This is a genomic window from Bacillus sp. N447-1 (assembly GCF_022701035.1).
GTDB lineage: Bacteria > Bacillota > Bacilli > Bacillales > Bacillaceae_G > Bacillus_A > Bacillus_A cereus.
In genome coordinates, this window is the sequence record NZ_CP065509.1 from 3,510,838 (window position 1) to 3,568,508 (window position 57,671).

Here is a 57,671-nt window from a genome sequence, read left to right on the forward strand (position 1 = left end):
AGAAAAAACAATCATTCTTTGAAATGCTAAGCGAGTACATTATGCTTGGTTTCACAATCGCGATAACAGTAGCAGCGATGTTACTTGGTTTCGTAGCATTAATTACAGCAATTAATAGCTTGTTTGATACAATGTTCGGTATTACATTCCAAGCTATTTTAGGATATATTTTCTCACCATTAGCATTCGTAATGGGTATCCCGCAAGCAGAAATGGTAACAGCGGGACAAATTATGGCAACAAAATTAGTATCAAACGAGTTTGTTGCGATGCTTGATCTTGGAAAAGTAGCTGGTGATTTATCGGCTCGTACAGTTGGTATTCTTTCTGTATTCCTTGTATCATTTGCGAACTTCTCATCTATCGGAATTATTGCAGGTGCAACGAAAGGTATCGATGAAAATCAATCAAATGTTGTATCATCATTCGGTCTACGCCTTGTGTACGGTGCGACATTAGTAAGTATTCTATCAGCGATTATCGTTGGTGTTATGTTATAAAAAAAGGATGGCTCTAGCTCATAGCTAGGGCTATTTTTTTATGGTAAATTTACATGAAAAAACCAATTAATTAGGAATATATTAACATATAAAAATCTTTTAAAATTTATATTGCATTTCGTCTAGATAACGCTTACAATTTGATTTGTAGGTGGTATCAATTTCAGACTTTCAAGTATGGTAGGAGAGAAGAAGCTACCTTTTATAAATTGCAATTTATGTAAACGCTTACTGATTTTAGATGACAGTTGAATAGTTTTAGGGGTTTTAAATTTTTTTAACAACAATGGTCAGACGTCATTCGTTATACGTTATACGACCAATAACTTGTGGGAGAAGTGGAGGATTCACATATGAAGTTCGTAATGTTTCTAGTCGGTTTACTTGTAGTGTTTGTACTAGGTTTCCTTATTAGTTCAGATCGTAAGAAAATTAAATATAAACCAATTGCACTTATGCTTGTCATTCAATTGGTACTTGCGTATTTCTTACTAAATACAAAGGTCGGATTTGTATTAGTAAAAGGGATCGCAGATGGATTTGGCGCTATTTTAAAATTTGCGGAAGCTGGGGTTAATTTCGTATTTGGTGGTCTAGCAAACGATGGACAAGCACCATTCTTCTTAACAGTATTATTACCGATTATTTTCTTAGCAGTATTAATCGGGATCCTGCAACATATTAAAGTTTTACCGATTATCATTCGTGCAGTCGGTTTCCTATTAAGTAAAGTTAACGGTTTAGGAAAACTAGAATCATATAATGCGGTAGCAGCTGCAATCGTTGGTCAAGGGGAAGTATTCATTACAGTAAAAGATCAACTAAGCAAATTACCGAAAAATCGTTTATACACACTTTGTGCATCTTCAATGTCTACAGTATCGATGTCAATTGTCGGTTCTTATATGAAAATGATTGATCCAAAATATGTAGTAACAGCACTTGTATTAAACTTATTCAGTGGATTCATTATCGTTCATATCATTAATCCATATGAAGTAAAAGAAGAAGACGATATTTTAGAATTACAAGAAGACAAGAAACAAACATTCTTTGAAATGTTAGGCGAATATATTATGCTTGGTTTCTCAATCGCTGTAACAGTAGCGGCGATGTTAATCGGTTTCGTGGCATTAATTACAGCAATTAATGGTGTATTCGATTCAATTTTCGGAATCACATTCCAAAGCATTTTAGGATATATCTTCTCACCATTAGCATTCGTAATGGGTATTCCAACATCAGAGATGTTACAAGCAGGACAAATTATGGCAACAAAATTAGTAACGAACGAATTCGTTGCAATGCTTGACCTTGGTAAAGTAGCTGGCGATTTATCAGCTCGTACAGTAGGTATTTTATCTATCTTCCTTGTATCATTTGCGAACTTCTCATCTATCGGAATTATCGCAGGGGCAACGAAGAGTATCGATGGCAAACAAGCAAACGTTGTATCATCATTCGGTTTAAAACTTGTATACGGTGCAACATTAGTAAGTATATTATCAGCGATTATCGTTGGGGTTATGCTTTAATAAATTAAGAAAAGCAATGAGCGTAGGCTCATTGCTTTTTTTGTTTAACTTGCTTTATCCAAGTTTCTTTTAAAACGTGGTTTCTCTAAATAAGTTCCCAGTCTCCACACATATTCCACTGGCCCCATTCGGTATTTCTGGAGCCAATAGGTGCTAACGAATAATTGAATTGTATAAATTCCGATGGTTAAAAGAATACCGAAGAAATAGCCGATTTTCCCGTATAAGCCAAATCCATATGCGTAAAAAATGGTTGTTGCGATAATAGATTGCGCTAAGTAATTACTAACGGACATTTTCCCCATGTTCGCCATGTATGTTAGTAGACGGGTTGCTTTTTTGTAATGGAATAATAAAATGATTGTGCTTCCGTAAAAGAAGGTCATAGTTACTGGTGTAAGGCCATCTTGTAACATAATTAAAACCGGGTGTTTTATGAACATAGCTAAGATTTTAATTGTAAAAGAGAAGAGACCGGTGGCAAACCATATTTTTTTGACAGCAGGTATATGTTTACTGACCTCAAATAGCCAGCCTTTTTTCCCTACATACATTCCGAGTAGGAACAGTGGAGACATAAAAATTATTGCGAAAACTGATATGAAAAATAATCCGAATGCACCGTCAATTCCCATGTAATCAAAAGGATTTTCAGTCAATCTAAAGTTGACGTGATCCATATAGCTTCCAGTTTGATGGAATTTATGTTCTTTTTCAGTATAAGGTGCGAAATCATTTATATTTGTAGATGGATCAGTTTGATAAGACATAAGTGTAATAAGTGCGAGTAGAATAATCGCCCAAATAAGCAAAGTTTTCGGTTTTCGATTGATGAATATCATTAAAAAAATCCCGATTATTCCGTATGCAAATAAAATATCTCCCTCCCAAACAAAAGTGCCGTGAATGTAGCCGAGTAGTAAAAGAATGATAATACGTCTTATGTATGTGGGGAAGAATTTTTTTCCTTTTGTGATAATACTTTTTTGTAACAAAATAATGCTAAGCCCAAATAGAAAAGAAAATAGGGATATAAAGTTATGTGTGCCGAAAAATTGAATAAACCAATTAGCACCTTTATCAAGATCGCCAAATAGATAAGTTGGTTTTTCACTGGTGAAGAACCCAAATTGAATTAATGTCATATTGACTAGTAAAATGCCAAACAAAGCAAAACCACGAATTGCATCAACAGCTTCTACACGTTGATTCATTTTTCCTCTCCTCGTATATTCGTTTTTATATTGAAAATAATACCATTTTATATCTGGCACTATGTCAAATATGAGGAAATTTAAGGTGATTTTAAGATAGAGAGCAAACAAAAAAATCACCTTAATACATGTATTAAGGTGATTGAAATATTACTCAGCTGGAGGCGTAAATGTACGTTTCTCTAATTCAGCATCTAGCATAAACAGTGCGTTTGAATCGCTTGTAATACGTTTTAATTTTTGAATGATGCTATCGAATGAAGCTTCTTCTTCAACTTGTTCGTCAACGAACCATTTTAAGAATGTAATTGTTGCATGTTCACGCTCGTCCCAAGCGATATCAGATAAGTTGTAAATACGTTTCGTTACTTCACGCTCGTGCTCAAGTGCGACTTCAAAAGCGTTTAATACAGATTCGTATTCGTTATTCGGATTATCAAATCCAGTAATAATAGCGCGCTCTCCGCGGTCATTAATATAGTTGTAAAGCTTCATTGCGTGGAAACGTTCTTCTTCAGCTTGTACAAGGAAAAAGTTAGCGAATCCATCATAGCTCTCAGCTGTACAGTAAGCAGCCATTGCCATATAAGCATGGGCAGAGTAAAATTCAAAGTTCATTTGTTCATTTAATGCGTCGTGCAATTTTTTTGATAACATAAAATCCCCCTTAGTATTGTGACAAGAATATTATACCATAATTGATAATATTCTCATTTAGATACTTCGAACCTTTTTGAAAGCTTTGCGACGTGTGCGTCCATAATGTCTTGTAAGTCTAAATCATATTTTTGCGAAAGAATAATAAGGTTAGATAGTACATCGCCAAGTTCTTCTTTTAGTTCTTGTTTTAGCTCTTCTTCTGTTTTCGCATCTTCATCAGGGCGATCGCGGCCAATTTCAATAGCACGAACGACTCGTGAAACTTCCCCAACTTCCTCGGTTAAGAAATTTAAGCGAATAAAGGCATTATACTGTGACCAGCTTCGTTTTTCGTAAAATTCCTCAACCCATCTTTGAAATGCAACGATATCCATTTCTTCCTCATCTCCTCAATATGTTGTACAATGTCAATTGTATCATAACAATATATAGTTTCGGGGTGTAGGAATGAGAAAGATTTGTGTGTTTGCAGGTTCTAATTTAGGGGAGAGACCAGAATTCAAAGAGCAGGCAATTCAGTTAGGTAAAATGTTTGTTGAGAACGAGTATGAGCTTGTATACGGTGGTTCATGCGTTGGATTAATGGGAGAAGTAGCAAACGAAGTTCTTCGTTTAGGTGGACGTGTAACAGGTGTTATGCCGCGCGGTCTATTTCGAGGAGAAATTGTGCATACAGGATTAACAGAATTAATTGAAGTAGAGACGATGCATGAACGTAAAGCGAAAATGGCAGAGCTTGCGGATGCTTTTATCGCGCTTCCAGGCGGATACGGAACGTTTGAAGAACTATTTGAAGTTGTATGTTGGTCACAAATTGGTATACATAATAAGCCGGTTGGTTTATTAAACATAAAAGGTTTTTACGGACCAATTTTGCAAATGGTTGAACGTGCAGCAGAAGAAGGATTTATGAATTCATCAAATAAAGAATTGATCGTTTCAGCTGAGACAGCAGATAAACTAATTCATGCAATCCAAAATTATGAGCGTCCTGTTTTGGGAACGAAGTGGAAGCAACTATCATAGCAAATACGGAAACACATGTCGTTTTAATTTAAGATGGCATGTGTTTTTAATTTGGTTAAATATGTTAATGTTTAGATGTAATGTTTTGGGGAAAGGAGAGATAGATGGAGGAGTTCGTATATTTACGTCCGGTTTTTAAAAGTATTTTAGCAGCGTCTATTCTTGTTATGCTAATTGTTTTGAGACAGAAGAAGGAGTTGATTAATGAATTTTCGCTTTGGTTTATCTCGGTATTGTGTATCGGTGTTTCAGCGATAACGTTGTTTATGTCCGGATTTATCGTTGATGAGTATAATCTAGGTGGAGATCCACAATCGTTTTGTATGTTTATTGCGATTGGTTGTATTAGTGGTCTGAATTTCATTATTTATTACAGAAGGCAATAAAAGAGGCATTCCATATTACTTTGGAATGCCTTTATCATTTTGATTGCTTTGTTTTTTATACAGGTACCAGCCACCCCAGCCGCCACCAATTGCTACGACAACGAGGAAAGCATAGTCCTTAACCTCGACACGTATATTGAAAATATTAGCTATAAGTAAGAGAATCCCAACTGTTATTAACGCAAAAAATGCTCTAATTAAGTAGTCTTTCAACTGAACCACTCCCGTCATTTAAGTAGTAAATGATGAATTTGGAAAAGCTAAAGGGTGTTTCCTATATTTTAACATAGATGAGATTGTAATATATTGATAAAAGTAGGGGAGAGGGGCGCTGATATTGTCGTGATTTGTCGGCAAATTGATATCCTTTGTCAAATCGTTGATATATTGCGGGTAATGATCGATATAATGAAAAAATCGTTGATATATTGCGAGTTATGATCGATATATTTGAAAAATCGTTGATATAATTTCGTATACCGTTAAGTGCGACCATTACATAAAAAAGCGACTCTAAACGAGCCGCTTCCGCTTTAAATGATATCCAGCTCCAGCGGCTAGAACAGTCGGTTGTTTCACTCCTTCATTCGAGGCAAAAAGCGCCTCGTAATCAGGAGTTCCAACACCCTCCTGTTCTGAGCGAGCCGCTTCCGCTTTTAATTATTATTGATTCAAGAACGCACGTAGCATCCAAGCGTGTTTTTCTAGTTCTGTGTAGATGCCTAGTAGTAGGTCAGATGTCATTTCATCGTCAGAGTCTTGAGCGATTTCCATGCCTTTTTTCAGTTCGACTAGCATCATTTCGTAGTCTTTCATGATTGCTTCGACCATCCCTTCTGCAGTTTCTCCGTATGCTGCTTCTTGAATAGAAGATAGTTCTAAGTATTCTTTCATTGTTGCTACTGGTTTGCCACCAATTGCTAAAATACGTTCTGCAATTTCATCGATGTGAGTAGCTGATTCTGTGTAAAGTTCTTCGAATTTCTCGTGTAATGTGAAGAATTGAGGTCCTTTTACGTACCAATGGAAGTTGTGAAGTTTTGTGAATAAAACGCTCCAGTCTGCTACTTGTTTGTTTAATACTTCGATTACTTGTTTGTTCATTATGATCAATCTCCTTTTGAGTTGTTATGTGATATCAATTACTAATTTATAATCATTATAATCTAGTAATCTCTATAAATCAACCCTTTTGCTGGAATTAATTTGAACAAATTATGAACTGTTGTAAATAAAAGGCCCTATTACGGTGAAGTAATAGGGCCTTTGTTTGAGATATGGCTCTTGTTCTAAACGAGCCGCTTGTGCTTTTAGTGATATCCAGCTCCGGTGACTAGACCAGTCGGTCATTTCGCTCTCTCGCTCGAAGCAAAAAGCGCTTCAAGGTCGAGAGCTTGAAGTGTCCTGCGGTTCTGAATGAGCCGCTTCCGCTTTAAATGATATCCAGCTCCAGCGGCTAGAACAGTCGGTTGTTTCACTCCTTCATTCGAGGCAAAAAGCGCCTCGTAATCAGGAGTTCCAACACCCTCCTGTTCTGAATGAGCCGCTTCCGCTTTAAATGATATCCAGCTCCAGCGGCTAGAACAGTCGGTTGTTTCACTCCTTCATTCGAGGCAAAAAGCGCCTCGTAATCAGGAGTTCCAACACCCTCCTGTTCTGAACGAGCCGCTTTCGCTTTAAATGATATCCAGCTCCAGCGGCTAGAACAGTCGGTTGTTTCACTCCTTCATTCGAGGCAAAAAGCGCCTCGTAATCAGGAGTTCCAACACCCTCCTGTTCTGAACGAGCCACTTCGCTTTTATTTGTTAAACGGCCTTTTGTTTTTCTTCTACATCCTGCCCATCCCAGCACTCTGTATTTTTTAAGCCAGGGATAGAGTTTGCAACGAAGACAGGATCTTTTCCTTGTTTCTTTTGCTTTAAATAGTCTACTAATGCAGCGTAAGCAAATTTGCTAAGGAATGAGATGGCAATTAAGTTTGTGAATACCATTAGTCCCATGAATAAATCAGCTAAACTCCAAACTGTTTTAAGAGCAGCGATTGATCCGAAGAATACCATTCCGACAACTGCAACACGATAAATCATTAACCATGTTTTACTTTCTTTAATGAATGCGATATTTGTTTCACCATAATAGTAGTTTCCTAGAAGTGAACTGAAAGCGAATAGGAAAATAATAATCGCTAAGAAAGTGCTTGCCCACGGTCCAATTTGTGAACTTAATGCGTTTTGTGTTAATTCGATACCTTCTAAATTTGATCCTTTGTAAAGTCCAGAACATAATACGATAAATGCTGTTGATGTACATACTAAGAATGTATCTACGAAAACGCCTAACGCTTGAACAAGCCCTTGTTTTACAGGGTGAGATACATCAGATGTTGCTGCTGCATTAGGAGAGCTACCCATTCCCGCTTCTGTAGCGAATAAACCGCGCTGAATTCCGAACTTGATTGCTGCTCCAATACCACCAGCGATGGCTTGGTCTAAACCGAATGCACCGTTAAAGATTTCCATGAAAATGCTTGGTAACATACTGAAGTTGTTAATAACGACAAAAATAGCCACGCCGATATAAACGATTGCCATTGGCGGAACAATCATTTCTGTAATACGTGAAATGCTCTTAATACCACCAAAAATAATAACTGCAACTAATAAGGCTAATAGAGCTCCTACGATTGTTCGCTCTAGTCCAAAAGCATTTTCAAACGCTATTGTTACTGTATTTGCTTGCACTGAATTGAAAATTAATCCGTACGCAACTGTAATAAGAAGTGAAAACCAGACGCCCATCCAGCGTTTGTTTAACCCTTTTTCCATGTAATATGCTGGTCCACCACGGAACCTACTTCCATCTTTTACTTTATAAATTTGCGCAAGTGTACATTCTACAAAACTAGTAGCTGCTCCGATAATTGCGATAAACCACATCCAAAATATTGCGCCAGGTCCACCCATTGAAATTGCTAATGCTACACCAGCTAAGTTTCCGATACCGATACGTGCTGCTGCACTTAAGCAAAATGCTTGGAATGGTGAGATGCTATCTTTCTTTTTTTCTTTTCGATTAAACCCTTTACTAATTAAGCTGACCATCTCACTGAAATGAGTAATTTGGACAAATTTTAATTTAAAAGAGAAGTAAAGACCGAAGCCGATTAGCATTGCAATAAGAATATATGACCATAAAATATTATTCGTTACCTCAAGGAATCTGCTAAAGATATCAACCATATAATACACTTCCTTTTTTCGTAATAAGAAAATTATATGCAAAAATATACGAGAATCAATTTTTCTAAAAATTATGTTACTTAAATCATTTTGTGTTATGATTATGTTACATCGTAATATTTTTAGAATTATTTACATTTTAAAAACTAAATTTAAAGCGAGAAGGTGGGGATAATTTGAAAGAAAATTCTTTATGGAAAGTAAGCCTTGAGAGTTTGAAAATGAGAAGTAATATATTTTTATCATTACATCTTTAAGTATCTTTTAGGGTCCACTTATTATTACAATAAAAGATTTCCAAATCACAAATATCCTGAGTGGTTAGAATTTCTAAAGTTGATTGGATGAATAAAAGACAGAAAAACAGAAAATTAAAATAAATAAGTTATGGAGGAGCTAAAAATGAATATTAGAGAAAGTGAACTTCCAGGTATTGGTTATAAGTTTCAAATCGTTACGAAAGGTAACGAAAAGATGGTAATTGTCATTCATGATGATGGTCGTAGAGAAATGTATCATTTTGATTCAGATCATGAAGAAAGCATCTCAAGTATTTCGCTACGTGACTCAGAGGCGAGACAAATCGCTGCAATATTAGGTGGAATGGTATATAAGCCTAGGGCGTTAGAAAATGTTGAGATGGTTTTTGAAGGTTTAGCGATTGAGTGGTTCAAAGTGGAGAATACAGCTCCAGCAATCGGAAAAACAATTGGCGATCTTGAAATAAGAAAAACATATAGCGTAACAATAATCGCGGTTATGAAGAAGAACATGAAGAAGTTATTTAATCCAGGACCAGAAACAGTAATTGAAGAAGGAGATATGCTTGTAGTTTCAGGTGAGAGAGAAGAAATTAAAAAAATCATTAATGAATTACTTTCAAATAGGGGGGACTGATTAGATGGATACGTTAATTTTTGAAGTTGGTACAGCTTTAGTTTTAGTGGCAATTGCAGCAGTAATTGCTGGAAAATTTAAATTCTCAGTAATTCCTTTTCTAATCGTTCTTGGAATGTTAGTAGGACCGCATGCACCGACAATAGGTGTTATCGATCTCAAATTTATTGAAAGTGCAAGTGTAATTTCCTTCCTTGGACGGATTGGGGTTCTATTCCTTCTATTCTATCTAGGATTAGAATTTTCAATGAAAAAACTAATTAAATCTGGACGCTCTATTGCGATTGGCGGAACGATTTATATTTTAATTAACTTTTCACTTGGTTTGTTATACGGATTTATAATGGGATTCCCATTACTAGAAATCTTAATTATTGCGGGTATTATTACGATTTCTTCTAGCGCTATCGTTGCTAAAGTGTTAGTGGACTTAAGAAGAACTGGTAATAATGAAACCGAATTAATTTTAGGAATTATTATGTTTGAAGATATATTCCTTGCTGTATATTTATCAGTTGTTTCTGGTTTAGTACTTGGAGATCACGCTTCCTTCTTAGGTGCCCTTACTTCAATTGGAATTGCTTTAGGATATATGCTTCTATTCTTTATAGTAGCTAGAAAGGCTACGCCGTTATTAAATAAATTGCTCAATATTAGCTCAGATGAAATCTTTATTATTGTAGTATTTGCTTCATTATTCTTCATTGCTGGTTTTTCAGAAACAATTCACGTTGCAGAAGCAATTGGAGCACTTCTTCTAGGATTAGTTTTCTCTGAGACAGAGCATAGTGACCGAATTGAACATCTTGTTGTTCCATTTAGAGACTTTTTCGGAGCTATTTTCTTCTTCAGCTTCGGGTTAAGTATTGATCCGTTCTCATTAGGCGGAGCGATATGGTTAACGTTAGGTGCTGTCCTTCTTACGATAATCGGTAACTTTGTAGCAGGAATGATTGCAGGAAGACAAGCTGGATTATCTCATAAAGCATCAACAAATATCGGATTAACAATCGTTTCAAGAGGAGAGTTCTCCATCATTATGGCTAATATCGGTATCGCCGGTGGTTTAATGTCAGTACTGAAACCATTCTCAGCACTATACGTGCTTATACTATCCATTTTAGGCCCACTTTTGACAAAAGAGTCGAGGAATGTATATAAATTCTTAAATAAAATCTTTAAGTGGGATACGAAGACTAACTAAACTAAATTTTAAAAAATAAAAGTACAAGATATTTCCTGCTTGTACTTTCATTTTTGTAATGAAAACAGTAAAGAGAGGTACATGATGTTAGGAGAGTTGATCCATTCGGTTTTAGTTTTTTTAGAAGGACTTGGTTATTGGGGAATTATGCTTGGATTAATGCTAGAGGTTATTCCAAGTGAAATCGTATTGTCTTATGCAGGTTATTTAGTATCAACAGGAAGCATTACATTTTGGGGCGCTGTCACGTTCGGTACAATTGGTGGTGTAATTGCACAACTATTCATTTATTGGATTGGTCGATATGGAGGAAGACCTGTTCTTGAGCGATATGGAAAATATATTTTAATTCAGAAGAAACATATTGATTATGCTGAAGATTGGTTTAATCGTTATGGAACTGGCGTTATCTTTACCGCACGTTTTATTCCGGTTGTGCGTCATGCTATTTCGATACCAGCGGGTATTGCGAAAATGTCACATGCTAAGTTTATTACGCTAACTACATTAGCTGTTATTCCGTGGTCAATTGTGTTTGTATATTTAGGTTTTAAATTAGGAACAGAGTGGGAAAGTATTAATAAAGTTGCGGGGCCATATGTGAAATACTTTGCACTTGCTGCTATTGTTTGTGCAATTGGTTATTTTGTATTAAAAAAAATGATGAAAAAAAAGTGATTACAGAAAAGGAATCTATGTCGACGTAGATTCCTTTTTTATTGGCATTTTTTCAAGGATGAAAGAATACGTTTAATATTTACCATATTGTGGCATACATATAGAAAAAGGGTGCTTGGAAAGGGGAATAAAGAGAAATGGAACTCCAGTTTCAAAATGTATATCAACAGGTAGAGAATTGGTATGTGTTGGATTCGGAGCTTCCTTGGGATGTCAAAAAGTTGAGAGAGGATTTGTTTTCTCTTATTGAAGTATGTAAAACGCCCGTTATTTTTTGTGATACGTGTGATGCAAACGATGTGCTTCTATCATTAGGAGAAGAGGAAGAAGAGTTCCTATTCCCAGTAGGTGGTTTTTATCATAAAGAAAAGCAATTAATTTTCGTTTGTATATGGGAAGAGTATGAGCAAGTTCTCAAAACGCTACTGCATGAATTCCGCCATGCGATGCAGCATAAGAGAGATATATTGTATGTGGGAAGTGAACGGTACGAAGAGCGGTGGATTGAAAAAGATGCGAGGAAGTTCGCGGAGAGGAAATTGGATGAATATAAGAGTAGAAAGTTAATGTAAAGCATAGTGGAGAAATAGCGCTGTGCTTTTTGTACTTATTAAAAATAAGTATTTGACTTTTATTAAGTTTAGTTCTAAACTAATGATATGAAACGAGAGAGGTGATGAAATGAAAACAGAAGATAGACTAGGGCTACTATTATGGTTTCGTTTGTCACGCTTTTATAATAAGAGTATTCGTGAGACGAATCAGCATTTGAAAAAATGGAATATATCTGCCGCCCAGTTTGATGTGTTAGCTCAAGTTGGAGGACATAATCGTTTAACGCAGCAAGAACTTGGAAATAAGCTATTTGTTACGAAAGGAAATGTAACGCAGCTTTTAAATAAAATGGAGCAGCTTGAGTGGATTTTGCGTGAACAAGAGGGTACTACGAAATATATTTCTTTAACAGAAAAGGGAAGAGCTTTATATGAGGAAATCATCCCACCTCAAGAAACGTTCCAAGCAGAGAAGTTTCATAATTTAAATATAGAGGAACAAAAGCAATTATTAACACTACTAAAAAAGTTACAGTAAGAAAAAATTTTAAAATAAATCTCGAATTCGAGATAGTATGAGGTGAAGGATATGTTTAGAAAAGTTGATCATAAAAATATGGGCAGAGCAAATCATGGTTGGTTAAATACACATTTTCATTTTTCTTTTGCCAATTACTATAATCCAAATAACATGAACTTCGGAGCGTTACGTGTTATTAATGATGATCTAGTAGCGGCGCAAACTGGTTTTGATATGCATCCGCACCGTGATATGGAGATTATTTCTTACGTTGTAGATGGTGCTTTAACACATGAAGACAGCATGGGAAATCGCGGAACAATTGAGCGTGGACATGTTCAATATATGAGTGCTGGCACGGGTGTATTTCATAGCGAGCATAATTTAGGCGATGAAACGCTGCGTTTATTACAAATTTGGATTTTACCAGACCGCGCAGATCATAAACCAAACTATGGTGAGTTTAAATTTGATTGGAGCAAGCGTGAAGATGAATGGTTCCATATGGTATCTTCAGTAGAAGGAAATGCACCAATTCAAATTCACCAAGATGCGAATTTATATTCTTTATCATTAGAGGCTGGAAAAGAAATTCATTTTCCAGTGAAAGAAGGCCGTCAATTGTACCTTGTACAAATTGAAGGAAGCAGTGTAATAAATGGTGAAACGTTTGTTATGCGGGATGCAGCAGAATCTGTAGAAGAAGATATTCACATTCAAGCGAAAGAGCAATCACACTATTTAGCAATTGAATTGAAAAAACAATAAAAGGTTTATAGAAAAGAGGACATCCGATAGATGTCCTCTTTTTTTGATTGGAATTGTCTGAAAAATGTTTCTCAAATTTTTGGTAGAGGTATCGGCTGGGAAAATAAGAATTGTATAAAAGTGTCAAAAATCTTTATGGGAATGGGGAATGTTATAGTGAAAAAGCAAGTCATTTCATCAGCATTAGCGTTAACTGTTATCGCCGGGGGATTTGGAGCGTTTGGGGCAACGACAACGAAAGCGGAAGAACAAAAAATTCAATATCATCAAGAATTTAAAACACCTGCATACATAGGTGAAGAATGGAAAGCACCGGAAGGACTAGATAAAAAAGAGACAGTCTTTCAATACTTAGAGAGTAAGAAAGATATGTTTAAATTAGCAGGAAATATTGAAAAGCATTTTAATATCGTTGGGGAAGAAAAAGACGCTGAATCTGATACGACACATGTGAAGCTAGTTGAGAAACATAATAACATTCCTGTGTACGGTTCTGATCAAACTGTTACACTTGATAAAGAGAATAATGTAAAAGCATTCTTCGGACAAGTTATTCCGAATTTAGATGATAAAAATATTCCTGCAGCTGCAAGCATTACTGCGGAACAAGCAGAAACAATTGCAAAGGCAGATATTGAGAAAGAAATTGGTAAAGTAAAGAGTTATGATGGTGTGAAAAAAGATTTATTTGTATATGAAAAAGACGGTAATTACTACCTTGCATACTTAGTTAAGGCATCGATTTCAAAACCAGCTCCAGGGTATTGGCATTATTTTGTTGATGCAACGAATGGAAATGTTATTGAGAAATATAACGCTGTAGATAACATTACTGGATTTGGTTACGGAGTATTAGGTGCTAGACAATCATTTGAAATTGCTCAAGATACGAAAACAGGACAATTCAACTTGTTTGATGGTAAACGAGGACAAGGTGTTCATACATTTGATGCAGAAAATATGGACGAGAACTGGTTTAATTTATTCTCACAATGGCTTGGATATACAGGAGAAGAAGTTGAAAGTAAATCTAAGTTCTTCGAAGATAAAGCTGCAGTTGATGCGCATGTAAATGCAGGAAAAGTATATGATTACTACAAAAAGACATTTAATCGTAACTCTTTCGATGATAAAGGTGCGAAACTTATTTCAACTGTTCACGTAGGGGAGAGCTGGAATAACGCAGCTTGGAATGGTGTGCAAATGATGTACGGTGATGGCGATGGAAAAACGTTCATTCCATTATCTGCTGGACTTGATGTTATCGGTCACGAATTAACGCATGCTGTAACTGAACATACAGCAAACCTTGTTTACAAAAATGAGTCAGGGGCGTTAAATGAATCGTTATCTGATATTATGGGTGTTATGGTTGAGAAGAAGAGCTGGGATTTAGGTGCTGATATTTATACACCTGATAAACCTGGTGATGCACTTCGCTCTCTTAAAGACCCAGCGTCTATTCCAAATCCATTAAAACCAAGTGAGGGTTACCCAGATCACTATAGTAAACGTTATACTGGAACAGCTGATAATGGCGGTGTTCATATTAACAGCAGTATTAACAATAAAGCTGCATATTTAGTATCTGAAGGCGGAGATCATTACGGCGTGAAAGTAACTGGTGTGGGCCGTGAAGCGACAGAAAAAATTTACTACCGTGCTCTTACGAAATATTTAACTGCAAACTCTGACTTCAAAATGATGCGTCAAGCTGCTCTTCAGTCAGCTGAAGATTTATATGGTAAAAACTCTAAAGCTGTACAAGCTGTAACGAAAGCTTATGATGCAGTAGGTGTAAAATAATAAGAGAAAAGACCTGACATCCTAGTCAGGTCTTTTCTTTATCCCGCTATCCGCAAATGATGAAGTTTCCACTTTATTTAGTCGCGAATACCTAATGCGATTTTCGCCATACGTGACATACGTTCTTTCGACCACGGTGGATTCCAAACGACATTTACTTCTATTTCATTAACTTCAGGTACGTTTGTTGATAATACTTTTTTAACGTCTGATACGATTTGCCCAGCCATTGGACAACCGATAGAAGTCATAGTCATCGTAATGACAGCATTATTATTTTCATCTGCTGTAACATCATAAACTAATCCAAGATTAACGATATCAACACCTAGTTCAGGGTCAATAACAGCCTCTAAATTGGCAAGTAATTTATTTTCAAATGCTTCTTGTGACATAAGCAGCCCCTCCTACACTTTAATGATATCGATTCTCATTATAACGGAAATGAGCATAATGTGCAGGAAATGAGCTCAAAAAAATATCCCTCTTTCAAAGAAGGGATATTTTTTGAACATCTATTCTGTTTTAAAATGAGATACGAGTTGATCTAACTCTTCAACTGTTTGTTTCATTTTTCCAGCAGTTACTGCCATTTCATTCATAACAATAACTTTCTGTTCAGCAGATTGTGCCGTTGCGGCAGTTTCGCTCGATACTTCAGTAGAGGTAGAAGCGATGTTATTAAGTGAAGCGTTCATTTCTTCAGCACTTGCAGCCATTTCTTCAGCAGTTGCTGATATATCTTGCATTTGAGTAGATACTTTATTTACTTGTTCTACAATTGTTGTGAAAGAAGTACCAGCTTCACGAATAACATTGATACCTTCAAATGCTTCAGAACGGCCTTGAGACATCATAGAGCTAGCAGTTTCTGTATCATTTTGAATTTGATGTAGTAATTGATTAATGTCTGTTGCAGCTGTTTTAGATTGTTCAGCAAGCTTTCGAACTTCGTCAGCTACGACAGCAAATCCTTTTCCTTGCTCACCAGCACGAGCTGCCTCAATAGAAGCATTTAAAGCAAGTAAGTTTGTTTGCTCAGCAATATTAGAAATAGATTGTACAGCAGTATCAATATATTTCGTATGAGTGATTAGACGTTCAACCACTTCTGACGTAGCATTTACAGCTTCGTGTATTGTTGTCATTTGTGAAACAGATTTTTGGATAACGGTACTTCCATCGCTAGCATGTTCAGATGTGGCAACAGCAAGTTCCGCTACAGATGAAGCAGATTCAGCAATGCGCTGAACACTTACTGCCATATCATCCATTGCAGTTGAACTTTCTTCCATACTAGAAGTTTGTGATTGAATACTTGCATTTAAGTTGGACATCGAGCTTTGGACTCTTAATGTCGCCTCACGTGATGTATTCGTTTTTTCTAGCATATTTTCAGAAGCGGTTTGTACTTCCACTGATGTTTTTTGAACACGATTAATAATATGTTGTAGGTTTTCTAACATTTTATTAAATGATGTTGCGATAGCACCTATTTCATCGTTGCTATTTACTTGTAGACGTGCCGTTAAGTCACCTTCTTGAGAGGCCAATTCTTTTAGTTTCGTGTCAATTTGTTGAATTGGTTTCACCAGTTTACCAGAGAACCACCATGCAAGAATAATTGCAACGATAATACATACAACAAGTGATAAGAAAATAACATATTCGATTAAGAGTGCAGATTGATCAATTTTTTCAATAGATTGTTCACGTAATCTAGCTTGTTCATTACTGTAATTTGTGAAGTCACCAATTACTTTATAGACCGTTCCGTTTTCTGAAGAAGCTACTTGTAAAGCTTCTTCCCATTTTTGTTCTTTTGCAAGAGTGAATACTTTTTCTTCAATGAACTTTCTCCAAGTAGACCCTAATTCCATTGTGCTTTTTACGGACGAAGAAAGATTTGGATTAGAAAGAAGTTTATCTTTTGAATCCTCAAGACGTTTACTCATCTCATTAAACTTGTCTAATTCGACTTGATCATGTTGTAGTAAATAACCTCTTAAAGCAGAGAGCTGTACTTGATAAGCGTCTCCACGCTCTTTCAATTCTGTTGCCAGTGGAGAAATTTCTTTTTGTAATGTTTCAGCTTTACGAGATTGGTCGATAGCAAAAAATAAAATAAATGCTAAGGCGACACCAAATAAAGCGCAAATCGTTCCCATCATGAACATAAGTTTTTTTCTGATACTTACAAAATTCATATAATTAAAAGCCTCCTTTGTGAAATCTTAGTATTAGAATTAATAAATGTAAAAAATTGAAAGAAAGCTTTACTCCAGTTGGAATAAAGCTTTCTTATTTCCTTTAGGAATTATAGCAGACGGAATGAGAGATAGAAAGAGATATTTTAAGGTAAAAAAAGTCCGCGACTCAATATACAATACATTTATGGACATGTCTTGCATCATTTCGTCACAATAGATGGTGGAGGTTCTGGTGAGGGAAAGTAGAGGAACTATTGACCGATGATAGGAACATATAAAAATAGCGTCGTAGAAAAAGAAAGAGTGGATTCCTTATGAGAGCTGGGATTCGCTTTTTGATTGCTATCGATAGTGAGACGTTAAGTAAACCTGATAGGAATGTTTATACAACATAAAAAGACGAGAATTCTCTCGTCTTTTTACACGGTTGAGCACGGATTAAGTGCAACAAAGTGTAGCTTTATTAATATCTTTTTCACGAATTTCTAAATTGCCTTTTTTATCAATTTTGTAAGGGATATCATTATTTTGTAGCTTTTTTAGTAAACTATTATTTTCTTGTACATTTTTCTCCCAAATAATATATCTTTCATTTTTGGTAGTATCATTAAAAAATATAAATCCGACTAAACATAAAAATAAAATTATTAATATTGAAATTAAAATATTAATTTTTTTCATGATGTACCTATTCCTAATCTGTTATTTATTGGTTAGTCCATAATAACCAGCCTTCGGGTTGTCTTATATATTTTAGTAAACCATTTCTTATATCCTGATTAAGATTATCTGCCAAACCTTGCGGCGTTAAAGCGTAACCATTAGCTGCCCGCCAATTATACATAATTCGGCCTCGTTCATTATTATAATAATCCATATCATGTAATTTCTTTTCTGTCATATTATATCTTTCATGATTATCTGCTACAATTTTAGCATTCGAACATCCTATACTTTTACACATAAGTGCATTCCAATATCCATGTCTAAATGCATCACCTTTTCCGTTATTTAGACTAGCTTTTGGATAATATGCTGTAGCCATATTAATTGCTGCGTTAGCATTTAGTCTAGCTTGACCACATTTATATGCACCTATTGATCTCAGACACGCTTGCATTTCTTCACTTTTTCCTAAAGCATTTGCAATGCTAGCACTACGTTGTACTCTTGTTTTAGGATTGTTTTCCTTTTCATTTACTAAATCATCAAATCTTTCATTACCTTCTTCTTCATTTTGAATCTGACCGTTCTCCATTTCTACAACCAACTGTTCAAAAGCAGCCATATACGCTTGTTCATTAACTGGAGCAGTTTCTGCTGCTGCGTTATTACCTACTGTCATCGTTAATAAGATACCAGATAGGATTCCGAATACTGTTTTCTTAAGCTTCAAATTCATTTACCCCCACGCTATTGTGTTTTTTATATATTTTGATATCACCCTACTTAGAAAATTTTAAATATTATAATAGAAAATAAAAGACTGTTTACTAATGAATTTTTATGTTAAAATATGTAATTAAAGGTAATATAATTACATATTGTTAAATATTTACGTGATAAAGTGAATGGTTATTTTAGAACCTGTCTAAAATCTTTTTAGTACAATCGTTACACCTGCCAATATAGTCAGCTTATTATATATTTTGCTTAGCGTGGTTTTCTCGAATGCTGGCGGTATCTCTGGTAAAGGGTTTTGAATAAACTAAGAAAGAGTAGAAAAGTATACATTTCTACTTTTCCATTGGATGTTGAGGTTCGTATTCCTGAACATTATCTTTCAAGGGTGGTTCATGCAGCTGTAGAAACTATGGATCTCTCTCCTCTTATCTCGTTATCCAGGTGGTGGTAGACCACCTTACCATCCAAAAATAGATTGAAATGTGGTCTTATTTGTGTTGCTCATAATTTACGGAAGTAGGCAATAACGGCTCAACTAAAAGGAGAAAATTCGAAATTTTAGGAGGGAATCAACAGTGTTCCTTTCCCTTAAAGTATTTTTTACCCATATAAAGGAAAAACAAAGAGGTTGTCTACAAAAGGTAGTTTTTAGTGACCTTTTGAGACAGCCTCTTTCTAACAATTTGGAGCTCATAGAAGTATAAATGAAAGTTTCGCGTTAAATGTTTGTTTTGAAATGAGAGACGAGAACTTCAAGTTCTTGTACGATTGTTTTCATTTCAGATGATTTGTTAGCCACGATACTCATTTTGTTTACTTGATCACCAGCCGAATGCGCTGTTTGTGATGTTTCTGCAGCAACTTCGTTTGAAATAGAAGCGATATTATTTAAAGCTGCGTTCATTTCTTCAGAGCTTGCAGCCATCTCTTCAGCAGTTGCAGACATTTCTTGCATTTGTGTAGAGACTTTGTTAATGTGGTTAACAATTTCTGAGAATGAAGATCCGGCGGTACGAATAACCGTAATTCCTTCAGAAGCTTCTGCTTGACCTTGTGTCATCATATCATTTGCTATTTTTGTATCAGCTTGAATTTGATGAAGTAAATGGTTAATGTCAGTTGCGGCTAGTTGAGATTGTTCAGCAAGTTTTCGAACTTCATCGGCAACAACAGCGAATCCTTTGCCGTGTTCACCAGCACGAGCTGCTTCAATAGAAGCATTTAAAGCGAGCAAATTTGTTTGCTCAGCGATATTCGAAATAGATTGAAGTGCAGTATCAATATGGTTTGTATGTGTAATGAGTCGCTCAACTACTTGTGATGTAGCGTTAACAGCTTCGTTAATTGTATGCATTTGTGTAATAGATTTCTCAATGACTTTATTCCCATCATCTGCTTTTTCTGAAGTTGTGACAGCTAAACTAGTAACAGAAGAGGCGGACTCAGCGATACGCTGAACACTCGTTGCCATGTCATCCATTGCGGTTGAACTTTCTTCAATGCTAGAAACTTGTGAACGAATATTGTGTTCAAGAGCATTCATAGTTTCTTGGGTTCTTGCGGTATTTTCCATAGAAGCGGTTGTTTCGATAAATACATTTTCGGAAGCTTCTTTTACACTTGTTGATGTTTGTTGAACTTGTTTTATTATATGCTGTAAGTTAGTGAGCATTTGATTAAAGGAATTTGCAATGTCACCAATTTCATCTTTACTTGTTACGTGTAATCTAGCCGTTAAATCTCCGTCTTGAGAAGCTAATTCTTTTAACTTCTCATCAATTTGTCGAATTGGTTTAACGAGTTTACCAGAGAACCACCATGCTAATAAGATAGACGTTAATGTACATGTAATAAGTGAGAAGAAAATAATATATTGAATAAGTGATGAAGAAGACTCGACATCAGCAATTAATGCGTCACGTTTCTCATTCTCTTCATTTGTATATTTATTAAAACGACCTAAAAGATCATTTACATAATCTGTTTGTGATAAAGCAATTTTGGATGCTTCGTCCCATTTTCCTTCACGCGCAAGAGGTAGTACCTCATTATCTATGACGCTACGCCATTTTCCACCCATTAAAATAGCTTCTTTCATTCCTTCTGGGAGCTTCTTGTCACTTGTTACTTTCTCTCTAGTATCAGCTAATTTTTTCCCTTCTCGATTGAACTTATCTAATCCTTTTTGATCATGTGATAGCAAATATTCTTGTAAACCAGCAACTTGTGCTTGGAACCAATCGCCACGTTCTTTTAAAATCGTCGCTCTTTTTGATACATCATTTTTTAACGTTTCGATTTCACTTGCTTGATTCATGGCGAATGAAAGAATAACAATAAGAGCAATACTAAATAAAGAAGAAATGCTTAAGAGTGTGAACAGTAGTTTTTTTCGAATACTAACATATTTCATCGTTACCCCTACCCTCATTTAAACTGTTTATTATGATTTATAGATATTTAAAACAAAATTAATAAAAACATTATTATGAAGTTATTAATCTGTTCAATGAAAATTATAGCAGATAATGGAAGGAGTCAGATTAGTATTAGAAAAAGTTCTTAAAATGTATACATTTGCATATCATAAAATTCATAAATAAATATTAGAAATGCTATTGAAATTTGAAATGACATCATGTATACTTCTAATTAGTTGATAACGATTATCAGTATCAACTAAAAACATTACTCTTCGTTATGTTGGTCATACCCCTTTTTGACGACGTAAGTCAGAGACGAAATGTTGAAATATCTTGTGTCCTATTCTACAGAATTATGGTAATCTCCAACCTCAACTTATATGCGTGAGCATGCAAAAAGGATCCTATCCGTGAAGGGATCCTTTTTTGCATGCTGTCGCAATTATTGTATATAGACCAGGGATACGTTCTTCGATTCCTTCTGGTGCAGTAGAAGGAAAGACCCATCTTTGATGAGATCCATGTTCTTCAACTAGTTTTTCGATTTTAAAACGTTCTTCCGCAAGTGTTGTAATGATTTCTCCTAGCGTCCAGCGACGGATGGTTGTTTTAGGTAGCGATTCTTTCTGTGCTTCTGTAAGAAGGATGCTATAAGCAACATCATCTTCAATTAATTCTTCATCGAAATAATTTCCATTGGCCTGAAATGATGGGTGGTCGACTCCTAATAATTTTGTGTAAACAGGATGATAGTCACGAAGTATAAGCATTCCATCTCGCTTAAGTAAAGTAGCAATTTTTTGAAAGAGTGGTTTTAAATCTAGAAAGTAATGGAGTACACCAAGTTCCAGCAATACGATATCAAATGATTCGGAGAGCTGCACATTTAATACATCAGAAACGACATACTGGATAGAGACACCTGCTGCGTCCGCAAGTTCATTTGCATATTTTGCATTACTTGCTGAAATATCAACAACTGTTACTTCAGAGCCTAAAAGAGCGAGAGCAACACCTTTATTTCCTTTTGAGCCGAGTAAGTTAATAATACGTTTTCCTTTTGGAGATTGTATGTAAGGTAAATAATGTGCTACTTCGCGTGTGGGATCTTCCATAATTTTTTTTGCATAATCCTCTGGCGCCCCATGGCGATTCGTCCAAGCTTCATAAGCAGCTGTATTCCAGCTTTTTTCATTTATAGTGCTTAGTTGTTTTTGGTTCAATGTTATCACTCCTTTTGTGAACGTATAGGTATTCGGCAGGGGGATGTAATTTCCTTTTCTTTCTGGATAAAAGTTTGATTTTTCTGTGATTAAGTCGTACAATACTTGTTATACGTAAAAGCGTTGAAAAGGAAAAGTAGGATGAACACATTCTTTCCAGAGAGCTTCGGTAGCTGAGAAGAAGCAAGAATATTCATTTGAACAATGGCCTTTGAGCTTCGTCCTGAACTTATCAAATGATAATAGTAGGCGGCGACGAGAGTTGGTACTCGTTATCAAAACCACAGTATAAGAGCATATAGCTCCGTACTTGTTAAGGCTAATTATGTGAGTAATTGGCGAAATAAGGTGGTACCGCGACTGTTTATACAGCCCCGCCCTTATCTTTTTTAAGATAGGGGTGGGGCTTTTTATATTTTAAAGGAGGAATGTAAGATGAGTATTTTTATTGGGGGCGCTTGGCCGTATGCGAATGGTTCATTACATCTTGGCCATATTGCGAGTTTATTACCTGGAGATATTTTAGCACGTTATTACCGGTCCAAAGGTGAGAATGTGTTGTATGTTTCGGGAAGTGATTGTAATGGAACACCGATTGCAATTAGAGCAAAACAAGAAGGTGTGACAGCGAAGGAAATTGCTGATCAGTATCATGAAGAGTTCCAGCGATGTTTTCGTAGCCTTGGTTTTACTTATGATTGCTATACACGTACAGATAGTGAGCACCATCATGAAACGGTTCAAAATGTTTTTTTACGTTTATTAGAAGAAGGACATATTTATAAAAAAATAGTGGAACAAGCATATTGTGAAACGTGTACGCAGTTTTTACCGGATCGTTATGTAGAAGGAATATGTCCACATTGCCATGAAGCAGCAAGAGGAGATCAATGCGATGCGTGTTCTGCTATTTTAGATCCTCTTGATTTGTTAGAAAAGAAATGTAAGTTATGTGGTAGTACACCATCCGTACAGGAAACAGAGCATTTCTATTTCGCATTGCATACATTTCAGGAGCAAATTAAAAGGGCTGTAGAAATTGCCAAGCAAACAGGGACATGGCGCGACAATGCGATTCAACTAACAGAGAGATATGTAAAGGAAGGATTACTAGATAGGGCCGTATCACGTGATTTACCAATTGGGGTACCAATTCCAGTAGAAGGGTATGAAGATAAGAAAATTTACGTATGGATTGAAGCAGTGACAGGCTATTATTCAGCGAGTAAACATTGGGCTGAAGAAACAGGGAAAGATGATCAAGAGTTTTGGGATAGCGAAGCGAAAACATATTATGTGCACGGAAAGGATAATATTCCGTTTCATTCCGTCATTTGGCCAGCGGTATTACTTGGAATAGGGGAGGAAGCAATCCCGCGTCATATCGTTTCGAATGAATATTTAACAGTTGAAAAAAGAAAATTATCTACAAGTAAAAATTGGGCAGTATGGGTGCCTGACATATTAGAAAGCTATGATCCAGATTCTATTCGTTACTTTTTAACCGTCAACGCACCAGAAAATCGCGATACTGATTTTTCATGGCGGGAATTTATTTACAGTCATAATAGTGAATTATTAGGTGCATACGGGAACTTTGTGAACCGGACATTAAAGTTTATCGAAAAATATTATGGTGGTATCGTGCCGAAGGGAAGTATTGAGGTAGAGCTGAAAGATAAAGTAGAAGGATTATATAAGCGTGTAGGAGAGGCGATTGAGCAAACTAAATTTAAGGTGGCGCTAGAAACAATATTTGATGCAGTACGTTTTGCAAATAAATACTTTGATGAAAAGCAGCCTTGGAAACAAAGAGAAGATGATCCAGTTTCATGTGAAGAAACGATTTATAACTGTGTGTATCTTATCGCTAATTTTGCAAATCTCCTTGAACCGTTTTTACCATTTTCAAGTGAAAGAGTTCGAAACACATTGTCGATTGTGAAACGAAATTGGGAACCGCAAAATACGTTGCCAAGTAGAATTGATAGCGTACAGCCATTATTTGAGCGAATCGATGTAAAACAAATTGAGCATGAGATAGAGAAGCTGTATGGAGCGGTAAAATGAGATAGAGAAAAAGACCTTTCAAGTAAATGAAAGGTCTTTTGTTATGCAGTATGATTCTCTTTCTTATCTTTCAAAAAGAAAAGTACAGCAAGGAGTACAAGAATAATAGCTGCAATATCATACGTTATTTTAAATGTAGTATTAAAGTTTAAGTACTCTACGAAAGGAGTTTTCACTGCTCCTGCATATATACAAACGGGAATGAGAAGTAAATCGTAAAATTTCTTTTCTTTCATATATCTTATTAGGAAGAAGATACACATAATAGCAAAAAATACGATGCTTAAAATAGTCATTTATACCTCCAGATAAATTTACTTATTTTAATTGCAGTTATATCTTTTATATAAATTCTGTATTTTTTCAAGCGCTATGCACGCGATTTTGTTTCCTTTCTTTCCTAGCCGTAAGCAGCTGAGGAGTGAAGATCCCAACTAATATGAAAATAATTCCAATCCACTGCATGAACGTTACGACTTCATGTACAAGTGTAATAGAAGCAATAATAGCAGTTGGTAATTCAGCTGCACCTAATATTGTACCAAGCCCTGTTCCAACCTTTGGTACACCGATTGAAAAACAAATGACAGGTACAACAACGCCGAATAATCCGAGGAAGAAAGCATATTTCCATAGACCGGCTTGCAAAGCACCGTCTGTTAAAAAGGTTGGCGGAAAGAATAGGCATACGATAAGAGTAGCGCTTGTTGTCATAAGGAAGCTTTTCGTATAAGGCGGAACATCCGTAGCGACGCGCCCGCTTGCAAAAACATAGAATGAAAAAGAGACAGCAGCTAATAGCCCAAAGATAATCCCTTTCGTAGAAAAACTTTGCCCGAGGCCTTCAAATACACCACCTGCAAACAATGTACCAGCAAATAAAATAAGGATAGATATGATCTTATCGCGGCTTGGAAATGTTCGATTTGCAATGGCTTCGATAATGACACCAATCCAAGTGAACTGAAAGAGTAGGACGACAGCGATAGATGCGGGTAGTTCTTCTACAGAAATAGCGTAAAAAATCCCGGTCATACTCATTGTTGTTCCGACGGTTAGTAAGGAAAAGAATTGTTTTTTTGTTACTTTATGACGTGAAAAGAAAAGAACGAGTAGAAATAGTCCAATCCATCCGAAGACATATTGTCCCCCTAAGAGTTGATGTGCTGAAAATCCATTTATGAATCCGAGTTTGAAAATAGTTGAAAGTATGCCATAGCTGCAAGCACCGAATAAAACGAGCAATGAATATTTAAACTTTTCCATAAAAAATCCTCCTTTTAAGTAATAAAAAACGCCCGCTATCCAAATAAGGATAACGGGCGAACGAAACAGAGTCATATACTCTACAAAATTCCGCCACTCATACGAAGTATGAATTTGGGGTATGAAATTGTAGTAGGTTTTTACATTGCTTTTGGGAATACAATAGAACATTTTACACCTTGAGGCGTGTTTTGTATCCCGTAAGGAAACTGATGTTTATCTAATATTTGTTTCACGATATATAATCCAAGACCACTACCTTGTACTAAACCGTGTTTATCAGGGTTTGCGCGATAGAAAGGCTCAAATAAATGAGCAAGTTTATCTTCATCAATTTGTGAACCTGTATTTAATACTTCTAATGCGTAACCATTTGGTTTTTCATAAAGCTTTATATATACGTGCTGATGGTCAATTGTATAATGAATTGCATTTGAAATAATGTTAAAAATAGCAGTTTGAATAAATTTAGGATCAGCTAAAATTTGTACGTCGTGTTTAATATTAGATTGTACATTTAATTGTTTTACAGATACAAAGTAATCTACTTTCTTCATAACATCCTCAATAATATTAGATAAAGAAATGACTTCTAAATTCGGTTTAAATTGAGGGTTTTGTATTTTGGATAATTCCGACATTTTTTCCGTTAATATGTTAATGTCTTGCATCATCTCGTAGGAACGTTTCAAATACTTATCTCTATCTTTATAAGCTCCAATTCCGTGAATCATGCCATCTAGTTGTCCCATAACGGCTGCGATTGGTGTTTTTAATTCATGGGATACCATAGACATAAATTCTTTACGAGATTGTTCTAATTGTTGTTCCTTCTTGAGCTCATTTCTTAAATCTTGATTGCTTGCATGTAAATTCTTCACAATATTTGGTACTTGTGAAGCAGCTACTTGCAAATTAAAATCTGTTTGATCTGTATTTTTGTTAAGTAGCTTTTTATCTGAGAAATCAAGATTCATAATATCTTTTAAAGCATCGCTCATATATTGAAAAGGTTTGGCAATTAGTTTTGTATAAATTAAAGATCCGAGTAGTGATAATGCAAGCATTGTCGCGCCAATATGTGGAGCTAATTGCTGCAACGCATCTGCTAACTTTGGATTATCATTTGTATCATTTGTTTTACTTGCTGCATTTTGTGTATGTAAGGCATCATTATTAGCGGCTTTCTTTTCTGCTTCTGTAGGCGGATTAGAAGTGCTATTTTTCCCCGAAAGATTTTGTGTATGTTCTTTTGCCTTTACAGTTTGGCTAGGCTGCAAAAGGTGATTGATAGCTGTAGAAAGAGATTTATAATCTATAATAGAAGATTGGAAATTAGAAATGCTCCCCTCTGACACAGCTTTATTTTGCTTCGTTTTACTTCCGTCGTTTTGCTTATCTGAATCGGCCTGTTCTGTAGTCGGCGTTCCATTTTCTTTCGCAAAACGTTCTTTATCGTAGTTTGAAGCTAGAAAGTAAATAATTTGATAAAGACAAAGTGATAAAAGAATACAAAATAATAAGGTTTTGATGAAAATATTTTTGGTGATGTTGTCTTTGCTACGATTCGATTTTGTAGCCAATGCCTTTCACCGTTTTAATATAAGGAATTCCTAATTTTTTTCTTAAGTTTTTAATATGTGTATCTATAACTCTTACATCACCATAATGTTCATAGCCCCATACCTTATTCAACAAATCACTTCTTGATAATACTTTTCCTCGATTTTGCAGTAAAGTATAAATAATTTCAAATTCTTTTGTTGTCAATTCAATTTGATTACCATGAACATAAGCTGCATATGCTGTAGAGTTTAACATCAATTCATGGAATTGTAGTATAGTTGCAGCTTCTGCTTCCTTCGTTGCTGCCCTTCTTAATACAGCCTCTACACGCTTAATAAATACAGTATAATGGAACGGTTTCGTAATATAGTCATCAATACCTAACTCAAATCCTTTAATTTCACTTTCTTCATTATGTAAGCCTGTTAACATAATGATTGGTACATCAGATTGTCCTCGCATAATTTTACAAATACTATAGCCATCTATATCTGGTAACATTACATCGAGGAGGACAAGATCGTATGAATTTTTTTGGAAAAGAAGAATACCTTCTGTTCCAGCACCAACTACATCAACTGTAAAGTTTTGTGCCATTAGAAATTCACGAATAAGTTCTTGTATATCTGGGTTGTCTTCAATCACCAGTATATGCGTCATAGTAACACCTCCTAAATAACGCTTTTTACTGCAATATTCGAATTCATCATTTTTCGAGTGACTCAGATTGTTTATACATATAATAAGCCCCCGCTATAAAATAATCATGAAGGTAGCAAGGGGAATAGTTTAGTGTTACTGAATAGTTCAGAATTACAGTAGTTCTATTATAGTATGTATTATAAAATTTATAAAACATTATAACTGTATAATTTTAATATCTACGTTTATCAATGTTTAAATATTAGCTAATCAAATCTATTCCTATTATATATGTAAATACAGTTGTTTTGCTACTGTAAATGAATAAATAAAATAAGCCAAGACATAAAATTCTTGGCTACACATAAATCTTGTTTTTAGGCTATTTTACAGTGACAGTAGCTTGCTGCTGAACGCGCTCAAATAACCAGTGTATATCATTGTTATACATACGAATACAACCAAGTGTTGTCCATTTGCCGATTGCTTGATTATTGTTAGTTCCGTGAATCGCATAAGTTGTTCCGTAAGTTCCTGCCATATTTAATCCGAGCCAACGGTCACCAAGTGGATTACGTGGATCGCCGCCTTTAATTTTGCCTGTATAATAAGGGCGATTTTTAATTTTATTTACGATTTGAAAAGTGCCTTTAGGTGTAGGTGTTGCAGCTTTTCCAGTAGCGACAGTAAAACTTTTTATAAATTTTCCATCCTGATAATAATCCATTTTATTTAACTGAGTGTCTACGATTAATTGATCTTTCGTTGTAGCTGCCTCTGCGCTAGAGAATGGAAGAGTTAAAAATCCTAATGATAATAGTGCGCTTAATAATAATTTTTTCATTGTTATTCTCCTTTTACTATCGTAAGAGTCTTACATACAATGAAGTTGTAATCCTCGTAATGCTTTATTTACATTTTCATCTAATGTTTCAAAGAATGTAGTGATTTTGCTGTTGTGTTTGTTGTTGTTATCAATAAGTAATCTTTCATTTAATAAAAGCTCACCACGTAGTCCAAAACTTTGAACTTGAATATTTAGCTCATCTTCATTTTCAGAGATGATTGGTAAGAAATAATGAAAAGCTTTTGTTGGAATGATGTAGCTTTTGCCAATCATGCTTTCTTGATTTGAATTAATCCATTTTTTCGTGACAATTTTAATATTCTTTTTTGAAACGATAAAAGATAGTGTTGTAGATTTTGTTAAACTTACGTCAAATTCACTTGTTTCACAGATTTGTAAATTAAAAACGGTTTCATTTTGATGAGATTCAACATTTGTATTAATAAAATCGTGCATTTTATATGCTTCCATTTCGTATTCACCCTTTTTTCAATTTCGAAAAACGACTTATATTTATTCAAATTAATGCTTAGTCATATATTGGTTAAATTTTTCAACAAATTCCGATATAATCTTACAATACGTATATGAAGCTAATATGAAGTTAGCATGAGTTTGTGATGGTTTTTATTGAGAACAAAATAAGAGAGGTTTTTTAGTGCTAAAAAATGGATAAAATTTGCATGTTATTAATGCGCCTTTTCGCTATTTCGACTTGAAAAATGATTTTTACTATTTAATAAAGAACGAAAATCACTAGTGTGACCCTTACAAAAATGTAATAAAAATGTAAGCTATTGTGATAGTTATTTCGACAATTTTTTTATACAATAATAGTAAGAAGTTGTACGTGATTGAAAGGAGAGATGACATGGAATGGATTCATGAATTATTTCAGCAATACGGGTACTATGTTGTACTTGTCGGCTTGCTGTTAGAATATATTGCACTTCCGTTTCCGGGAGAGCCAACGTTAGCATATGCGGGATTTTTAGCACATAAGGGTGATTTAAGTTTACCGATTTTAATTATTCTATCCTTTATTGGGACAAGTGTAGGAATGACGATTCAATACTTTTTAGGAAATAAATTAGGTATGCCTTTCATTCAAAAGTATGGGAAATACGTATTTTTAACGCAAAGAAAAATTGACTTAACGAGAATGTGGTTTGATAAGTATGGGTACTTCTTAATTTTTATTGGTTTCTTTATTCCTGGTGTACGTCATTTCACAGGATACTTTGCAGGAATTATTAATTTACCATTCCGTCGTTTTGCCATTACAATTTATTCAGGTGCTCTATTTTGGGTATCATTCTTCTTAATCGGTGGTTACTGGTTAGGTGGAAACTTACATGATATCTTTGGAGTGCTAGAAGGTCATATCGGTAAAATCATTTTTGGAGTTATTGTGATTGTAGCGGTTACGTTAGGTATTCGTTTCCGTAAGCAGTTAAAACGAGTATTACTACAAAACGCAAGTTAATATGAAATCCATTCTATGTCAGAATTTAGGAAGTCAGTGCAAAAGCACTGACTTTTTTATTTTATCCCGCTATATGCCGGGCAGTAAGACCCCACCTCAAAATTCAGCGGAAGAAAAGAAGTTAGATGGGGCCCTGCTGCCGGTAAAAGCCCGATTGGTGAGGGCTGATTAAAGTTTCATTTTATGTTCCAATCTATTTTAAATTTTCCTTTTAGCTGATTTCCGCTAACTATAATGTAATAAGTTCCTGTCTTAATTGCCGCGAAATGATATGTATTAGGGCCAGCTGGGGCTAAATAATTTTCTTTCTCTTGAAACTCACTAGCCATTTTTACGTCTCCCATGTAGCCATCCGGATTTTCAGCTCGTGATTCAATGCTGAATTCTAATATGTCACCTCGTCTTAGCTCAATTGGGACTTTATGTTCACCGCTAAAATGTTGAAAAGATGCTTCGAAAGAGTTTTCTGTTTTTGTTTCGACCCATTGTTCTTTTGATGTTCCAACCTTTTCTAAATCGATAAAGTTGATTGTGATAAATATAATAAGCATAATGCCTGGCACGACATATTGTATCCACTTAAATTTTGTTGCTATAACTGTACATAGGTAGAAAAAAAGAGAACACACTGCTCCAATTGATCCGAGAAACAAGAACTGTATTAGACTAGCTTCTTTAAATATTAGGAATGGAAGAGAAAATAAATAGCCGCAAAAAATATAAAGGCATAATGTCTTCAGTCTTGTATGTGTTTTTAATTTCAATTTATCGATGCAAATAGAACAAAAAATTGCATATGCCGCAAGAATAGGAACGAAGGGAACATATAGTAGTTCTCGTAATCCAGCTAAGAAACTATATAATGTTTGCTGATTAGTTGTTAAGAGAAGCGTGCTAATGAGTAATAATAACAAGAAAGTCGCTGTAAGCTTGGTAAGAATATAGGAAAAAGTAGATATTTTATTCATATGTCACTTCCTTTGTTTAATATTTCACATTCATTATATAGGTTATTTCTAACATAATACATCTTTATTTTTGTCAATTATTAACGTCAAAATGACAATTATAATTGACAAAAATAAGGATATTATTTACAATTTTAATTAAATAAATGAAAAAGAGGGAAGACATGAAGCTTCAAAATCGAGTGAGGGAATTGCGAGCAAAGCATCGTTTATCACAAGGGGATTTAGGGAAAGCGATTGGATCATCACGGCAAACGATTAGTTTAATTGAGCGCGGGGATTATGCACCATCTATCGTATTGTCGTTAAAAATCGCACAAATTTTCAATGTACCGGTGGAGGAAATATTTACGTTAGTAGAGGGGGAAGAGGACGATGAAGAGTAAACGAAAAAAACAATTTGATTCTGTGGGGAAAATAGCATTAAGTATGATGGGCGGCTTTTTAACGTCTTATATAGCTTTAAATTTACTCTCGGATGAACCGAGAAAATTATCATCCAATACATTTATAGGTATATGTACTATTTTTGGAATCTTAATGATGTACTATACTTGGAAGAATACACGTATGTTAGCAGAGGCACGCGATGAAGAAGAGAGCGTACAAGGCAGAAAATTAGGCATTATAAGTATATATTTACGTGTAGGCGATATAGTTACGCAGGCATGGTTTGTATATGCAGTTATTACATGTAGACGTGCACTGTTGCAGGATACAAATGTTTCATTTGCGGTGTGGAATTTAGTGGCTTCTATTGTTTGTTTAACTACTGTAGTAATTATCGGACTTATAACAAAAAATCGTTATAATAAGCTATATCCTGAACAAGGTGTAACGTATATGGAATCTATGAAAATGTGGACGAAAAACGCAGATGAAGGATTAAAGCACATTGTGCATGAGGCTGGATATAAAGCGTATGAATTTACGAATACAATATTGGCATATGTATGGTGGGCTGCCGTTATATATACAGCTGCTAGTGATATCGATTTTGTATTAATTGGCTTAATCTCATTTATTTGGATATTGCATCTCGGGAAGTTCATGTACGAAATGCAAAGAAAAATGATTTATTAAGGGGAGAAAAAGGTGGATATTTTAAGAAGGCCAGCTGGCTCAATGACAGTGGCGCTAATTCTGTCCATTTTATACGGAGTAATCCGAACTGGGAAATTAGAAGTAATTTTGAACTTATGGGCAATAGTTGGAATTTCATTGTTAGTGTTAGCCATTCATGAGCTAGGACATGTAGTATTTGGTGTAATAGGTGGTTTGACATTTAAATTTATGACAGTAGGACCCATTACTATTCAAAAAGAAAAAGGAAAATTACGCATTCGAGAAAATAAATTGTGGGCGTATTTTGGAGGCGTTGCAACACTAGTACCACCTTCTATAGAGACACCGAATCTTTCGAAAAAGTGGGCGTGGCTCACTTTAGGTGGACCGATTACGAGTTTACTATTTGGTATTACTTCCGGTTACATATATATGGTGAGTTATTATCAATATCTTTTATATTTTTCCTTTTTCCATTTTGCAATCTTTGCGGTTACAATTGTGCCGATAAAAGGAATGCTTATGAGTGATGGGATGCAATTTCTTATTTTAATTAAAGATGATGAAAGAGCTAGAAATCACTTATATGAGATTCAAATATCGAGTGAGTTATTTAGTTATAAAAGACCGAAAGATTGGGATGAAAGGTTAGTAGAATTGAGTGAGGAGAAAATAAAAGAGAATAAAGGGATAAGAGAGATAATGAGTAGACTTATGCTCGTCTTTTTTGCTCGTGCAGATCAAGAGGGAATGGAAAGAGCGATACCGTATATAGAACGAATTGTTCAACTACCTGTAACGAAAGAAAATAAGTTTTTCGTTAGTAGTTTTCATAGTTGGTACCTTTTATATAAAGCCCTTTATCAGATGGATAGTCTTTCTTTGCAAGAAGCAAAGGAACATGCAAAGGCTATTACAAAAATGGACCTAAGTGGATATTACCGTACACAAGGAATTATTAGATATGTAGAGGGTAATATGGAAGCGTCCCGTACTTATATGAAGAAAGCCGATCAAGAATTAAAGAGCGCCGAGAAGAGTGAGATGGGATATTTACAAGTAGAAAGAGAATGGTTTGAGCAGCTGAAAGAGAGGGTATCTTACGATGGGTGAGGTATCCTCTTTTTTATATGTCATCTTATGCCGTTCCATAAACAGCCTAGGGCGAGTAAAATGAGATAAGAAGAGCAAAGCTTGGAGGAAGTAAATATGGAAATCTTATCAATTATTTTGATAGTCTTGCTCATTTATGTTGTTTTTAAAGTGGCATATGTAGCATTAAAGATACTCGCGATCCTATTAATTATCTTTTTAATCGTAGAGTTCGGCAGTAAGTTGCTTGGGGGATAGGGTATGTTGTGCGTTTTGAGTGTCGAAGGATGTCGGTAAATCGATATCCTACGTCGAATCGTTGATATAAGTGGAGAAACAATCGATATATTTGAAAAATCGTTGATATATTTTAGTGAATACGAAGTGGGGTATGTGGAAAAGAAGTTGCCGTGAGGGTAACTTCTTTTTATCGTGATGCGGGGATATGCAAACCAACATGAAAAAGCTGGAAGAGTATCTTCCAGCTTAAGAGTTACTTTCAATTTGGCGACCGCTATCTTCTTCATTGTCTTGTAAAAGGTTGAATACGTCTGCTAGGCAGAATGCAATGAACCAAGTCCATAGACCGTGGAAGAAAGCTGAGCTTAATTGAAGTGGTAATGTATAGTTTGTCATTGAGTAGGAAATACATCCACCAACGATTCCGATCATTGTTAATAACATTGTTTTTTGAGCGTTTTCTTCTGGATTGAAGAGGAAGTAAATGTATCCGCCTAAAATTGAAGCGCTTACAAGTGTTTCGATTCCATTAAAGATGATATTCTCTCCAAGCTGAGTGTTTGTCCAGAAGCAGATTGTTCCGCCGATAATAGCAAACAGGACAGCTATTGTATATCGTATATATTGATTCATATGTTCATCTCCCTATGTAATAAGATGATTTGGAAGTCAAAAAGGTAGGTATAGTATATTGAAGTGAGTTTTAATTGTACGTATCTTTTTATAAAAAGATCATTGAAGAGTAACTAAGATGATCGGTTGTTTAAACCGTTACGTGTATGGTGTCTGAAATATACCCGACTGCTCGTTTCTTTTTGCTTGTAAAATAAGAGAAACTTCCAAGTCTATATACTCTTTTTTTGTGAGTCTGCTTTCATTATAACACATTTAGGGACATAATAATAGAATTATCTGATTTTGTAATAAGTGTAAAAAATAAAAAGCGCAAGGAAATACCATTAACGGTGCAGTTTAGTGGAAGAAGGATTTTAATTTATTATGATGAAATATGTAATCAAGGTGAGATCTAAGAATGAGGCTTAAATACTATAAAAAATGTTTTATAGCATGAATGTAAGGGAGGAGAGCTAACTTGGAGTTCACAACAGAAAGATTAATAATTAGACCTTTTAAGAGTACTGATTTACAGGATGTATTTGCTATTTATAATAGTGATGATACATGTAAGTTCCTATTACATAATAAGTGGACTCATGAAGACATGCAGAAAAGATTTAATAAGAAGTTAGCAAATAATGTACTTACTAAAGAAACAATATTAAGTTTGGCAGTTATATACAAAACTAAAGTAGTTGGTGATTTATCCGTATGGTACACAAATATGAAAGACACTGTTGAGATTGGTTATAGTTTTTCAAATGAAGTAGCTGGGAGAGGTTTGGCGACAGAAGCAGTAAGTAGTTTGGTATTGAAATTATTTAATGAATGTAATGTACATCGTATACAGGCTAATCTTGATGCACGTAATACAGCTTCACAAAAATTGTGTGAACGAATAGGTATGAGAAAGGAAGCCCATTTCATACAAGATTTTTGGAATAAAGATGAATGGACAGATAGTATTGTATATGGAATGCTATCCTCCGATTTGTAGTAATAAACTTAGTGATTTTATTATGCTAAAAGGTACGTTAGTTGAATAACAAAGGGCATAACATATTATATATGACTAATATGTTATGCCCTTTAATTTATTAACCTTTTTATATGCGTTTGAAACGGCCGACAATTTCAACTGTTTCAGTAATGTTCATAAATGCTTTGTTATCCACTTGACGGATAATACGTTTCATTTCGCCTAACTCATAGCGAGTCACGACAGTGTAAATCATTTTTTTCTTATGGTTTGTATAGCCGCCGACAGCGTCTACCATTGTCACCCCGCGTATGCCGTGATGTAGTAGTGCGCTTTTTATTTCCTCGCCTTTTTCTGTAATAGTCATTATCGTTAATTTAATATGTTTCGTATGCACAGCGTCGATAACTTTGCTGACTACAAATCGACTAATTAACGTATAAAGTGTAATATCCCATCCGAAAATAAAACCTGCTGCTACAAGTAAGATTAAGTTGAATACAAATATGATTGCTCCAATTGAAACATCTCGATATTTCGCTACAATCAATCCAACAACATCAAAACCACCTGTTGAAGAAGCAAATCGGAATATAATTCCTGAAGCTGCTCCGCAGATGACACCACCGAATACAGAAGAAAGTAAAATATCGTCTGAAACTTGGTGTACCGGGATAATGTTCATCGCTAACGATGATACAGCTACAAAGTAAGCTGTTAAAAAGGTTGTCTTCTTGCCTAAGTAAAAGTGACTTAAAATAAGAAGAGGAATGTTTAGTAAAAAGATAAGTGCACCGATATTGTAGTGCATTAAATAACCGATAATCATCCCTACACCAGCGAATCCACCGCTAATCATATTATGCGGGATAAAAAACATATTCATAGAAATTGCATACAAAATAGAAGCTATAAAAATAACAACCAACTGTATCATAAATTCTAAGTGAAATGTTTTAGCTGCTGGGAAGGATAAAAAGGCGGTGTCGGGAACGTAATCGGCGTCTCCTAGTTGACCCATAGTATGTTTCATCTCCATATTCATTTTTGATTACAAGAAGAGAATAAAGGTTTTTTCAAAAACTGGCAATAGTTTTATTATAATGCAAAAATTTTATAAATTTCTAATAAATCAAGCCTATTCATTGATGTGTGTGAATATGCTAAAGAAAGCGAATACAACGTTTCTTAATTATTGTTTTCTTGAGAAAATATGCAAAATACTTTTTTTGAAAATAAAAGGAAATAGAGAATATTTGCCCGATGTGCTAAAATGACCTTATTAAGGATGTGAAGCGATGGAATTTTTATTGCAGGATGCAATTCTATATATATCGTTTGTAACGACGGCACTTTGTTTATTAGAAGTTTTCTTCCTTGCTAATGTTTCTCGCTTTGTGCGTCAACAAGCATCAAGCGGTAGACAAAGAGCTTTTGCGTTAGTTGATACATGTGAAGATAGTGCGGGAAATGTACCGCTATTTTCTATTTTTTATAAATATGGAATGATTCGTTCTGTACGTAGACAAGAATCAAGTGAAGAGAATGACGAGGTCGGTCCGTATACGCCAATGTTTCGCTAAATAATTACGAAACATTGGAGGAATGAACATGTTAAAATCATACCGAGCTGTGCTCGTTAGTTTATCATTATTATTTGTTTTTGTTTTATCTGGTTGCAGTAATGCAGCCCCAATTGATGCACATAGTACGGGAATTTGGGATCATTATTTTGTATATCCAATCTCGTTTATGATTCAATTTGTTGCTCATCATATACCTGGAGCTAGCTTTGGGATTGCTATCATTATTATGACGCTCGTTATTCGTTCAGCAATGATTCCATTAGCTGTTTCGCAATATCGCAGCCAAGCGAAAATGAAGAAAATGCAACCTGAATTGCAGAAGCTAAAGAAAAAGTACGGTGATGTAAGCAAAGACCTTGAAAAACAAAAGCAGTATCAAAAAGAAATGTCAGAACTAATGAAATCAGGCGGTTGGAATCCACTTGCTGGTTGCTGGCCATTATTAATACAAATGCCGATTTTCTCTGCTTTGTATTATGCGATTAGCAGAACTGAAGAGATTCGCACATCTTCGTTTTTATGGGTGAACCTAGGACATGCAGATCCATATCATATATTACCGATTATTGCAGCGTTAACGACATTTATTCAGATGAAAGTTTTCCAATCGAATATTACACCTGGAGAACAAGTACAGATGCTAAAGATGCAGCAAATTATGATGCCGGCAATGATTCTATTTATGGGGTTTGCGGCGCCATCAGGACTTGTGTTGTACTGGATAACAGGTAACTTATTTACAATGACACAAACAATTGTATTAAGAAAAATAATGGAACGTGAAGAGTTACAATTACAAAAAGCATAGAGAAACACCGCTCATTACGAGCGGTGTTTTTTTGTTAAATCGTTAAGGAAATGTTAAGAAACCGACATTACTATAGGCATTGTATACGAAAGTGTACATGCATTAGAAATATGAAGGAGGAAATTTCCTATGAAGAAGAAAACAGTTGGTTATTTAGCGATTGCAGGTGCTTTATCATTCGGAATCATTGGAGGAGTCGGCATTCCGGCATTCGCGGCAACGAATACTCCAGCAGTGGATCAGCCTGCAAAAACGGCGAAAAAGGATTTGGATGACGCTACAAAACAAAAAGTAAAAACAATTATGGACGATACAAAGAAACAGTTAGAGGAACTAGGTGTAAAGCTTCCAGAGAAAGAGAAGCGTAAAGACATGTTTGCAGGATTAGATGAACAGGCGAAAGAAAAAGCGAAGTCCATTTTAGAGCAAGAGAAGTCTGGTAAATTAACACGAGAACAGGCAAAAGAAGAATTAACAAAATTAGGCGTGAAGTTCCCAGAAAAGGGTAAGCACAAAGAAATGTTTGCGGGATTAGATGAACAGGCGAAAGAAAAAGCGAAGTCCATTTTAGAGCAAGAGAAATCTGGAAAATTAACGCATGAGCAAGCAAAAGAGGAATTAACAAAGCTAGGCGTGAAAATGCCGGAGAAAGGTAAACATGGAGACATGTTTGCTAACTTAGATGAACAGACAAAAGAGAAAGCGAAGTCAATTTTAGAGCAAAAGAAATCCGGAAAATTAACGCATGAGCAAGCAAAAGAAGAATTAACAAAATTAGGTGTGAAACTTCCAGAGAAAGAGAAGCATGAAGACATCTTTGCTGGATTAGATGAAGCAACAAAAACAAAAGCAAAAGCGATTTTAGACAACGAAAAGAAACAATTAGAGGCATTGAATGTTGATTTACCGCACCATAAGTTTTTTATGAAAAAAGAAGATAAATAATTGATTTATGTATCTTTCGTGTGGGCAACCGGAAGGTACGTGCGAGGACCGATTTCTGTCAGCAGAAATCGGTCCCTTTTAATGATTCAATAAAATTCTTTTCATTGTTAGTATGTATCCGAAGATGCAGTAGAAGATTGCAAAACCGATAAACACTTCCGTATATTGATATTTACCCAATACGTAGAAGGAAACAGCTGGTATAATAGCTACCGCTAAAATGCTATAACCAGGATACTTGTGGCGATGCATGATAGCGAATAGAATAGAGAGAAACGTAGCAATGATACAAAAGACAGCAATCATTATTGGTGCACCTCCTAAACGGATTATACCATTTTTAGGGAAATAGGGAAGTTTTGTATCTTCTGTTATAATATAAGAAGAGAAATATTTCCTATGTTATATAAAAAATATATTGATTTTTTCTAACAATTCAATATAATGAACAATAACTACAAAATTCGACATCAAGAAGTGATGATGAGGACACGATCAATTTTTTACGATTTTCAGAGAGGGAAGCCTTTGGCTGTGAGCTTCCTAATACGGAAAAATGGATTACCACCTCTGAACTGCAGCAGTGAACGAGCATCTAGTAATTGCTTGCCGGCAAAAACCGTTATTTAGACTTGAGAAATTGGTGAAGTGTGTTACTTTACGAATTGAAACAAGGGTGGAACCACGAATACAACACTCGTCCCTTTTTTAGGGAGGAGTGTTTTTTTATTTCATTTTTGCATCACACTAGAATTGGAAGGAGGTAATAACAGTAAATAAGAATCTATAAAAAACTATAAAAATTTACAATTACAGGTTTTATATTTTACAGAATTCAACCTATAATATTTTCAGGTGATGAAAAGGGGGGAAAAGGATGAAAACAACACGTACTTGTAAAATCAATTCTATTACAAAAGAACAAACGGAAGATTTAATTACTTTGATCCGTACGTTCGAAAGTGCAAAACGATATAGTTTTAATCGTTTGATTGAGGGCGAAAACGAGAAAGAATTGATAAAAAAACTACAACCTAAATATTTGTTAAATAAACGTTTTTGTGAAGATGCAATTTTACAAGCGCAAACGATCCTTTTCTCTCAAAAAGAACTTCTTCCTGTTTACCTAGAAAACAATCAAAAAAAGTTAGAAAAGACGTTACAAAAAATAGATGATTATGAACGCGGCAAAAAAAGACCTAAACAAGTTGCATTAGAAACTTGTCTAATTGGATTAAGAAAACGAAAACAAAAATTAGAACAAAAAATTGAAACGTATGCAAAACATATTAAAAATAAAACATTACCTCCTATTATTTTTGGTGGGCGGAAAAATTTCTATGAAAGAATGAAAGATAAGATATCCAATCAAGAATGGAAAGATTTGCGGACACGACAATTATATTCTCGCGGAGATAAAAGCAAAAAAGGGAATTTGAACATGCGCATTACAGTTGATGATTGTGGGCAAGGATGGTTAGAAATTGCAAATCCATTAGGACGAACAAATGGAAAAACAAAAAGCCCACGAATCAAAGTTCCGATTATCATTCCATATCATTTTTATCATCAAATCACAAATGTCGTTATGGGAAAGCAAATCGGTGTAAATCCAAAAGGAAAACCGATTATAGAGCATCAAAAATATAGTGTAGAAATCATTCGTAAACAAAATGAATTTTATGTGAATATTACGTTTGATGAAACAGAAATAGGTCGTGTACTAGATTTCAAGGAAACACCACAATCAGATGTAATTGCAGGAATTGATGTAAATCCGGACCGTATTGCAGTTAGTTTATGTACAAAACAAGGTAATTTTAAAGGTTCAAAAATTTTTTATCTACACAATCTGAATGCGTTTTCAACAAACAAACGCGCAACGATAATTGGACAAATCGTACAACAAATTAAAACATGGTTATTGGAAAACAATGTAGGTGGAATTGTTTTAGAAGATTTAAAGTTTCAACAATCTCATGATACTGATAAATACAGTAATCGTAATTTCCATCAATTTACGTATAAAAAGATGTTGAACAGTTTAATTCGTATGTCTCTTCGTAACGGATTTTCTGTTAAAACAGTAAACCCCGCTTATACAAGTGTGATTGGAAAATTAAAATACAGTAAAAATTTCGGTATTAGCGTTCATGAAGCAGCCGCATTCGCGATCGCAAGACGTGGATTAGAATTGCAAGAACAAGTACCACAAGAGATTATATTATTATTAAAAAACCAAATTACAACAAAACTGCGTATTCTTGTTGCTTCCATGGAAGAAAGTAAAAAGAATACGCAAAAAGTATATAAAAAATGGTTACAAACAATTCAAACGTGGAAAGAATATCACAATTGGAAATTGTGGAGCATTCTTCATAAAACTGTTTATATGAGCAATCAACAATTCGTATTTAAAATTTAAATGAGAAGGGGGGTACTGGTTTATTTCTTATAACCTCTTGCATACTACTGACTTGGATGAATGGTAGTATGCAAGGACAGATCGTTCCTAACAGGAACCTGCCGTCATTCTTTCACAATAGGTGGATGAAAAGGTCACAACCCTTACGGACAGGAAAAAGGTGAGATTCCTTTTCGGTAGTTGGCATTTGACTTGGTTCGCCAACAATTTATAGATTTTTATAAGAATTTTAAACCAGGATACGCAGCATGCATCATGATGAGAAGAACAAAATTGGTTTAACGGTAGCACTTTCTATCGTAGTAGGAACGATTATTGGGTCTGGTGTGTTTATGAAACCAGGCAGCGTATTAGATTACTCGGGGAGTTCTAATATGGCGATTCTTGCTTGGATAATTGGTGGTCTGTTAACGTTAGCAAGTGGTTTAACAGTAGCCGAAATTGGAGCGCAAATCCCGAAAAATGGTGGGTTGTATACGTATTTAGAGGATATTTATGGAAGTTTTTGGGGGTATTTATCAGGCTGGATGCAAACAATTGTGTATGGGCCAGCTATTATTGGAACGTTAGGGTTATACTTTAGTTCTTTAATGATTAATTTTTTCTATTTAGATAAAGTATGGAATTTACCAATCGCAATTGGAACAGTTGTGTTCCTTGGCGTTGTAAATAGTATGGGAACAAAATACGGAGGTATCGTCCAAACGATCACGACAATCGGGAAGATGATTCCAATCGTATTAATTGTTGTGTTAGGTTTTTGGAAAGGGAATAGCGATATCTTTAACGTAGTTGTGCCGATATCAGAAAATCAAAGTATCGGGATGGCGATCTTAGCAACATTATTTGCTTATGACGGCTGGATTCTACTTGCGTCAATTGGTGGAGAAATGAAGAATCCAACAAAGCTATTACCGAAAGCAATGACAGTTGGGATTTTAATTGTAACAGCTGCTTACGTATTAATTAATTTGGCGTTATTGAATGTATTACCAGCAACGCAAATTGTAGAACTTGGAGAAAATGCAACAGCGACAGCTGCAGGAATGCTACTTGGAGAATATGGCGGGAAAATTATTAGTATCGGTATTATCGTTTCTATTTTCGGTTGTTTAAATGGAAAGATTTTAACATTCCCACGTATCCCGATGTCGATGGCAGAACGTGGACAACTTCCATTTGCTAAGTTTATTGCAAAGGAAAGTCCAAGATTTAAAACACCAGCAAATGCGATTACTGTTGAAATCATTTTAGGAATTATTTTAATGATTATTAGTGATCCAAATAAGCTATCTGAGATTTCCGTATTCATTATTTATATTTTCTACGTAATGACGTTTATCGGTGTCTTCATTTTAAGAAAACGTAATAAAAATAAAGAGCGTGCATACAGTGTACCGTTATTCCCAATCGTCCCAATCGTTGCGATTTTGGGCTCACTCTTTGTAATCGGTAGTGCGATTATTAACGATCCACTAAGTTGTTTCTTATCAATTGGAATTGTCTTTACGGGACTGCCGGTATATTGGTATTTAAATAAGAAGAATAAAACTGCTGTTTAATAATTAGAAAACAGGCGTATCATACGCCTGTTTTTTATATGAAAAAATTTGAAAGTATAAAATTAGAATTATGGGGAATTACATTACCCTATTCTATAACCTAGAAACAGGTAATTAAGTATAGTTAATTATCTGTTTTGGGTAGTAACATTTTAAAGTCATAAGCATAAACTTTCTTTCCGCCTTTCACAGTGGCGAGTATAGATTCTATACCTTGTATTTCTTGTTCGGATACTTTTCTTCCGTTTGTTAAGTTGTATCTTTCTATATAGTATTTATTATTGCGCTTTGCATCATAACGTAGAACATATAATGAGTCGTTTTCGAAATAAGTTTGTTCATTATATCTAACACCATCTTTAACATGGTAATCTATGGTGAATTTATGGCTCATCGTATTATTTTTAGGGTTATATGTATATATATCACCAAGACCGTTTAAAAATATAATTCGTTGTTATATATATATGCGGAATTATCTAATGAAAATGGGCTGGTTGCAGTTGAGTTTTCTTCTTTATACATAAATATTGTATTTTGTTCTAAAGTGGCTTTATTAGTACGTAACAAGAATGTTTCCCCTTTTAGCGGATCATCCTTATCAATTGTACTCATAACCATGTAGTAATTCTCTGAATCTACTAAAATAGGTGAAAGATTAGCATGGTCCTCTTTTCCATTTATATTAAGCGCTGTAATATTCTCTATATTCATTGTTGCATCATTAAACGTTAATTTTTCAATTCGTATTTATTAGTAACTAATTCTTGAGTGGCTACTAAAATATTTTCCCCATCTAATCCAGAGCTAATAATGAAATGAGGGATATTACTTTTATGAATAACTTTTTCATTTCCGAATAAAACATTTGAATTATAGTTCCCGTTCTCTTTGTCCATTCCTGAATTGTAAATAGTAACAAATATCTTTTGGTTTGCTAAATATCCATTAAAATCACCGGTATGTTGGTATTTTATTTTATGAGTAGTAGGATTTTCTCCTAGAAATGTTATAGTATTTTTACTCTCTAATAGAACTTGTTTTTTATCGTCAGATACACCAATACCGCCGAGCTCTAGACCACCCATTTTATATCCGCTAGCAACGCCTTGTTTATTTATAAATATGGCATAACTAATGCCTTTACCATTTAAATCTTGATCGGCAGTGGATGAGAAGTAAAGCACAGCCTTTTTATCATCTAAAAAATTTTTATTTTGTATTTCTTTATCTGATATTAAGTTTGCATTCTTATCTTTTATACATAAATAGTAAGCTAATACTGCAATCGTTATAATAATCGTAAAAAATAGAATTATTTTCCGGTGATTTTTCATTTTCACTTCTGCTCCTCAAATAACCAAAAAGTGAAACAAATAAATTGTTTCACTTTCAGTTTTAAAATTATATATTACGAATTAACGATGTTTTTTTGCGCATCTCTAACATCTCGAGGATATACACCTGCTCCACCATCTTTATCTAAATCTAAACCACCATGTAATTTATAAGCAGACCATATCAATTTAGAACAATTCTTCGCGCCATAATGGCTAGTATTTCTATTGTTTGCGAAATTATAAGAATAGTCATCCTTTCCTACACGATCTTTCGCCCACCAAGCTGCGTCATTTTTATTTTGCCAAGAAGTATTTACAGATTTGACAACTGCATCACCTTTATCAACTAAGCGTTTATTAGTAGCAATTGTGCGCACACCTTTGTCTGGTACAGATTCAACAATCAAGTCTTTACTATAGTACATACCGACATGTCCGTGATTCATATAAGCAGTTGTAGATCCAGTATAATAAAAGTCGCCCATATTAGAATTTCCTACTTTTACATTTCCGCCGCTAGCACCATATTGAACATTAGTAGTATCTTTATTATTTCGTTGAGTAGCTTCTCGTTCTCCTTGTTCATGATTTGCTTTTAATTCTTTATAAATTTGTTCTGCTAAAGCTTCTTTTGTATTGCCCGTATTTTTTGCAACTTCAATAATATCTGAAATTAACTCTTCTGTACTTACGTCTGGCTGCAATTTCTTAATCTCATTTAAATACGGAAGTTCGTTACTTGCTGCGAAAGATGATGTAGGCACAAGCCCAGCTGAAGCTAAAATACTTGCTGTCAAAGTTAGTGCAGTTAATTTTTTCATTTCTTTTCCCCCTAAGTTTTTTGATATTCCAAACTATTGTGTGTTTGTAAAGTATAGTATTTACTCTACAAGAAAATAATAATTTTTCTGTAATTTTAATACAAGTCTAGTAAAGAAAAATCTTATTTGGTACAATTTGTTTGTAAATAATAGGAAATTTAATCAAGTTTATTATAAATTAAATTTATATATATAAATTTAATAATGAATGTTGTTTTTTATTAATATTTCTTAGTTTGATTACAAATTGGATAGAAGTAGTGATAATTTTTCAGATAAGGATCTTTATTTAAATGTTGGAGATATATCATAAGAGGGAAGTTTTTTATTATAAAAAATTATACTTGCGTCCACTTTCTATTTTGGTTACTATAGTCGTAGTAACCAAAATAGAAAGCGTGGGGAAAGACTTGAATTTTCGTGTTTATATTTTAGCTATCGCGGCTTTCGTAGTCGGAACGGTTGAGTTAATTATAGGAGGAACGCTCGATTTAGTTGCCAATGATTTAGGAGTATCTATTAGCGCAGCTGGTCAGCTTATAACAATATTTTCGGTAGTATTTGCTTTGTCAGGTCCAGTTTTATTAGCTGTGACAGGGAAGTTTGAAAGAAAAACATTGTATGTTGGAGCATTATCGATTTTCTTAATCGGAAATATTATTTCCGCGTTTAGTGTGAATTACGGAATGCTAATGTTCTCAAGGGTTATTTGTGCGGCGAGTGGTTCATTAATTATTGCACTATCTGTAACACTTGCGTCTAGTGTAGTAGAACCGCATTTTCGTGCGCGTGCAATTGGAATCATTTTTATGGGAATTAGTGGATCACTTGTACTTGGAGTACCGCTCGGTCTTGTACTCGGAAATGCATACGGATGGCGTGCACCATTTGTATTAATTTCTGTGTTAACAGTTATGGCAATAGCTTGTATTTCATTGTTCTTAACGAAGGTACCACCGACATCGGTATTATCAATAAAAGAACAACTTGCTACTTTAAAAGATAAAAAAATTGTAAGTGCACAGTTAACATCATTTTTGTTTTTAACGGGGCATTTAACATTGTATGCATATTTAACACCATTTTTAAAAGATGTTATGAATGTTGAAGCAAACTGGATAAGTGTGTTTTACTTTATTTTCGGAATCGCAGCAGTAATCGGCGGCGGATTCGGTGGCTGGCTTGCTGATAAATGGGGATCGAAGAAAAGTATTATTTCTATCATTATCGTATTTGCGTGTGCAATCTTCATACTGCCATTAATGACATTCTCATTCCCGCTCTTCATCATTATGATGGGACTTTGGAGTATGCTGAGCTGGGCGATTTCACCAGCACAGCAAAATTATTTAATTGAAATTGCACCGGAATCAGCTGGTATTCAGCAAGGTTTAAATAACTCTGCGCTTCATTTAGGAATTGCACTTGGTTCAACAGTAGGCGGAGTTGTTATTGAAAAATCATCTGTTATATATAATGCTTGGGTAGGCGGTGGCTTTATTATATTAGCACTGCTTTGCGCGATTTTCTCGATTACGAGAGGACGCTCTACTCAGTTCGTAAAAGAAGAATCTATCGTTTGATAGGTTCTTTTTTTATTTGTAAAAAATTGCAGGTTTTAGTAAGAATATGGAGAATTGGTATATAGCGAGGTGATGGGAAAATGGTGTTTAATTTCTCGATATTCGGTATAATACTTACACTATTACCGATAGTTGTAGCTGTTTTTGTATTAGGCTGGATTCGTTGCATCTATCAAAATTCAGAGAAACAAGTGGAGCAAAATGAGAAAATCATTGAGCTGTTGATGGAGATAAAGGAACAAAATAAAAAGGAGTCTAAGTGAAAAATTAGACTCCTTTTTATTATTTAATTAGTATCTCAACTTCATCAACAAACTCTTAATTTCATCATCTTCCATAAAGAGATCGTGGTGCTTCTGGGTGATCTTTGCAAGTGCAACGTCGTGATAGAAAAATTCTGTAAAGAACTTTACGAAAGGTTGTGACATTGTTTTCATCGCTTGCCATGACTCTTGTTCTACGCCAGCAAATAAAATTTCACGATCGTCAACGATAAGTAGCAAGTAGCGCTCTAATGCATTAGGTTCTTCAGCTGGGATTAGAAAATGCATGTTTTCTAAGTCTGTTTCTACTTCTCCAACAATAAGGGATTCAATTTGAACACCTTGTTTTGCTTTTTGTTCTAGTAAAGGGAGATATTCTAAAAGAGTATCATTCCAAGCTGAAATACGGATTGATTCTTGTGCACTTTCAATGAGTTCTTTACTTTGAACTCGAATAGAAGATTGCATTTTTAAGCTCCACACACGGTCATCTGTAAATGATTTTTTTGATATATTTGTTTCCAGTTCTTTAATATTTGATTGGAATTCTGTCGTTAATTTTTCAATTGCTAGTTTTAGTGGTAATGCTGTATACAATTTTTTCTTTTCTGAAACAGAATCCATTACCATTCCTTTATCGATTAGGCGTGCTAGTACTTCATATATTTTTGCTTTTGGAACACCTGAATGCTTCACAATTGTTGTAGCATCTAATGGTTCATTGCTTGATACGACAACTTCATAAGCTTGGCTTTCATATTGTGAGAAACCGAATTTTTGTAACATAGTTCCCTCCGAACGAATGAGATTATATTTTAAGGATAATGAACTATTTGTTTTTGCACAAGTGGTAGTCCGTTTTCTAATTGTATTAAGGTGAGAATTAATTTCAATTTTTTAATTTTATCTATTATACTTAATATAATGATTAATAAGATTTTAATTTAATACGAAGGGGATGCTTGGGGGAAAATGTTAAGAAGTTTACGTTTAAAAATTGCGGTAGTGTTTTCAGTACTTATTTCTATGATGTTCGTAATATTGGGTACAGCTGTGTATCAATTACAGAAAGAAAAGGAAGTGCGCTCCTTAGACGAGTATTCTCAAAATGCGATGGATCTTGTGACAGAGCAACTTACGACATTTGTTCAAAGAACGGATGAAGATATGGGGTATTACGCGAACAGTGAGATGATTCGTAATATGCTTCAAGGTGGGGTTACTCCGGAAGAGGAAGCGTTTTTAACGAAAGAGTTTGCGGAGTATAAAAAGAATCATCCTGGTATTTTAGATTTATATATTGGTACGAAAGATAAAAAAACATTAAGTGCCAATCTTGCTGAAGGTGGGCAAGTGCCAGAAGGATACGATCCAACGACAAGACCATGGTATAAAGATTCAGAGGCTGATGTAAAAAAGGTCCATTGGGGACAACCTTCTTATGAAATTGCAACAGGCAAGTTAAGTGTAGGTGTTTCTAAAGCAATTACAGCTCAAGATGGGTCTGTATTAGGCGTTGTTGCGATGGATGTATCGCTTGGGACGATTCAGAAGTTGCTTCACAATATTCAATACAATAATGACGGAGAAATGTTTATTATAAATGATAAAAATATGGCTCTTGTTTATCCAGAAAAGATAGGAAAAGATGTTTCTAAAGAACCACTTATAAAGAGCTTAAATAAAGAGGGAACAAAATATGCGGTCACTACAATAAAAGGTGAAGATGTAGTTGTTTACAGTCAATCATTTGATACGATGAAATGGACGATAGGAATCTTTTATCCGAAAGAAACGATCGATGGGCTATTAAATAGTACGAGAAATACAGTTATTATAATGGCATGTATTAGTTTATTAGTTGGAATCGTAGCTTCCTACTTGTTCTCAAGAAGATTAGCAAGACCACTGCAACTATTAAAGAATCACGTGCAAAAAGTAGCAGAAGGCGATTTAACGCTGCGAATGAAAGTGACAAGTAAAGATGAAGTTGGAGAGTTGACGAAGCACTTTAATGATATGGTTAAACAAATGAATGAAATGGTAAGTAAAATTAAAAACAGCGTATCAACGGTGCAACAATCAACGAATAGTTTACATTATTTAACGAACGAAACAGTAGCGGCTAGTAGAGAAGTTTCAGGAGCGATGGATGATGTGAGCGGAGGAGCTTCTACTCTTGCGAATAGTGTGGATGAAGTTTCAGCTCAGCTCGAGAATATGGCGGAGTCAGTAGAACAAATGAATAGCTCCGTTGGTGAAATAAAAGGAGTGGCTGGCAAAGCGGAAGAGGCATCTAAGCAAGGATTAAATACAATGAGGAATTTAATCCGTACGAGGGGACAATCATCTTCGATTGTTGTTCATACAGAAGAAGCATCGGATAAGTTAGAACAAAGAGTTGGATCGATTCAAAATGTTGTTGAGCTTATAAAAGGCATTTCGGATCAAACAAATTTACTTGCTTTAAATGCATCGATTGAAGCTGCCCGTGCAGGTGAGCAAGGTAAGGGATTTGCGGTTGTTGCTGAAGAGGTTCGGAAATTAGCGGAACAATCAAAAGAGGCAACCGGAGAAATCACAATGATGATTGGTGATGTACAATTAGAAGTAAAAAGGGTTGTAGAAGTTGTAAGTAAATTGAAAGACATTGCAGATGTGCAAAATAAAGTGACGTCAGAGGCGGAAATGGAGTTCCGTACAATTATGTCAGTTGTAAATACGATTAGTACTTCAGTTGAAAAAATTGTAGAAGAGGTACATAACATAGGTTATGAGCAAGGGGAAATTACAGCGGTAATGCATACAATTGCTGGTACGAGTCAAGAAAGTGCAGCTGTTTCTGAAGAGGTACATGCTGCAACGGAATCACAGGTGAATCATTTAGAAAAGGTAGCTCACACGATGGAAAGTTTGACAGAACATATGAGAGATTTAGAAAGATTAGTCGAGCAGTTTAAAGTGGAAGAGTAACATATTAGTAAAATGATGAGGATTTCGGTAAAATAGACAATGGATATATAAGAAACGATTATAGGAGGAAGACTACTATGGCAATTGTTGATGTATCGATTATTCCAGTAGGAACAGGTAATCCAAGTGTTAGTGAATATGTAGCAGAAGTACAAAAGGTGCTAGAGAAAAATGCGGATCGCGTGAAGTATCAATTAACACCGATGAATACAATTATTGAAGGAGATCTTCCTGTCATTCTAGAAGTAATACAACAAATGCATGAAGTTCCATATACGAAAGGTGCACAGCGTGTTGCAACAACTATTCGTATTGATGATCGTCGTGATAAAGTAAGCACAATGGAGAAAAAATTAAACTCTGTTCGATCAAAATTATAAGAAAAAGCAGCGATTTTCGCTGCTTTTTTCATATAGGAGGTAAATAAAATGAGTGAAAAGTTTAACGAGCAGTTTGATGGTTTACTGGAGAAATATACTGAGCTGTTACTTGGAGAGAGCAATGAAGAGAGAAAAGAACAGGTACAGAAGTGGGCACTGTATTCTTACATAGCTAAGACGATGCCAGCTTTAGTAAAGCATTGGAATGAAACTTATCCAGATGCGAAAGAAGAGATGGTACAGTTAATTACAGATATTAAAAGGCTGAATGAAGAGAAGCGAAATGAGCAATAAAAAAACTTGAGGTAAATATAATCGCAAGTTTTCTGTATTAATATCCTTATATAATTTACATGGAATATAAAGGATTTTATAGGCATGTCGAATATTTTCGACATGCCTATTTTATACCTATTAAACTCCATTTTTCTAAATGTCGAAAAATATTTTAGGTATATTTATAAGCAGAAATATAGGTTTTTAAATGTTTTTATAGTATTTTATAAATTATCTAAATAATTATTTGTATCCAATAATTTTAAACAATGATATAATTTTGAAGAGGGGTAAAAAACAGATAAATTACAGTCATAGGGGTGAATTACATGGAACAATTAATGCGAAATTCGTTTCTTTTCTTATCTAAAAATAAAGCGCTAACAAAACTGGCTAAAAAGTACGGTTTACGCTTTGGTGCAGGTCGCTTCGTCGCAGGGGAGACGATTGAATTAGCGACAGCTGCCATTCAACAATTAAATAAGCAAGGTCTTTGTGTAACAATCGATTATTTAGGTGAATTCGTTGATAATGAAGCGGAAGCAAATGAAATGGCTAACCAATCGATTGAAGCGATCCGTGCAATTGGAAGAGAAGGTCTTGATTCGCAGCTTTCTTTAAAGATGACTTCTATGGGATTAGATATCTCTGATGAAATCGTAATGAACAATATGCGCCGTATTTTAGAAGCTGCAAAAGAAAATGGTGTGTTCGTTACAATTGATATGGAAGACTATACACGCTGTGGTAAAACAATTGATATCTTTAAACAGTTAAAATCTGAGTACGATAATATTGGTACTGTTATTCAAGCTTACCTATATCGTACAGAAAAAGATATTGAGGATTTAAATGCTTATAAACCTAATTTACGTCTTGTAAAAGGAGCTTATAAAGAACCTGAAGAAGTGGCGTTCCCGGACAAGAAAGATGTAGATGACAATTATAAAAAGATTATTAAAATGCACTTATTAAATGGAAATTATACTGCAATTGCTTCACATGACGAAGCGATTATTGAATATACAAAAAAACTTGCTGAAGAACATAATATTCCAAGGGATCAATTTGAATTCCAAATGTTATATGGTATTCGTAATGAGCGTCAACTTGAGCTAGTAAAAGAAGGTTACAAAATGCGTGTTTACGTACCTTATGGAAACGATTGGTATGGATATTTCATGCGCCGTCTAGCAGAGCGTCCAGCAAACGTTGCGTTCGTATTAAAAGGTATGGTTAAAAAATAACCAAGGAGAAAATACTCCTTGGTTATTTTAATTGCTGAAATGCATAATGTGCCATTTTCTTCGTATCAGGATATAGTTGCGCGCGAGTAGAAGATAATACGACGTTAATGACGCGTTTACCGTCTTTTTCATCCACTGTTACGACTGTATATTTGCCAAGTGCTGATAGACCGCTTTTACTTCCAATCGCATATGGATCGTCATATAGTTCTTCTCGTCCGTAGTTTGCGATGTTTGGAGAGCGTTCTGAAGTATGTAGAGTTGTACGTGTTGAATTCATATATTCTAAAACAACTGGATACTTTAATGCTTCTTTCGTAATAATAGCAATGTCATATGGCGATACTTTATTTCCAAGTGCATCAGCACCACTTGCGTTCTTGAAAGTCGCATGCTTTGTACCGAGTTCCTTCGCTCTAGCATTCATCATTTTCACAAATTCATTTTTTGATCCTGCAATATGTTCTGCGATGGATTCAGCTATTGGATCTGCACTAATGATAAGCATCAGTTTTAATGCCTCATCACGTTTTAACTTTTCCCCAGCACGAAGTTTAATTTTCTTACTTTGACTTTCTGTTTTAATTGCGTTTTCTGTAACTGTAATTTCTTCATCTTCTTTTACATTCTCTAGTAAAAGAAGGGTTGTCATCATTTTGGCTATACTAGCCGGATAAGAGCGTTCGTCTTCGCGTTTTCCATACAAAACTTCACCTGTGTCTGCATCGATTGTAACTCCATATTGCCCAGTAATATTAGGTTGATCAGCTCTTACAGCTTGTTGCCTTTGTGCATAAGAGAAGAAAATCATCCCTGTAAATAGTGTGGCAATCATTACAATCATAACTATTGTTCGTTTCATTATAATTCCCTCATTTGTTACAAATAAATTGGGCAGAAAAAGCAGCCATTAATCATTATGCCACGTTCTCTGCCCAAAAATATAGCGTTATTTTTCGCCCATATTATGCTTTTTATATTGTTGGTTATTACCTTGGCGTCCTTTTTCAACACCGTGATTATGTGGACCTGCGTTTCCAGTTACACTAGCTGCACTAATTCCAGCCTTTGAAGGGTTCTTCTTAAGTTTTGCCATATATATTCCTCCAGTTTCGTCAGATTATAAAAAGGAAAAGTGCATTTAAACAAAGAAAATACACATGTATAGCATAGCCAAATGAAAGAAAAATATTTATTTCAGAAAATTTTATCAATAAATATATTGCGAAAATTTAAACAGTATCATATATTTATTAGTAGAGGCTCACTCATTGATTGCGACTTATGTCGAAAAATTGAATGAGCATTCATTCAAGAATAGGGGGAGAATTGGATGTTCCAAATTAAAAAGGCTGCTGTTCTAGGTTCAGGCGTAATGGGTTCGGGAATTGCGGCACACTTAGCTAATATTGGTATTCCGACATTATTGCTTGATATTGTACCACCTGCGCTTACGAAAGAAGAAGAAGCGAAGGGACTTACATTAGAACATAAAAGTGTGAGAAATCGTTTTAGTAATACGGCTGTGCAAAAACTATTAAAGCAAAAACCAGCTCCTCTGACAGTGAAAGGAAATTTAGCACTGATTGAAGCAGGTAATTTAGAAGATGACCTTGAGCGTCTAGCTGATGTAGATTGGATTATTGAAGTAGTAGTTGAAAACTTAGATATTAAAAAGAAACTATTTGAAAAAGTAGATGCGGTTCGTAAACCGGGTTCTATCGTAAGCTCGAATACGTCAGGTATTTCAGTTGAAAAAATGGCAGAAGGTCGTTCAGACGACTTCCAGAAACACTTCTTAGGCACACACTTTTTTAACCCACCACGATATTTAAAACTTCTAGAGGTAATACCGACGAAAGAAACAGATCCACAAGTATTAAGCTTCATGAAACTATTTGGCGAAGACGTTCTTGGAAAAGGCGTTGTTATCGCAAAAGATACACCAAACTTTATTGGAAACCGCATCGGTACGTACGGTTTACTTGTTACTCTTCAAGAGATGGTAAAACGCGGCTATAGCATTGGGGAAGTTGATTCTGTAACAGGCCCACTTATTGGTCGTCCGAAGAGCGCAACGTTCCGCACATTAGATGTTGTCGGTTTAGATACATTCGTACACGTTGCAAATAACGTATATGAAAATGTGCAAGAAGAAGAGCGTGATGTATTTAAAGTACCAGCTTTCATGCATGACATGCTGGAGAAAAAATGGCTTGGAAGTAAAACGGGTCAAGGCTTCTTCTTAAAACAAGGAAAAGAAATTTTAGAATTAAATCCTGAAACGATGGAATACGAAGCGCGTAAAAAATTAAAAGCTGCATCCGTAGAGTTAAGTAAACAAGAAAAAGGATTAGCGAATAAATTGAAAGCGCTTGTATACGCAAAAGACCGTGCAGGAGAGTTATTATGGAACATCATTACACCAACTCTTTTATACTCTGCAAAACTTCATAAAGAAATTGCTGACGATATCGTTGCAATTGACCAAGCGATGAAGTGGGGCTTTGGATGGGAGCAAGGGCCATTTGAAGTGTGGGATGCAATCGGCGTTGAAAAATCTGTTCAAAAGATGGAAGAAAACGGCGTAGTTGTTCCTACTTGGGTGAAAGAAATGTTAGAGAAAGGTTTCACTACTTTCTATAAACATGATAACGGCGATAGCTACTATTACGATAATGGCGAATATAAGCTAATCGAGCGTAATAAAAAAGCAATTTCTCTTAAGCAATTAAAAGCGAAAAATGGTGTATTAAAGAAAAATAGCGGAGCGAGCTTAATTGATTTAGGCGACGGCATCCTTTGCTTAGAGTTCCATTCGAAGAGCAATGCAATCGGTATGGATATTACGCAAATGATTAACTACGCTGTTGATGAAGTAGAAAAGAATTATAAAGGTCTTGTTATCGGTAACCAATCGAAGAACTTCTGCGTTGGTGCGAACCTAGCAATGATCTTAATGGAAGCACAAGACGACAACTACTTTGAAATTGAGTTAGTTGTGAAAAACTTCCAAGATGCAATGACAAAAATTAAGTACTCTTCTAAGCCAGTTGTAGCAGCACCATATGGTATGACGCTTGGCGGAGGTACAGAAGTTTGCTTACCAGCAGCGAGCATTCAAGCTTCTAGTGAAACGTATATGGGCTTAGTAGAAGTTGGTGTTGGCTTAATCCCTGGCGGAGGCGGTAATAAAGAGCTATACATTAAACACTTAAACAAAATGGCAAACGGTGTAGAGTTTGATCTGCAAAAAGTTGCAAATAAAGTGTTCGAAACAGTCGCAATGGCGAAAGTTTCAACTTCAGGACAAGAAGCAGTTTCTCATAACTTCTTAGGTGATAAAGATGGTATTAGTGTGAATGGTGATCACTTACTATACGATGCGAAACAGAAAGCACTTGCTTTATATGAAGCTGGTTACAAAGCGCCAATCCGCAAAAAGATACCAGTTGTTGGGGAAACAGGATATGCAACTCTTGCACTTGGTGCAGAAGCAATGCATTTATCTGGTTACATTTCAGAGTATGACCTTCACATTGCGAAGAAACTTGCATATGTCATTGCGGGCGGAAAAGTACCGTACGGAACAGAAGTTGATGAGCAATATTTATTAGATGTAGAACGTGAAGCATTTATTAGCTTAGTAAGTGAGATGAAATCACAAGCAAGAATGCAGCACATGCTTGTAAAAGGAAAGCCATTACGTAACTAATAACGAGGGGAGATATCGTTCATGAGAGAAGCTGTCATTGTTGCGGGAGCAAGAACACCAATTGGAAAAGCAAAGAGGGGTTCATTAAAAACAGTTCGTCCTGACGATCTAGGGGCGTTAGTAGTAAAGGAAACGTTAAAGCGTGCAAATTATGAAGGACCAATCGATGATTTAATTTTCGGTTGTGCGATGCCAGAAGCAGAACAAGGTTTAAATATGGCTCGTAATATCGGCGGACTAGCAGGACTTTCTTACGATGTTCCAGCTATTACAATTAACCGTTACTGTTCTTCTGGTTTACAAAGTATCGCTTACGGAGCAGAGCGCATTATGCTTGGTCACTCTGAAGCTGTATTATCAGGCGGAGCGGAATCAATGAGTTTAGTTCCAATGATGGGACACGTTGTTCGTCCGAATAGTCGCCTTGTAGAAGCGGCTCCGGAATATTATATGGGTATGGGACATACAGCAGAGCAAGTTGCTGTGAAATATGGAATTTCTCGTGAAGAGCAAGATGCATTTGCAGTAAGAAGTCATCAACGTGCTGCGAAAGCATTAGCTGCAGGAAACTTTGCTGATGAAACAGTACCTGTAGATGTGACGTTACGCTCGGTTGGATTAAACAATAAACTGCAAGAAGAAACAATCACTTTCGCACAAGACGAAGGTGTAAGAGCAGAGACGACGCTAGACATTTTAGGGAAATTACGTCCAGCATTTAACGTTCGCGGTTCTGTAACAGCTGGTAACTCTTCACAAATGAGTGACGGTGCAGCATCTGTACTATTAATGGATCGCGAAAAAGCAGTGAGCGATGGCATGAAGCCACTTGCGAAATTCCGTTCATTTGCAGTAGCTGGCGTACCACCAGAAGTAATGGGAATCGGCCCAATCGCTGCAATTCCAAAAGCGCTAAAACTAGCTGGCTTAGAGCTATCTGATATTGGCTTATTTGAACTAAATGAAGCATTCGCTTCTCAATCAATTCAAGTTATTCGTGAACTTGGTTTAGATGAAGAAAAAGTAAACGTAAACGGTGGTGCAATCGCACTTGGACATCCACTTGGCTGTACAGGGGCAAAACTAACACTATCTCTTATTCACGAAATGAAACGCCGCAACGAACAATTCGGTATCGTAACAATGTGTATCGGCGGCGGAATGGGAGCAGCGGGAGTATTTGAATTACTATAAAAAGTGGAAGCGGTTCGCTCAGAACGAGACGCTGCCAATGCAAAGAATGGAAGCAACAAAGGTTTATAAAAAAGGGAGAGCCAGCTTCTTTCAAAAAGAGAGAAGCGGCTCATGAAAATATGAAGGAGGAAATTTTCATGGAAAAAACAGTAGGAAATGCGGTTAAAGGCGGTAGCTTTTTAGTAGATGAGATTACGATTGATCAAGTGTTTACGCCAGAAGATTTTTCATCTGAGCATAAAATGATTGCAAAAACGACAGAGGACTTTATCGTAAATGAAGTTCTTCCAGAGCTTGAATATTTAGAGCAACATGAGTTTGATCGTTCAGTTCGTCTTTTAAAAGAAGCTGGGGAACTTGGTTTATTAGGCGCTGACGTACCAGAAGAGTACGGCGGAATTGGTCTTGATAAAGTAAGCTCAGCGTTAATCGCAGAGAAATTCTCTCGCGCTGGTGGCTTTGCAATTACTCACGGTGCTCACGTAGGTATCGGATCTTTACCAATCGTATTATTCGGTAACGAAGAGCAAAAGAAAAAGTATTTACCATTACTTGCAACTGGTGAAAAATTAGCTGCATATGCATTAACAGAGCCAGGTTCAGGATCTGACGCATTAGGCGCAAAAACAACTGCACGTTTAAATGCAGAAGGTACACATTACGTATTAAATGGTGAAAAACAGTGGATTACAAACTCTGCATTTGCTGACGTATTTATCGTATACGCAAAAATCGATGGAGAGCATTTCTCAGCATTTATCGTAGAGAAAGACTACGCTGGCGTATCTACAAGCCCAGAAGAAAAGAAAATGGGTATTAAATGTTCTTCAACTCGTACGTTAATTTTAGAAGATGCGTTAGTACCGAAAGAAAACTTACTTGGCGAAATTGGTAAAGGTCATATTATCGCATTCAACATTTTAAATATCGGTCGTTATAAATTAGGTGTTGGTACAGTTGGATCTGCGAAACGTGCAGTAGAAATTTCAGCACAATATGCAAACCAACGTCAACAGTTCAAACAACCAATCGCTCGCTTCCCATTAATTCAAGAGAAACTTGCGAATATGGCAGCAAAAACATATGCAGCTGAAAGCTCTGTATATCGTACAGTAGGTTTATTCGAAAGCCGCATGAGCACATTATCTGAAGAAGAAGTAAAAGACGGTAAAGCGGTAGCAGCTTCTATCGCTGAATATGCAATCGAGTGCTCTTTAAACAAAGTATTCGGTTCTGAAGTATTAGACTATACAGTAGATGAAGGTGTTCAAATTCACGGTGGTTACGGATTTATGGCAGAATACGAGATTGAAAGAATGTACCGCGATTCTCGTATTAACCGTATTTTCGAAGGAACGAACGAAATTAACCGCCTAATCGTACCAGGTACGTTCTTACGTAAAGCGATGAAAGGTGAATTACCACTTCTTCAAAAAGCACAAAAATTACAAGAAGAGTTAATGATGA

Annotated in this window: 57 protein-coding genes, 2 pseudogenes and 2 other annotated features (2 of these 61 only partly in view); of the genes and pseudogenes, 32 read left to right on the forward strand and 27 right to left on the reverse strand. The window is 35.4% G+C overall.

The genetic code is table 11. The features are described 5' to 3' along the window. A protein-coding gene (locus IQ781_RS17660) for a NupC/NupG family nucleoside CNT transporter (protein ID WP_000673841.1) crosses the window boundary here: on the forward strand, positions 1 to 500 show its 3' portion. The gene continues 682 nt to the left of window position 1, outside the view; the window shows 500 of its 1,182 coding nt (coding positions 683-1,182); its start codon lies off the left edge, out of view; its stop codon occupies positions 498 to 500. Between the two features lie 353 nt (positions 501 to 853). Then, positions 854 to 2,035: a NupC/NupG family nucleoside CNT transporter gene (locus IQ781_RS17665; RefSeq protein ID WP_000673874.1), complete on the forward strand. Its 1,182-nt coding sequence runs from the start codon at positions 854 to 856 to the stop codon at positions 2,033 to 2,035. 44 nt (positions 2,036 to 2,079) lie between these two features. Here the strand turns inward: IQ781_RS17665 and IQ781_RS17670 are convergent, their stop codons facing one another. From IQ781_RS17670 to IQ781_RS17680, 3 genes are all read right to left on the reverse strand, one after another. After that, positions 2,080 to 3,249: a DUF418 domain-containing protein gene (locus IQ781_RS17670; RefSeq protein WP_139847047.1), complete on the reverse strand. Its 1,170-nt coding sequence runs from the start codon at positions 3,247 to 3,249 to the stop codon at positions 2,080 to 2,082. A 150-nt stretch (positions 3,250 to 3,399) separates the two neighbouring features. Continuing rightward, entirely contained in the window at positions 3,400 to 3,906 is a 507-nt protein-coding gene (locus tag IQ781_RS17675; RefSeq protein WP_000949403.1) for a ferritin, read from the reverse strand. Between the two features lie 53 nt (positions 3,907 to 3,959). Continuing rightward, positions 3,960 to 4,283 carry a MazG nucleotide pyrophosphohydrolase domain-containing protein gene (locus IQ781_RS17680; RefSeq protein ID WP_000355744.1) on the reverse strand — a complete coding sequence of 108 codons (324 nt, stop codon included), beginning with the start codon at positions 4,281 to 4,283 and terminating at the stop codon, positions 3,960 to 3,962. A gap of 73 nt (positions 4,284 to 4,356) precedes the next feature. Between IQ781_RS17680 and IQ781_RS17685 the strand changes: the two genes are divergently transcribed. Continuing rightward, a complete protein-coding gene (locus IQ781_RS17685) occupies positions 4,357 to 4,935 on the forward strand; it encodes an LOG family protein (protein WP_001225758.1) in 579 nt (192 codons plus the stop codon). 104 nt (positions 4,936 to 5,039) lie between these two features. Beyond that, positions 5,040 to 5,321 carry a hypothetical protein gene (locus IQ781_RS17690; RefSeq protein WP_000390910.1) on the forward strand — a complete coding sequence of 94 codons (282 nt, stop codon included), beginning with the start codon at positions 5,040 to 5,042 and terminating at the stop codon, positions 5,319 to 5,321. 15 nt (positions 5,322 to 5,336) lie between these two features. Here IQ781_RS17690 and IQ781_RS17695 read toward each other — a convergent pair whose 3' ends face one another. The 3 genes from IQ781_RS17695 to IQ781_RS17705 form a co-directional block, all read right to left on the reverse strand. After that, positions 5,337 to 5,534 (reverse strand): hypothetical protein, encoded by a 198-nt coding sequence (locus IQ781_RS17695; protein ID WP_000656312.1) that lies wholly within the window; start codon positions 5,532 to 5,534, stop codon positions 5,337 to 5,339. Positions 5,535 to 5,984: 450 nt separating this feature from the next. Beyond that, the gene (locus tag IQ781_RS17700; RefSeq protein ID WP_001041895.1) at positions 5,985 to 6,425 is read right to left on the reverse strand and encodes a Dps family protein; all 441 of its coding nucleotides are present in this window, start codon (positions 6,423 to 6,425) and stop codon (positions 5,985 to 5,987) included. Between the two features lie 701 nt (positions 6,426 to 7,126). Then, entirely contained in the window at positions 7,127 to 8,560 is a 1,434-nt protein-coding gene (locus tag IQ781_RS17705; protein ID WP_000227591.1) for an alanine/glycine:cation symporter family protein, read from the reverse strand. 402 nt (positions 8,561 to 8,962) lie between these two features. Here IQ781_RS17705 and IQ781_RS17710 point away from each other — a divergent pair, with 402 nt between their 5' ends. The 7 genes from IQ781_RS17710 (at position 8,963) to nprB (ending at position 14,987) form a co-directional block, all read left to right on the forward strand. After that, complete coding sequence (locus IQ781_RS17710) at positions 8,963 to 9,457, forward strand: cation:proton antiporter regulatory subunit (RefSeq protein WP_001026075.1); 495 nt, start codon at positions 8,963 to 8,965, stop codon at positions 9,455 to 9,457. A 4-nt stretch (positions 9,458 to 9,461) separates the two neighbouring features. Next, on the forward strand, positions 9,462 to 10,661 hold the full coding sequence (locus IQ781_RS17715) for a cation:proton antiporter (protein WP_000380225.1): 1,200 nt from the start codon (positions 9,462 to 9,464) through the stop codon (positions 10,659 to 10,661). A gap of 84 nt (positions 10,662 to 10,745) precedes the next feature. Further along, complete coding sequence (uptA, locus tag IQ781_RS17720) at positions 10,746 to 11,339, forward strand: undecaprenyl phosphate transporter UptA (RefSeq protein ID WP_139847206.1); 594 nt, start codon at positions 10,746 to 10,748, stop codon at positions 11,337 to 11,339. 137 nt (positions 11,340 to 11,476) lie between these two features. After that, positions 11,477 to 11,911: a DUF3920 family protein gene (locus IQ781_RS17725; protein WP_000422799.1), complete on the forward strand. Its 435-nt coding sequence runs from the start codon at positions 11,477 to 11,479 to the stop codon at positions 11,909 to 11,911. A gap of 109 nt (positions 11,912 to 12,020) precedes the next feature. Further along, complete coding sequence (locus tag IQ781_RS17730; RefSeq protein ID WP_063220571.1) at positions 12,021 to 12,431, forward strand: MarR family winged helix-turn-helix transcriptional regulator; 411 nt, start codon at positions 12,021 to 12,023, stop codon at positions 12,429 to 12,431. A 51-nt stretch (positions 12,432 to 12,482) separates the two neighbouring features. Beyond that, a complete protein-coding gene (locus IQ781_RS17735) occupies positions 12,483 to 13,181 on the forward strand; it encodes a pirin family protein (protein WP_000488927.1) in 699 nt (232 codons plus the stop codon). Between the two features lie 156 nt (positions 13,182 to 13,337). Beyond that, a complete protein-coding gene (nprB, locus tag IQ781_RS17740; RefSeq protein WP_000745123.1) occupies positions 13,338 to 14,987 on the forward strand; it encodes a neutral protease NprB in 1,650 nt (549 codons plus the stop codon). 77 nt (positions 14,988 to 15,064) lie between these two features. Here nprB and IQ781_RS17745 read toward each other — a convergent pair whose 3' ends face one another. The 6 genes from IQ781_RS17745 to IQ781_RS17770 form a co-directional block, all read right to left on the reverse strand. After that, the gene (locus tag IQ781_RS17745) at positions 15,065 to 15,382 is read right to left on the reverse strand and encodes a metal-sulfur cluster assembly factor (RefSeq protein ID WP_000076422.1); all 318 of its coding nucleotides are present in this window, start codon (positions 15,380 to 15,382) and stop codon (positions 15,065 to 15,067) included. Positions 15,383 to 15,502: 120 nt separating this feature from the next. Next, positions 15,503 to 17,194 carry a methyl-accepting chemotaxis protein gene (locus tag IQ781_RS17750; RefSeq protein ID WP_242808143.1) on the reverse strand — a complete coding sequence of 564 codons (1,692 nt, stop codon included), beginning with the start codon at positions 17,192 to 17,194 and terminating at the stop codon, positions 15,503 to 15,505. 441 nt (positions 17,195 to 17,635) lie between these two features. Then, on the reverse strand, positions 17,636 to 17,878 hold the full coding sequence (locus IQ781_RS17755) for a hypothetical protein (protein WP_000723536.1): 243 nt from the start codon (positions 17,876 to 17,878) through the stop codon (positions 17,636 to 17,638). Between the two features lie 25 nt (positions 17,879 to 17,903). Next, complete coding sequence (locus IQ781_RS17760; RefSeq protein ID WP_002026534.1) at positions 17,904 to 18,599, reverse strand: DUF6973 domain-containing protein; 696 nt, start codon at positions 18,597 to 18,599, stop codon at positions 17,904 to 17,906. Positions 18,600 to 19,319: 720 nt separating this feature from the next. Continuing rightward, on the reverse strand, positions 19,320 to 21,014 hold the full coding sequence (locus tag IQ781_RS17765) for a methyl-accepting chemotaxis protein (RefSeq protein ID WP_000878447.1): 1,695 nt from the start codon (positions 21,012 to 21,014) through the stop codon (positions 19,320 to 19,322). A gap of 414 nt (positions 21,015 to 21,428) precedes the next feature. Then, complete coding sequence (locus IQ781_RS17770; RefSeq protein WP_059304212.1) at positions 21,429 to 22,247, reverse strand: class I SAM-dependent methyltransferase; 819 nt, start codon at positions 22,245 to 22,247, stop codon at positions 21,429 to 21,431. A 114-nt stretch (positions 22,248 to 22,361) separates the two neighbouring features. After that, positions 22,362 to 22,632: a binding site (T-box leader), on the forward strand. A 50-nt stretch (positions 22,633 to 22,682) separates the two neighbouring features. Here IQ781_RS17770 and metG point away from each other — a divergent pair. Then, a complete protein-coding gene (gene metG, locus IQ781_RS17775; RefSeq protein WP_000021601.1) occupies positions 22,683 to 24,317 on the forward strand; it encodes a methionine--tRNA ligase in 1,635 nt (544 codons plus the stop codon). A gap of 41 nt (positions 24,318 to 24,358) precedes the next feature. Here the strand turns inward: metG and IQ781_RS17780 are convergent, their stop codons facing one another. The 6 genes from IQ781_RS17780 to IQ781_RS17805 form a co-directional block, all read right to left on the reverse strand. Beyond that, positions 24,359 to 24,613: a hypothetical protein gene (locus tag IQ781_RS17780; RefSeq protein WP_000154130.1), complete on the reverse strand. Its 255-nt coding sequence runs from the start codon at positions 24,611 to 24,613 to the stop codon at positions 24,359 to 24,361. Between the two features lie 67 nt (positions 24,614 to 24,680). Further along, positions 24,681 to 25,583 (reverse strand): EamA family transporter, encoded by a 903-nt coding sequence (locus IQ781_RS17785; protein WP_000410484.1) that lies wholly within the window; start codon positions 25,581 to 25,583, stop codon positions 24,681 to 24,683. A 140-nt stretch (positions 25,584 to 25,723) separates the two neighbouring features. Beyond that, positions 25,724 to 27,166, reverse strand: a complete 1,443-nt coding sequence (locus IQ781_RS17790; RefSeq protein WP_000201958.1) for a sensor histidine kinase — start codon at positions 27,164 to 27,166, stop codon at positions 25,724 to 25,726. Beyond that, positions 27,144 to 27,809: a response regulator transcription factor gene (locus IQ781_RS17795; RefSeq protein WP_000148833.1), complete on the reverse strand. Its 666-nt coding sequence runs from the start codon at positions 27,807 to 27,809 to the stop codon at positions 27,144 to 27,146. The genes IQ781_RS17790 and IQ781_RS17795 overlap by 23 nt, the downstream gene beginning before the upstream one ends. 364 nt (positions 27,810 to 28,173) lie before the next feature. After that, on the reverse strand, positions 28,174 to 28,635 hold the full coding sequence (locus IQ781_RS17800) for a L,D-transpeptidase (protein ID WP_000735063.1): 462 nt from the start codon (positions 28,633 to 28,635) through the stop codon (positions 28,174 to 28,176). A 30-nt stretch (positions 28,636 to 28,665) separates the two neighbouring features. Next, positions 28,666 to 29,109: a DUF3978 family protein gene (locus IQ781_RS17805; protein WP_000388769.1), complete on the reverse strand. Its 444-nt coding sequence runs from the start codon at positions 29,107 to 29,109 to the stop codon at positions 28,666 to 28,668. Between the two features lie 400 nt (positions 29,110 to 29,509). On the opposite strand from IQ781_RS17805, the gene IQ781_RS17810 reads away from it, so the two are divergent. Beyond that, on the forward strand, positions 29,510 to 30,124 hold the full coding sequence (locus IQ781_RS17810) for a DedA family protein (RefSeq protein ID WP_000454754.1): 615 nt from the start codon (positions 29,510 to 29,512) through the stop codon (positions 30,122 to 30,124). Between the two features lie 176 nt (positions 30,125 to 30,300). Here the strand turns inward: IQ781_RS17810 and IQ781_RS17815 are convergent, their stop codons facing one another. Then, positions 30,301 to 31,092: a hypothetical protein gene (locus tag IQ781_RS17815; protein ID WP_060634752.1), complete on the reverse strand. Its 792-nt coding sequence runs from the start codon at positions 31,090 to 31,092 to the stop codon at positions 30,301 to 30,303. A 164-nt stretch (positions 31,093 to 31,256) separates the two neighbouring features. Here IQ781_RS17815 and IQ781_RS17820 point away from each other — a divergent pair, with 164 nt between their 5' ends. The 4 genes from IQ781_RS17820 (at position 31,257) to IQ781_RS17835 (ending at position 33,507) form a co-directional block, all read left to right on the forward strand. Continuing rightward, a complete protein-coding gene (locus IQ781_RS17820) occupies positions 31,257 to 31,478 on the forward strand; it encodes a helix-turn-helix transcriptional regulator (RefSeq protein WP_000776168.1) in 222 nt (73 codons plus the stop codon). Continuing rightward, positions 31,468 to 32,175 carry a DUF3169 family protein gene (locus tag IQ781_RS17825; protein ID WP_000837717.1) on the forward strand — a complete coding sequence of 236 codons (708 nt, stop codon included), beginning with the start codon at positions 31,468 to 31,470 and terminating at the stop codon, positions 32,173 to 32,175. Before IQ781_RS17820 ends, IQ781_RS17825 begins: the two co-directional genes overlap by 11 nt. Before the next feature lie 42 nt (positions 32,176 to 32,217). After that, on the forward strand, positions 32,218 to 33,270 hold the full coding sequence (locus IQ781_RS17830) for a zinc metalloprotease (RefSeq protein WP_002182986.1): 1,053 nt from the start codon (positions 32,218 to 32,220) through the stop codon (positions 33,268 to 33,270). A 96-nt stretch (positions 33,271 to 33,366) separates the two neighbouring features. Continuing rightward, entirely contained in the window at positions 33,367 to 33,507 is a 141-nt protein-coding gene (locus tag IQ781_RS17835; RefSeq protein ID WP_000404758.1) for a DUF3985 family protein, read from the forward strand. A 228-nt stretch (positions 33,508 to 33,735) separates the two neighbouring features. Here the strand turns inward: IQ781_RS17835 and IQ781_RS17840 are convergent, their stop codons facing one another. Further along, positions 33,736 to 34,122, reverse strand: a complete 387-nt coding sequence (locus IQ781_RS17840; RefSeq protein WP_001077773.1) for a DUF3938 domain-containing protein — start codon at positions 34,120 to 34,122, stop codon at positions 33,736 to 33,738. Positions 34,123 to 34,582: 460 nt separating this feature from the next. On the opposite strand from IQ781_RS17840, the gene IQ781_RS17845 reads away from it, so the two are divergent. Beyond that, positions 34,583 to 35,104 carry a GNAT family N-acetyltransferase gene (locus IQ781_RS17845; RefSeq protein ID WP_000397307.1) on the forward strand — a complete coding sequence of 174 codons (522 nt, stop codon included), beginning with the start codon at positions 34,583 to 34,585 and terminating at the stop codon, positions 35,102 to 35,104. Between the two features lie 109 nt (positions 35,105 to 35,213). On the opposite strand, the gene IQ781_RS17850 is transcribed toward IQ781_RS17845, so the two are convergent. Then, positions 35,214 to 36,107, reverse strand: a complete 894-nt coding sequence (locus IQ781_RS17850) for a YitT family protein (RefSeq protein WP_000530044.1) — start codon at positions 36,105 to 36,107, stop codon at positions 35,214 to 35,216. Between the two features lie 277 nt (positions 36,108 to 36,384). Between IQ781_RS17850 and IQ781_RS17855 the strand changes: the two genes are divergently transcribed. The 3 genes from IQ781_RS17855 (at position 36,385) to IQ781_RS17865 (ending at position 38,425) form a co-directional block, all read left to right on the forward strand. Further along, positions 36,385 to 36,669: a hypothetical protein gene (locus IQ781_RS17855; RefSeq protein ID WP_000394930.1), complete on the forward strand. Its 285-nt coding sequence runs from the start codon at positions 36,385 to 36,387 to the stop codon at positions 36,667 to 36,669. A gap of 28 nt (positions 36,670 to 36,697) precedes the next feature. Next, a complete protein-coding gene (gene yidC / locus IQ781_RS17860) occupies positions 36,698 to 37,480 on the forward strand; it encodes a membrane protein insertase YidC (protein WP_000920524.1) in 783 nt (260 codons plus the stop codon). Between the two features lie 129 nt (positions 37,481 to 37,609). Then, positions 37,610 to 38,425, forward strand: a complete 816-nt coding sequence (locus IQ781_RS17865; protein WP_000730850.1) for a hypothetical protein — start codon at positions 37,610 to 37,612, stop codon at positions 38,423 to 38,425. Between the two features lie 78 nt (positions 38,426 to 38,503). Here IQ781_RS17865 and IQ781_RS17870 read toward each other — a convergent pair whose 3' ends face one another. Further along, positions 38,504 to 38,731, reverse strand: a complete 228-nt coding sequence (locus tag IQ781_RS17870; RefSeq protein WP_000562231.1) for a hypothetical protein — start codon at positions 38,729 to 38,731, stop codon at positions 38,504 to 38,506. Between the two features lie 165 nt (positions 38,732 to 38,896). Beyond that, positions 38,897 to 39,133, forward strand: a binding site (T-box leader). Positions 39,134 to 39,302: 169 nt separating this feature from the next. Between IQ781_RS17870 and IQ781_RS17875 the strand changes: the two genes are divergently transcribed. Both IQ781_RS17875 and IQ781_RS17880 read left to right on the forward strand, forming a co-directional pair. After that, a complete protein-coding gene (locus IQ781_RS17875) occupies positions 39,303 to 40,850 on the forward strand; it encodes an IS200/IS605 family accessory protein TnpB-related protein (protein ID WP_000859091.1) in 1,548 nt (515 codons plus the stop codon). Positions 40,851 to 41,098: 248 nt separating this feature from the next. Beyond that, the gene (locus IQ781_RS17880; RefSeq protein WP_100650852.1) at positions 41,099 to 42,412 is read left to right on the forward strand and encodes an APC family permease; all 1,314 of its coding nucleotides are present in this window, start codon (positions 41,099 to 41,101) and stop codon (positions 42,410 to 42,412) included. 124 nt (positions 42,413 to 42,536) lie between these two features. Here IQ781_RS17880 and IQ781_RS17885 read toward each other — a convergent pair. Then, positions 42,537 to 43,749, reverse strand: a pseudogene (locus IQ781_RS17885) (hypothetical protein). A gap of 67 nt (positions 43,750 to 43,816) precedes the next feature. Continuing rightward, a pseudogene (locus tag IQ781_RS17890) lies at positions 43,817 to 44,573 on the reverse strand (YiiX/YebB-like N1pC/P60 family cysteine hydrolase). A gap of 398 nt (positions 44,574 to 44,971) precedes the next feature. On the opposite strand from IQ781_RS17890, the gene IQ781_RS17895 reads away from it, so the two are divergent. Both IQ781_RS17895 and IQ781_RS17900 read left to right on the forward strand, forming a co-directional pair. Further along, positions 44,972 to 46,156, forward strand: coding sequence for an MFS transporter (locus tag IQ781_RS17895; RefSeq protein ID WP_119684097.1), 1,185 nt, complete (start codon positions 44,972 to 44,974; stop codon positions 46,154 to 46,156). A gap of 80 nt (positions 46,157 to 46,236) precedes the next feature. Beyond that, entirely contained in the window at positions 46,237 to 46,419 is a 183-nt protein-coding gene (locus tag IQ781_RS17900) for a hypothetical protein (RefSeq protein WP_017674523.1), read from the forward strand. A 27-nt stretch (positions 46,420 to 46,446) separates the two neighbouring features. Here the strand turns inward: IQ781_RS17900 and IQ781_RS17905 are convergent, their stop codons facing one another. After that, entirely contained in the window at positions 46,447 to 47,205 is a 759-nt protein-coding gene (locus tag IQ781_RS17905) for a TrmB family transcriptional regulator (RefSeq protein ID WP_016125651.1), read from the reverse strand. Positions 47,206 to 47,391: 186 nt separating this feature from the next. Here IQ781_RS17905 and IQ781_RS17910 point away from each other — a divergent pair, with 186 nt between their 5' ends. The 4 genes from IQ781_RS17910 (at position 47,392) to IQ781_RS17925 (ending at position 51,295) form a co-directional block, all read left to right on the forward strand. After that, a complete protein-coding gene (locus IQ781_RS17910) occupies positions 47,392 to 49,392 on the forward strand; it encodes a methyl-accepting chemotaxis protein (protein ID WP_139847204.1) in 2,001 nt (666 codons plus the stop codon). A gap of 77 nt (positions 49,393 to 49,469) precedes the next feature. Continuing rightward, positions 49,470 to 49,772 carry an MTH1187 family thiamine-binding protein gene (locus IQ781_RS17915; RefSeq protein ID WP_001018860.1) on the forward strand — a complete coding sequence of 101 codons (303 nt, stop codon included), beginning with the start codon at positions 49,470 to 49,472 and terminating at the stop codon, positions 49,770 to 49,772. A 48-nt stretch (positions 49,773 to 49,820) separates the two neighbouring features. Beyond that, positions 49,821 to 50,066, forward strand: a complete 246-nt coding sequence (locus tag IQ781_RS17920) for a YusU family protein (RefSeq protein WP_001290594.1) — start codon at positions 49,821 to 49,823, stop codon at positions 50,064 to 50,066. A gap of 311 nt (positions 50,067 to 50,377) precedes the next feature. After that, a complete protein-coding gene (locus IQ781_RS17925; RefSeq protein WP_000436783.1) occupies positions 50,378 to 51,295 on the forward strand; it encodes a proline dehydrogenase family protein in 918 nt (305 codons plus the stop codon). Between the two features lie 22 nt (positions 51,296 to 51,317). Here the strand turns inward: IQ781_RS17925 and IQ781_RS17930 are convergent, their stop codons facing one another. Both IQ781_RS17930 and IQ781_RS17935 read right to left on the reverse strand, forming a co-directional pair. Continuing rightward, positions 51,318 to 52,157 carry a D-alanyl-D-alanine carboxypeptidase family protein gene (locus IQ781_RS17930; RefSeq protein ID WP_000831462.1) on the reverse strand — a complete coding sequence of 280 codons (840 nt, stop codon included), beginning with the start codon at positions 52,155 to 52,157 and terminating at the stop codon, positions 51,318 to 51,320. A gap of 87 nt (positions 52,158 to 52,244) precedes the next feature. Continuing rightward, the gene (locus IQ781_RS17935) at positions 52,245 to 52,391 is read right to left on the reverse strand and encodes a YuzL family protein (RefSeq protein ID WP_001096344.1); all 147 of its coding nucleotides are present in this window, start codon (positions 52,389 to 52,391) and stop codon (positions 52,245 to 52,247) included. 237 nt (positions 52,392 to 52,628) lie between these two features. Here IQ781_RS17935 and IQ781_RS17940 point away from each other — a divergent pair, with 237 nt between their 5' ends. The 3 genes from IQ781_RS17940 to IQ781_RS17950 all read left to right on the forward strand — a co-directional run. After that, entirely contained in the window at positions 52,629 to 55,010 is a 2,382-nt protein-coding gene (locus IQ781_RS17940) for a 3-hydroxyacyl-CoA dehydrogenase/enoyl-CoA hydratase family protein (RefSeq protein ID WP_000486377.1), read from the forward strand. A gap of 21 nt (positions 55,011 to 55,031) precedes the next feature. After that, complete coding sequence (locus IQ781_RS17945) at positions 55,032 to 56,204, forward strand: acetyl-CoA C-acetyltransferase (protein ID WP_050292958.1); 1,173 nt, start codon at positions 55,032 to 55,034, stop codon at positions 56,202 to 56,204. 137 nt (positions 56,205 to 56,341) lie between these two features. Beyond that, positions 56,342 to 57,671, forward strand: the 5' portion of a protein-coding gene (locus tag IQ781_RS17950) for an acyl-CoA dehydrogenase family protein (protein ID WP_000416282.1). The gene runs 455 nt beyond the window's last position; 1,330 of the gene's 1,785 nt are visible here — the first part of the coding sequence; it begins with the start codon at positions 56,342 to 56,344; the stop codon falls past the right edge of the window.

Coding starts and splice junctions, on each gene's coding strand:
- IQ781_RS17665 (WP_000673874.1), top strand. CDS start 854: ATGAAGTTCGTAATGTTTCTAGTCGGTTTACTTGTAGTGTTTGTACTA.
- IQ781_RS17670 (WP_139847047.1), bottom strand. CDS start 3,249: ATGAATCAACGTGTAGAAGCTGTTGATGCAATTCGTGGTTTTGCTTTG.
- IQ781_RS17675 (WP_000949403.1), bottom strand. CDS start 3,906: ATGTTATCAAAAAAATTGCACGACGCATTAAATGAACAAATGAACTTT.
- IQ781_RS17680 (WP_000355744.1), bottom strand. CDS start 4,283: ATGGATATCGTTGCATTTCAAAGATGGGTTGAGGAATTTTACGAAAAA.
- IQ781_RS17685 (WP_001225758.1), top strand. CDS start 4,357: ATGAGAAAGATTTGTGTGTTTGCAGGTTCTAATTTAGGGGAGAGACCA.
- IQ781_RS17690 (WP_000390910.1), top strand. CDS start 5,040: ATGGAGGAGTTCGTATATTTACGTCCGGTTTTTAAAAGTATTTTAGCA.
- IQ781_RS17700 (WP_001041895.1), bottom strand. CDS start 6,425: ATGAACAAACAAGTAATCGAAGTATTAAACAAACAAGTAGCAGACTGG.
- IQ781_RS17705 (WP_000227591.1), bottom strand. CDS start 8,560: ATGGTTGATATCTTTAGCAGATTCCTTGAGGTAACGAATAATATTTTA.
- IQ781_RS17710 (WP_001026075.1), top strand. CDS start 8,963: ATGAATATTAGAGAAAGTGAACTTCCAGGTATTGGTTATAAGTTTCAA.
- IQ781_RS17715 (WP_000380225.1), top strand. CDS start 9,462: ATGGATACGTTAATTTTTGAAGTTGGTACAGCTTTAGTTTTAGTGGCA.
- uptA (WP_139847206.1), top strand. CDS start 10,746: ATGTTAGGAGAGTTGATCCATTCGGTTTTAGTTTTTTTAGAAGGACTT.
- IQ781_RS17725 (WP_000422799.1), top strand. CDS start 11,477: ATGGAACTCCAGTTTCAAAATGTATATCAACAGGTAGAGAATTGGTAT.
- IQ781_RS17730 (WP_063220571.1), top strand. CDS start 12,021: ATGAAAACAGAAGATAGACTAGGGCTACTATTATGGTTTCGTTTGTCA.
- IQ781_RS17735 (WP_000488927.1), top strand. CDS start 12,483: ATGTTTAGAAAAGTTGATCATAAAAATATGGGCAGAGCAAATCATGGT.
- IQ781_RS17745 (WP_000076422.1), bottom strand. CDS start 15,382: ATGTCACAAGAAGCATTTGAAAATAAATTACTTGCCAATTTAGAGGCT.
- IQ781_RS17750 (WP_242808143.1), bottom strand. CDS start 17,194: ATGAATTTTGTAAGTATCAGAAAAAAACTTATGTTCATGATGGGAACG.
- IQ781_RS17755 (WP_000723536.1), bottom strand. CDS start 17,878: ATGAAAAAAATTAATATTTTAATTTCAATATTAATAATTTTATTTTTA.
- IQ781_RS17760 (WP_002026534.1), bottom strand. CDS start 18,599: ATGAATTTGAAGCTTAAGAAAACAGTATTCGGAATCCTATCTGGTATC.
- IQ781_RS17765 (WP_000878447.1), bottom strand. CDS start 21,014: ATGAAATATGTTAGTATTCGAAAAAAACTACTGTTCACACTCTTAAGC.
- metG (WP_000021601.1), top strand. CDS start 22,683: ATGAGTATTTTTATTGGGGGCGCTTGGCCGTATGCGAATGGTTCATTA.
- IQ781_RS17780 (WP_000154130.1), bottom strand. CDS start 24,613: ATGACTATTTTAAGCATCGTATTTTTTGCTATTATGTGTATCTTCTTC.
- IQ781_RS17785 (WP_000410484.1), bottom strand. CDS start 25,583: ATGGAAAAGTTTAAATATTCATTGCTCGTTTTATTCGGTGCTTGCAGC.
- IQ781_RS17795 (WP_000148833.1), bottom strand. CDS start 27,809: ATGACGCATATACTGGTGATTGAAGACAACCCAGATATACAAGAACTT.
- IQ781_RS17800 (WP_000735063.1), bottom strand. CDS start 28,635: ATGAAAAAATTATTATTAAGCGCACTATTATCATTAGGATTTTTAACT.
- IQ781_RS17805 (WP_000388769.1), bottom strand. CDS start 29,109: ATGGAAGCATATAAAATGCACGATTTTATTAATACAAATGTTGAATCT.
- IQ781_RS17810 (WP_000454754.1), top strand. CDS start 29,510: ATGGAATGGATTCATGAATTATTTCAGCAATACGGGTACTATGTTGTA.
- IQ781_RS17815 (WP_060634752.1), bottom strand. CDS start 31,092: ATGAATAAAATATCTACTTTTTCCTATATTCTTACCAAGCTTACAGCG.
- IQ781_RS17820 (WP_000776168.1), top strand. CDS start 31,257: ATGAAGCTTCAAAATCGAGTGAGGGAATTGCGAGCAAAGCATCGTTTA.
- IQ781_RS17825 (WP_000837717.1), top strand. CDS start 31,468: ATGAAGAGTAAACGAAAAAAACAATTTGATTCTGTGGGGAAAATAGCA.
- IQ781_RS17830 (WP_002182986.1), top strand. CDS start 32,218: ATGACAGTGGCGCTAATTCTGTCCATTTTATACGGAGTAATCCGAACT.
- IQ781_RS17835 (WP_000404758.1), top strand. CDS start 33,367: ATGGAAATCTTATCAATTATTTTGATAGTCTTGCTCATTTATGTTGTT.
- IQ781_RS17840 (WP_001077773.1), bottom strand. CDS start 34,122: ATGAATCAATATATACGATATACAATAGCTGTCCTGTTTGCTATTATC.
- IQ781_RS17850 (WP_000530044.1), bottom strand. CDS start 36,107: ATGGGTCAACTAGGAGACGCCGATTACGTTCCCGACACCGCCTTTTTA.
- IQ781_RS17855 (WP_000394930.1), top strand. CDS start 36,385: ATGGAATTTTTATTGCAGGATGCAATTCTATATATATCGTTTGTAACG.
- yidC (WP_000920524.1), top strand. CDS start 36,698: ATGTTAAAATCATACCGAGCTGTGCTCGTTAGTTTATCATTATTATTT.
- IQ781_RS17865 (WP_000730850.1), top strand. CDS start 37,610: ATGAAGAAGAAAACAGTTGGTTATTTAGCGATTGCAGGTGCTTTATCA.
- IQ781_RS17870 (WP_000562231.1), bottom strand. CDS start 38,731: ATGATTGCTGTCTTTTGTATCATTGCTACGTTTCTCTCTATTCTATTC.
- IQ781_RS17875 (WP_000859091.1), top strand. CDS start 39,303: ATGAAAACAACACGTACTTGTAAAATCAATTCTATTACAAAAGAACAA.
- IQ781_RS17880 (WP_100650852.1), top strand. CDS start 41,099: ATGCATCATGATGAGAAGAACAAAATTGGTTTAACGGTAGCACTTTCT.
- IQ781_RS17900 (WP_017674523.1), top strand. CDS start 46,237: ATGGTGTTTAATTTCTCGATATTCGGTATAATACTTACACTATTACCG.
- IQ781_RS17905 (WP_016125651.1), bottom strand. CDS start 47,205: ATGTTACAAAAATTCGGTTTCTCACAATATGAAAGCCAAGCTTATGAA.
- IQ781_RS17910 (WP_139847204.1), top strand. CDS start 47,392: ATGTTAAGAAGTTTACGTTTAAAAATTGCGGTAGTGTTTTCAGTACTT.
- IQ781_RS17915 (WP_001018860.1), top strand. CDS start 49,470: ATGGCAATTGTTGATGTATCGATTATTCCAGTAGGAACAGGTAATCCA.
- IQ781_RS17920 (WP_001290594.1), top strand. CDS start 49,821: ATGAGTGAAAAGTTTAACGAGCAGTTTGATGGTTTACTGGAGAAATAT.
- IQ781_RS17925 (WP_000436783.1), top strand. CDS start 50,378: ATGGAACAATTAATGCGAAATTCGTTTCTTTTCTTATCTAAAAATAAA.
- IQ781_RS17930 (WP_000831462.1), bottom strand. CDS start 52,157: ATGAAACGAACAATAGTTATGATTGTAATGATTGCCACACTATTTACA.
- IQ781_RS17935 (WP_001096344.1), bottom strand. CDS start 52,391: ATGGCAAAACTTAAGAAGAACCCTTCAAAGGCTGGAATTAGTGCAGCT.
- IQ781_RS17940 (WP_000486377.1), top strand. CDS start 52,629: ATGTTCCAAATTAAAAAGGCTGCTGTTCTAGGTTCAGGCGTAATGGGT.
- IQ781_RS17945 (WP_050292958.1), top strand. CDS start 55,032: ATGAGAGAAGCTGTCATTGTTGCGGGAGCAAGAACACCAATTGGAAAA.